The 57,671-nt window shown below is 49.8% G+C and carries 52 protein-coding genes (2 of these 52 cut by a window edge); 27 read left to right on the top strand and 25 right to left on the bottom strand.

Annotated features, from left to right (window positions below):
• Positions 1 to 316, top strand: the end of a protein-coding gene (locus tag O3682_RS04130; RefSeq protein ID WP_371508656.1) for a DEAD/DEAH box helicase. It extends 1,079 nt beyond the left edge of the window; only the last 316 of its 1,395 coding nucleotides appear in the window; its start codon lies off the left edge, out of view; it ends in the stop codon at positions 314 to 316.
• Between the two features lie 183 nt (positions 317 to 499).
• On the opposite strand, the gene acnB is transcribed toward O3682_RS04130, so the two are convergent.
• Together acnB and O3682_RS04120 are read right to left on the bottom strand one after the other, a co-directional pair.
• Entirely contained in the window at positions 500 to 3,085 is a 2,586-nt protein-coding gene (gene acnB, locus O3682_RS04125) for a bifunctional aconitate hydratase 2/2-methylisocitrate dehydratase (protein WP_254321607.1), read from the bottom strand.
• A gap of 200 nt (positions 3,086 to 3,285) precedes the next feature.
• Positions 3,286 to 4,323 carry a sensor histidine kinase gene (locus O3682_RS04120; RefSeq protein ID WP_371508599.1) on the bottom strand — a complete coding sequence of 346 codons (1,038 nt, stop codon included), beginning with the start codon at positions 4,321 to 4,323 and terminating at the stop codon, positions 3,286 to 3,288.
• Between the two features lie 93 nt (positions 4,324 to 4,416).
• Here O3682_RS04120 and argH point away from each other — a divergent pair, with 93 nt between their 5' ends.
• Together argH and O3682_RS04110 are read left to right on the top strand one after the other, a co-directional pair.
• On the top strand, positions 4,417 to 5,796 hold the full coding sequence (gene argH / locus O3682_RS04115) for an argininosuccinate lyase (protein ID WP_036491665.1): 1,380 nt from the start codon (positions 4,417 to 4,419) through the stop codon (positions 5,794 to 5,796).
• Between the two features lie 168 nt (positions 5,797 to 5,964).
• Entirely contained in the window at positions 5,965 to 6,483 is a 519-nt protein-coding gene (locus O3682_RS04110) for a hypothetical protein (protein WP_371508597.1), read from the top strand.
• Positions 6,484 to 6,539: 56 nt separating this feature from the next.
• Here the strand turns inward: O3682_RS04110 and fumC are convergent, their stop codons facing one another.
• Positions 6,540 to 7,928 (bottom strand): class II fumarate hydratase, encoded by a 1,389-nt coding sequence (fumC, locus tag O3682_RS04105; RefSeq protein ID WP_004519360.1) that lies wholly within the window; start codon positions 7,926 to 7,928, stop codon positions 6,540 to 6,542.
• A 309-nt stretch (positions 7,929 to 8,237) separates the two neighbouring features.
• Here fumC and O3682_RS04100 point away from each other — a divergent pair, with 309 nt between their 5' ends.
• Together O3682_RS04100 and O3682_RS04095 are read left to right on the top strand one after the other, a co-directional pair.
• Positions 8,238 to 10,157 (top strand): TonB-dependent receptor, encoded by a 1,920-nt coding sequence (locus O3682_RS04100; RefSeq protein WP_371508594.1) that lies wholly within the window; start codon positions 8,238 to 8,240, stop codon positions 10,155 to 10,157.
• A gap of 57 nt (positions 10,158 to 10,214) precedes the next feature.
• On the top strand, positions 10,215 to 11,192 hold the full coding sequence (locus O3682_RS04095) for an ABC transporter substrate-binding protein (RefSeq protein WP_371508593.1): 978 nt from the start codon (positions 10,215 to 10,217) through the stop codon (positions 11,190 to 11,192).
• Positions 11,193 to 11,332: 140 nt separating this feature from the next.
• Here the strand turns inward: O3682_RS04095 and O3682_RS04090 are convergent, their stop codons facing one another.
• Complete coding sequence (locus O3682_RS04090; RefSeq protein ID WP_371508591.1) at positions 11,333 to 11,623, bottom strand: DUF1330 domain-containing protein; 291 nt, start codon at positions 11,621 to 11,623, stop codon at positions 11,333 to 11,335.
• Between the two features lie 112 nt (positions 11,624 to 11,735).
• Entirely contained in the window at positions 11,736 to 12,167 is a 432-nt protein-coding gene (locus O3682_RS04085) for an organic hydroperoxide resistance protein (protein WP_371508588.1), read from the bottom strand.
• 85 nt (positions 12,168 to 12,252) lie between these two features.
• Between O3682_RS04085 and O3682_RS04080 the strand changes: the two genes are divergently transcribed.
• From O3682_RS04080 to O3682_RS04060, 5 genes are all read left to right on the top strand, one after another.
• Positions 12,253 to 13,167, top strand: coding sequence for an AraC family transcriptional regulator (locus tag O3682_RS04080; RefSeq protein ID WP_371508586.1), 915 nt, complete (start codon positions 12,253 to 12,255; stop codon positions 13,165 to 13,167).
• 133 nt (positions 13,168 to 13,300) lie between these two features.
• Positions 13,301 to 14,098, top strand: coding sequence for an ABC transporter permease (locus O3682_RS04075; protein WP_371508584.1), 798 nt, complete (start codon positions 13,301 to 13,303; stop codon positions 14,096 to 14,098).
• A complete protein-coding gene (locus O3682_RS04070; protein ID WP_199901163.1) occupies positions 14,098 to 14,790 on the top strand; it encodes an ATP-binding cassette domain-containing protein in 693 nt (230 codons plus the stop codon). The genes O3682_RS04075 and O3682_RS04070 overlap by 1 nt, the downstream gene beginning before the upstream one ends.
• A 308-nt stretch (positions 14,791 to 15,098) precedes the next feature.
• Complete coding sequence (locus tag O3682_RS04065; protein WP_003766668.1) at positions 15,099 to 15,713, top strand: CadD family cadmium resistance transporter; 615 nt, start codon at positions 15,099 to 15,101, stop codon at positions 15,711 to 15,713.
• Positions 15,714 to 16,009: 296 nt separating this feature from the next.
• Positions 16,010 to 17,107, top strand: a complete 1,098-nt coding sequence (locus tag O3682_RS04060; RefSeq protein ID WP_371508582.1) for an NnrS family protein — start codon at positions 16,010 to 16,012, stop codon at positions 17,105 to 17,107.
• A gap of 51 nt (positions 17,108 to 17,158) precedes the next feature.
• Here O3682_RS04060 and pgi read toward each other — a convergent pair whose 3' ends face one another.
• The 5 genes from pgi to zwf all read right to left on the bottom strand — a co-directional run bounded on the left by pgi (position 17,159) and on the right by zwf (position 23,037).
• Positions 17,159 to 18,802, bottom strand: a complete 1,644-nt coding sequence (pgi, locus tag O3682_RS04055) for a glucose-6-phosphate isomerase (protein WP_371508581.1) — start codon at positions 18,800 to 18,802, stop codon at positions 17,159 to 17,161.
• A gap of 143 nt (positions 18,803 to 18,945) precedes the next feature.
• Complete coding sequence (gene hexR / locus O3682_RS04050) at positions 18,946 to 19,794, bottom strand: DNA-binding transcriptional regulator HexR (RefSeq protein WP_004519348.1); 849 nt, start codon at positions 19,792 to 19,794, stop codon at positions 18,946 to 18,948.
• A gap of 77 nt (positions 19,795 to 19,871) precedes the next feature.
• Positions 19,872 to 20,852 (bottom strand): glucokinase, encoded by a 981-nt coding sequence (locus O3682_RS04045; protein WP_371508580.1) that lies wholly within the window; start codon positions 20,850 to 20,852, stop codon positions 19,872 to 19,874.
• Complete coding sequence (pgl, locus tag O3682_RS04040; RefSeq protein WP_371508578.1) at positions 20,833 to 21,528, bottom strand: 6-phosphogluconolactonase; 696 nt, start codon at positions 21,526 to 21,528, stop codon at positions 20,833 to 20,835. Before pgl ends, O3682_RS04045 begins: the two co-directional genes overlap by 20 nt.
• A gap of 63 nt (positions 21,529 to 21,591) precedes the next feature.
• Positions 21,592 to 23,037, bottom strand: a complete 1,446-nt coding sequence (gene zwf, locus O3682_RS04035; RefSeq protein ID WP_371508577.1) for a glucose-6-phosphate dehydrogenase — start codon at positions 23,035 to 23,037, stop codon at positions 21,592 to 21,594.
• A gap of 484 nt (positions 23,038 to 23,521) precedes the next feature.
• Between zwf and edd the strand changes: the two genes are divergently transcribed.
• Both edd and O3682_RS04025 read left to right on the top strand, forming a co-directional pair.
• Positions 23,522 to 25,357: a phosphogluconate dehydratase gene (edd, locus tag O3682_RS04030; protein WP_371508575.1), complete on the top strand. Its 1,836-nt coding sequence runs from the start codon at positions 23,522 to 23,524 to the stop codon at positions 25,355 to 25,357.
• 90 nt (positions 25,358 to 25,447) lie between these two features.
• Positions 25,448 to 26,086 (top strand): bifunctional 4-hydroxy-2-oxoglutarate aldolase/2-dehydro-3-deoxy-phosphogluconate aldolase, encoded by a 639-nt coding sequence (locus O3682_RS04025; RefSeq protein ID WP_371508573.1) that lies wholly within the window; start codon positions 25,448 to 25,450, stop codon positions 26,084 to 26,086.
• A 66-nt stretch (positions 26,087 to 26,152) separates the two neighbouring features.
• On the opposite strand, the gene O3682_RS04020 is transcribed toward O3682_RS04025, so the two are convergent.
• From O3682_RS04020 to O3682_RS03995, 6 genes are all read right to left on the bottom strand, one after another.
• Entirely contained in the window at positions 26,153 to 27,757 is a 1,605-nt protein-coding gene (locus O3682_RS04020) for an NAD(P)-binding protein (RefSeq protein WP_371508571.1), read from the bottom strand.
• Positions 27,758 to 28,014: 257 nt separating this feature from the next.
• Positions 28,015 to 28,542: a hypothetical protein gene (locus O3682_RS04015; protein WP_371508570.1), complete on the bottom strand. Its 528-nt coding sequence runs from the start codon at positions 28,540 to 28,542 to the stop codon at positions 28,015 to 28,017.
• A 78-nt stretch (positions 28,543 to 28,620) separates the two neighbouring features.
• Entirely contained in the window at positions 28,621 to 29,004 is a 384-nt protein-coding gene (gene speD / locus O3682_RS04010; protein WP_371508569.1) for an adenosylmethionine decarboxylase, read from the bottom strand.
• Entirely contained in the window at positions 29,001 to 29,147 is a 147-nt protein-coding gene (locus O3682_RS04005) for a hypothetical protein (protein ID WP_162837292.1), read from the bottom strand. Before O3682_RS04005 ends, speD begins: the two co-directional genes overlap by 4 nt.
• A 1-nt stretch (position 29,148) precedes the next feature.
• Positions 29,149 to 30,669 (bottom strand): DUF4178 domain-containing protein, encoded by a 1,521-nt coding sequence (locus tag O3682_RS04000; RefSeq protein ID WP_371508568.1) that lies wholly within the window; start codon positions 30,667 to 30,669, stop codon positions 29,149 to 29,151.
• Positions 30,670 to 30,872: 203 nt separating this feature from the next.
• Positions 30,873 to 31,886, bottom strand: coding sequence for an SPFH domain-containing protein (locus O3682_RS03995; protein ID WP_371508567.1), 1,014 nt, complete (start codon positions 31,884 to 31,886; stop codon positions 30,873 to 30,875).
• A gap of 406 nt (positions 31,887 to 32,292) precedes the next feature.
• Between O3682_RS03995 and O3682_RS03990 the strand changes: the two genes are divergently transcribed.
• Complete coding sequence (locus O3682_RS03990; RefSeq protein WP_371508566.1) at positions 32,293 to 33,135, top strand: outer membrane beta-barrel protein; 843 nt, start codon at positions 32,293 to 32,295, stop codon at positions 33,133 to 33,135.
• A 201-nt stretch (positions 33,136 to 33,336) separates the two neighbouring features.
• On the opposite strand, the gene O3682_RS03985 is transcribed toward O3682_RS03990, so the two are convergent.
• On the bottom strand, positions 33,337 to 33,735 hold the full coding sequence (locus tag O3682_RS03985; RefSeq protein WP_315038493.1) for a DUF350 domain-containing protein: 399 nt from the start codon (positions 33,733 to 33,735) through the stop codon (positions 33,337 to 33,339).
• Positions 33,736 to 33,941: 206 nt separating this feature from the next.
• Here O3682_RS03985 and O3682_RS03980 point away from each other — a divergent pair, with 206 nt between their 5' ends.
• Complete coding sequence (locus O3682_RS03980) at positions 33,942 to 34,694, top strand: CPBP family glutamic-type intramembrane protease (protein ID WP_371508565.1); 753 nt, start codon at positions 33,942 to 33,944, stop codon at positions 34,692 to 34,694.
• 73 nt (positions 34,695 to 34,767) lie between these two features.
• Here O3682_RS03980 and O3682_RS03975 read toward each other — a convergent pair whose 3' ends face one another.
• Positions 34,768 to 35,115, bottom strand: a complete 348-nt coding sequence (locus O3682_RS03975) for a cupin domain-containing protein (protein ID WP_003686176.1) — start codon at positions 35,113 to 35,115, stop codon at positions 34,768 to 34,770.
• A gap of 174 nt (positions 35,116 to 35,289) precedes the next feature.
• On the opposite strand from O3682_RS03975, the gene O3682_RS03970 reads away from it, so the two are divergent.
• Together O3682_RS03970 and O3682_RS03965 are read left to right on the top strand one after the other, a co-directional pair.
• Entirely contained in the window at positions 35,290 to 36,180 is an 891-nt protein-coding gene (locus O3682_RS03970; RefSeq protein WP_371508564.1) for a DMT family transporter, read from the top strand.
• A gap of 18 nt (positions 36,181 to 36,198) precedes the next feature.
• Complete coding sequence (locus tag O3682_RS03965) at positions 36,199 to 36,555, top strand: SpoIIAA family protein (protein ID WP_063067994.1); 357 nt, start codon at positions 36,199 to 36,201, stop codon at positions 36,553 to 36,555.
• Between the two features lie 155 nt (positions 36,556 to 36,710).
• Here O3682_RS03965 and argS read toward each other — a convergent pair whose 3' ends face one another.
• A complete protein-coding gene (gene argS, locus O3682_RS03960; protein ID WP_371508563.1) occupies positions 36,711 to 38,429 on the bottom strand; it encodes an arginine--tRNA ligase in 1,719 nt (572 codons plus the stop codon).
• A 153-nt stretch (positions 38,430 to 38,582) separates the two neighbouring features.
• On the opposite strand from argS, the gene O3682_RS03955 reads away from it, so the two are divergent.
• Both O3682_RS03955 and O3682_RS03950 read left to right on the top strand, forming a co-directional pair.
• The gene (locus O3682_RS03955) at positions 38,583 to 39,119 is read left to right on the top strand and encodes an isochorismatase family protein (protein WP_371508561.1); all 537 of its coding nucleotides are present in this window, start codon (positions 38,583 to 38,585) and stop codon (positions 39,117 to 39,119) included.
• 13 nt (positions 39,120 to 39,132) lie between these two features.
• A complete protein-coding gene (locus O3682_RS03950; protein ID WP_371508559.1) occupies positions 39,133 to 39,633 on the top strand; it encodes a GNAT family N-acetyltransferase in 501 nt (166 codons plus the stop codon).
• 56 nt (positions 39,634 to 39,689) lie between these two features.
• Here O3682_RS03950 and tehB read toward each other — a convergent pair whose 3' ends face one another.
• On the bottom strand, positions 39,690 to 40,559 hold the full coding sequence (tehB, locus tag O3682_RS03945) for an SAM-dependent methyltransferase TehB (RefSeq protein WP_371508557.1): 870 nt from the start codon (positions 40,557 to 40,559) through the stop codon (positions 39,690 to 39,692).
• Positions 40,560 to 40,571: 12 nt separating this feature from the next.
• Positions 40,572 to 40,961, bottom strand: a complete 390-nt coding sequence (locus O3682_RS03940) for a PH domain-containing protein (protein ID WP_371508555.1) — start codon at positions 40,959 to 40,961, stop codon at positions 40,572 to 40,574.
• Between the two features lie 120 nt (positions 40,962 to 41,081).
• Between O3682_RS03940 and rnhA the strand changes: the two genes are divergently transcribed.
• The 4 genes from rnhA (at position 41,082) to O3682_RS03920 (ending at position 43,506) form a co-directional block, all read left to right on the top strand.
• Positions 41,082 to 41,519, top strand: a complete 438-nt coding sequence (gene rnhA, locus O3682_RS03935) for a ribonuclease HI (RefSeq protein ID WP_371508554.1) — start codon at positions 41,082 to 41,084, stop codon at positions 41,517 to 41,519.
• Positions 41,520 to 41,529: 10 nt separating this feature from the next.
• Positions 41,530 to 41,844, top strand: a complete 315-nt coding sequence (locus tag O3682_RS03930; protein WP_070765124.1) for a hypothetical protein — start codon at positions 41,530 to 41,532, stop codon at positions 41,842 to 41,844.
• Entirely contained in the window at positions 41,841 to 42,239 is a 399-nt protein-coding gene (locus tag O3682_RS03925) for an HIT family protein (protein WP_003686086.1), read from the top strand. The genes O3682_RS03930 and O3682_RS03925 overlap by 4 nt, the downstream gene beginning before the upstream one ends.
• 73 nt (positions 42,240 to 42,312) lie before the next feature.
• Entirely contained in the window at positions 42,313 to 43,506 is a 1,194-nt protein-coding gene (locus tag O3682_RS03920; RefSeq protein ID WP_371508551.1) for an LD-carboxypeptidase, read from the top strand.
• A gap of 63 nt (positions 43,507 to 43,569) precedes the next feature.
• Here the strand turns inward: O3682_RS03920 and serC are convergent, their stop codons facing one another.
• A complete protein-coding gene (gene serC / locus O3682_RS03915; RefSeq protein WP_371508550.1) occupies positions 43,570 to 44,676 on the bottom strand; it encodes a phosphoserine transaminase in 1,107 nt (368 codons plus the stop codon).
• 343 nt (positions 44,677 to 45,019) lie between these two features.
• Between serC and rimP the strand changes: the two genes are divergently transcribed.
• The 5 genes from rimP to O3682_RS03890 all read left to right on the top strand — a co-directional run bounded on the left by rimP (position 45,020) and on the right by O3682_RS03890 (position 53,648).
• Entirely contained in the window at positions 45,020 to 45,451 is a 432-nt protein-coding gene (gene rimP, locus O3682_RS03910) for a ribosome maturation factor RimP (RefSeq protein ID WP_003685973.1), read from the top strand.
• A 27-nt stretch (positions 45,452 to 45,478) separates the two neighbouring features.
• Positions 45,479 to 46,984, top strand: a complete 1,506-nt coding sequence (gene nusA, locus O3682_RS03905) for a transcription termination factor NusA (RefSeq protein ID WP_003678742.1) — start codon at positions 45,479 to 45,481, stop codon at positions 46,982 to 46,984.
• Between the two features lie 11 nt (positions 46,985 to 46,995).
• Positions 46,996 to 49,890, top strand: a complete 2,895-nt coding sequence (gene infB, locus O3682_RS03900) for a translation initiation factor IF-2 (protein ID WP_371508548.1) — start codon at positions 46,996 to 46,998, stop codon at positions 49,888 to 49,890.
• A 351-nt stretch (positions 49,891 to 50,241) separates the two neighbouring features.
• Positions 50,242 to 52,980 (top strand): calcium-binding protein, encoded by a 2,739-nt coding sequence (locus O3682_RS03895; RefSeq protein WP_371508547.1) that lies wholly within the window; start codon positions 50,242 to 50,244, stop codon positions 52,978 to 52,980.
• A 110-nt stretch (positions 52,981 to 53,090) separates the two neighbouring features.
• Positions 53,091 to 53,648: a nitroreductase family protein gene (locus O3682_RS03890; protein WP_371508546.1), complete on the top strand. Its 558-nt coding sequence runs from the start codon at positions 53,091 to 53,093 to the stop codon at positions 53,646 to 53,648.
• A gap of 79 nt (positions 53,649 to 53,727) precedes the next feature.
• On the opposite strand, the gene O3682_RS03885 is transcribed toward O3682_RS03890, so the two are convergent.
• From O3682_RS03885 to secD, 3 genes are all read right to left on the bottom strand, one after another.
• Positions 53,728 to 54,609: a carbohydrate kinase family protein gene (locus tag O3682_RS03885; RefSeq protein WP_371508544.1), complete on the bottom strand. Its 882-nt coding sequence runs from the start codon at positions 54,607 to 54,609 to the stop codon at positions 53,728 to 53,730.
• Positions 54,610 to 54,933: 324 nt separating this feature from the next.
• Positions 54,934 to 55,869, bottom strand: coding sequence for a protein translocase subunit SecF (gene secF, locus O3682_RS03880; RefSeq protein WP_003686183.1), 936 nt, complete (start codon positions 55,867 to 55,869; stop codon positions 54,934 to 54,936).
• Positions 55,870 to 55,872: 3 nt separating this feature from the next.
• Positions 55,873 to 57,671, bottom strand: the 3' portion of a protein-coding gene (secD, locus tag O3682_RS03875; RefSeq protein ID WP_371508542.1) for a protein translocase subunit SecD. 55 nt of this gene lie beyond the right edge of the window; 1,799 of the gene's 1,854 nt are visible here — the last part of the coding sequence; the start codon falls outside the window, past its right edge — the gene reads right to left on this strand; it ends in the stop codon at positions 55,873 to 55,875.

The raw sequence follows: 57,671 nt of genomic DNA, 5'->3' as shown, positions 1-57,671 counted from the left end.
GTTTGAATCCATTAAAGAGCTGATCGGCAGCGATTTGAATGTGGAACGCATCGAAGGCTTTGAGCCGCATTGGTGGGGCAACGACAATCAAGATGAAGCCGAAGCGCAACCGGTTCAGCACAACGACAGCCGATCTCGCCGCGATGATAGAAACAAACGCAACGAATACGCGAATAAATCAGACAAAAACTCGAAAAAAGTAGAAGAGAAAAACGATCCGGGTATTGTCTGCGGTAAAATTGCCGGCAGAACACGCCGCAGCCGTCACGAGCGTCAGCCTTGCGCCCTGCTCCAACCTGGTTTTGGCGTAAAGTAAACAATGCTGATTAATCGGTTTTCTGATTATTTATCCTAAGCAAAGGCCGTCTGAAACTTATCTTTCAGACGGCCTTTTATTGAACTAAAAATAAAAAGGACGTGATGAACACGCCCTTTATTTTTCCGTTTCAGACGGCCTTTATTATTTAAGGTCGTCTGAAAATCGGTTTACCTTGCTATATTAAACATTCACTTTCTCGGCTACTTCGTTGTAGCTGTCGATTTCATTGAAGTTCATGTAGCGGTAGATTTGGTCGCCCTGCTCGTTGATGATGCCGATATTGGCTTGGTATTCTTCAACAGTCGGGATTTTACCCAGTTTGGAGCAGATTGCCGCCAACTCAGCCGAGCCGAGGTAAACAAAGGTGTTTTTACCCAAGCGGTTCGGGAAGTTGCGGGTGGAAGTGGACATGACGGTTGCGCCTTCGTGTACTTGGGCTTGGTTACCCATACACAATGAGCAACCCGGCATTTCCATACGCGCGCCTGCACGGCCGAGTACGCCGTAGTGACCTTCGTCAGACAGCTCTTTCGCATCCATTTTGGTCGGTGGTGCCATCCACAGACGTACCGGGATGTCGCTCTTGCCTTCCAAGAGTTTGGAGGCGGCACGGAAGTGACCGATATTGGTCATACAAGAACCGATGAACACTTCGTCAATTTTGGTGCCGGAGCGTTCAGACATGAAGCACACGTCGTCAGGGTCGTTCGGGCAAGCAATAATTGGCTCTTTAATGTCGTCCATGTTGATTTCAATCACGGCGGCGTATTCGGCATCTTTATCCGCTTCGAGCAATTCAGGATTTGCCAACCATGCTTCCATGGCTTTGATACGGCGTTCCAAAGTGCGTGAATCTTGATAGCCGTCGGCAATCATGTTTTTCATCAACACAATATTGGATTTCATGTACTCGATAATCGGCTCTTTGTTGAGCTTCACGGTACAGCCAGCAGCAGAGCGTTCGGCAGACGCGTCAGTCAATTCAAAGGCTTGTTCCACTTTCAAATCAGGCAGGCCTTCGATTTCGAGGATGCGGCCGGAGAAGATGTTTTTCTTACCGGCTTTGGCAACGGTCAGCAAACCTTGTTTAATCGCGTAAAGCGGAATGGCGTTCACCAAATCGCGCAGGGTTACGCCCGGTTGCAGTTTACCGCTGAAGCGTACCAATACAGACTCAGGCATATCGAGCGGCATTACGCCTGTGGCTGCTGCGAAAGCAACCAAGCCCGAACCTGCAGGGAAAGAAATACCGATAGGGAAACGGGTGTGGCTGTCGCCGCCGGTACCGACGGTATCGGGCAGCAGCAGACGGTTGAGCCATGAGTGAATCACGCCGTCGCCCGGACGCAGGGATACACCGCCACGGGTAGAGATGAAGGCAGGCAATTCTTTATGGGTTCTGACATCGACAGGTTTTGGATAAGCCGCGGTGTGACAGAAAGACTGCATCACCATATCTGCTGAGAAGCCCAAACAAGCCAAGTCTTTCAATTCATCGCGAGTCATCGGACCGGTAGTATCTTGCGAGCCGACAGTAGTCATGCGTGGTTCGCAGTAAGTACCTGGGCGCACGCCTTTGCCTTCCGGCAAACCGCAGGCACGGCCAACCATTTTTTGGGCCAAGGTGAAACCAGCTTTGCTTTCAGCAGGCGCTTGAGGCAGACGGAACTCAGTAGAAGCAGGCAGTTTCAGTGCTTCGCGCGCTTTGGCAGTCAGGCCGCGACCGATAATCAGGTTGATACGGCCGCCGGCTTGTACTTCGTCCAGCAATACTTGAGATTTCAGGCTGAACTCGGCAACAGTTTCGCCGTTTTTCACGATTTTGCCTTCATAAGGCAGGATATCGACGACATCGCCCATTTTCAGAGCAGATACATCGACTTCAATCGGCAATGCGCCGGAGTCTTCTTGAGTATTGAAGAAAATAGGCGCAATTTTGCCACCCAGGCATACGCCGCCGAAACGTTTGTTCGGTACGAACGGAATATCTTCACCTGTATGCCAAATGACGGAGTTGGTAGCAGATTTGCGCGAAGAACCGGTACCGACCACGTCGCCGACGTAAGCAACAGGATGGCCTTTGGCTTTGAGTTCTTCCAACAATTTAATCGGACCAACTTCACCCGGTTTGTCAGGATTGATACCGTCGCGCGGGTTTTTCAACATCGCCAGCGCGTGCAGAGGGATATCAGGACGGCTCCATGCATCAGGTGCAGGAGAGAGGTCGTCTGTATTGGTTTCGCCGTCGACTTTGAAGACGGTAACAGTGATTTTTTCTGGAACTTTGGCGCGAGAAGTGAACCATTCGGCATCTGCCCAAGATTGCAATACTTCTTGCGCGTATTTGTTGCCTTTTTCGGCTTTTTCTTGAACATCGTGGAAAGAGTCAAACATCAGCAGAGTATGTTTCAGACCATTTGCAGCGATAGGAGCAAGTTTGTCGTTGTCCAAGAGTTCGATGAGTGCATGGATGTTGTAACCGCCAAGCATGGTACCCAACAGCTCAGTAGCATACTCAGGGGAAATCAGCGGACTGGATGCGCTACCTTCGGCAACGGCTGCCAAAAATGAGGCTTTAACTTTGGCGGCATCGTCCACACCGGGTGGTACGCGGTGAGCCAACAGCTCAACCAAGAATTCACCTTCACCGGCAGGTGGATTTTTCAGCAGCTCAACCAAATCAGCAGTCTGCTGAGCAGTCAGAGGAAGGGGGGGAATACCAAGGGCGGCGCGCTCGGCGGCGGCTTTACGATAGGCTTCTAACATCTCTTTGTTCCTTTTTCTGTTTTTTCTTCTGGGCAATTGCAAATGATTTGCAATTAAAGATTGTAAACAATCCTTTTAAGCATCATAGACCAGTTTTCAAAAAATGGGAACAGTTATGTTACTGAATGTAATAAATTTAAACTATTTTATTTAATGCGTTAATAGTCTAACCTATCTAAAGCTGCCCTCTTCTATGCGTTTTAGCCAAACAGACGGGAAACTTCGGCTGATTTTTTACGGTACGGCAATATGATTTCAACGCGGAACAGGCCGTCTGATTGGATGTTTCTGATTTTCGCGTCGGTGTCATACATCAAAGTCAGGCGCTCTTTCAGATTGCGCAGAGCCATAGAATTGCCTTTATGCGGCTTGGTATTTTCGTTAGGTTCTGTTCCGCACGGATTTTCGATACTGATGAAAATAGATGATTTTTCCAATTTTGTTAATACCGTAATTATCCCTGGACGGTGGATAGATTCGACACCATGAAATACGGCATTTTCCAAAAGCGGTTGCAGCAGCAGATGCGGCGTTTCGGCATCATCAGGCGCATGGTGCTGCCACATGACCTGTACGCGCATATGTCCCATGCGGATTTGCTCGATGGCAATATATTCCTGCGCCCACTCGATTTCCTGTCCTAAGGTGCTGTTTTGACTACCGTCGCGCAGTTGTGCGCGGAACAAGTTGGCCAGATTCTCCAGCAAAGTTTCCGCATCATACGGACGCAGACGGATTAAGCTGATGGCGGCATTCAGGCTGTTAAACAAGAAATGCGGACGGATACGCGCTGTCAACGCGCTCAATCTGGCTTCGGAAATGGAAGGTGCAAGGCTGTTTCGGCGTGCCGCTTCGATGTACATGAAACTGAAACAAAAAAAGGTCAGCAAGAAGAAGTGTTGAATCAGCGGCCAAATCCCTGTCTTCAAAATCACTAGATCGACAAACAAGAAAATCAACAGGTTGGAGACGTAGGAAACCACAACGCTGTACTGCGAGCGAAGCAGGGACGGCGCAAATGCCTGTAAGAAATAGACTTTAAGTAAAATTAAAAGGATGACGGGGCAAGCCCATGAAAAATGTTGGAAAATCTGTTCCGGATAAGGCACGCCCGATACCGTCATCAACGGAAAGATAAACAAACTGATTAACAAAACAATGAGCAGGCGCACCAGAGTTGCGGAATTGCGCAAATCCGGCACTGCGAAATTCTGGTTTATTTGACGTATAATAGACATGATTTCAACCGTTTTCTTTCATAATGTATAGACGGGTCTGCTATATTGAAGACGTAGACCCTGTTTTTTTATTTATATTTTAAGGATGCTGATATGAGCAAGGACAAAACCTGGTCAGGCCGTTTTAACGAACCTGTTTCCGAGCTGGTCAAAAAATATACCGGCTCGATTGATTTTGACAAACGACTGGCAGAATGGGACATCCAAGGCTCGCTGGCACATGCGCAAATGCTGACACAGTCGGGCGTTTTGAGCGAAGACGACCTCTCCGCCATCCGTCAGGGCATGGCCGAGATTATAGCAGAAATCAAAGAAGGAACGATTTCCTGGTCGCTGGATTTGGAAGATGTCCACATGAACATCGAACGCCGCCTCACCGACAAAATCGGCGATGCCGGCAAACGCCTGCACACCGGCCGCAGCCGCAACGACCAAGTCGCTACCGACATCCGCCTGTGGCTGCGTGATCAAATTACCGTTATTCAAAGCCTGATTCAAAACCTTCAGACGGCCTTGGTCGATTTGGCAGAACAAAACGCCGAAACCGTCATGCCCGGCTTTACCCACCTGCAAGTTGCCCAGCCGGTCAGCTTCGGGCATCACATGCTCGCCTACGTTGAAATGCTCGGCCGCGATTTCGAGCGCATGGCCGACTGCCGCAAACGCGTCAACCGTATGCCGCTCGGTGCCGCAGCCCTTGCCGGTACCACCTACCCGATTCAACGCGAAATTACCGCCGAGCTGTTGGGCTTTGAGCAAATCTGCCAAAACTCGCTCGATGCCGTATCTGACCGCGATTTTGCCATTGAGTTCACGGCTGCCGCTTCTCTGATTATGGTTCATCTGAGCCGTCTTTCCGAAGAATTGATTTTGTGGATGAGCCCGCGTTTCGGCTTTATCGACATTGCCGACCGTTTCTGCACCGGCTCTTCCATCATGCCGCAAAAGAAAAACCCTGACGTACCCGAACTCGTGCGCGGCAAATCCGGTCGCGTGATTGGCCACCTGATCGGCCTGGTTACCCTGATGAAATCACAACCTTTGGCATACAACAAAGACAATCAGGAAGACAAAGAGCCTTTGTTTGACACTGCCGACACGCTTATCGACACCCTGCGCATTTACGCCGACATGATGCGCGGTGTAACCGTCAAACCCGACAATATGCGCGCTGCCGTAATGCAGGGTTTTGCAACGGCTACCGACTTGGCGGATTACTTGGTGAAAAAAGGCATGCCTTTCCGCGACAGCCACGAAGTCGTTGCCCAAGCCGTGCGTCATGCCGATGAAGCTGGCGTTGATTTGAGCGAATTGCCGCTTGAAGTCCTGCAAGGTTTCAGCGGTTTGATTGCCGACGATGTTTACAGCGTGCTGACACCCGAAGGCAGCTTAAACGCGCGCAACCACTTGGGCGGTACTGCGCCTGAACAAGTCCGTTTCCAAGTCAAACGCTGGCGTGAATTATTGGCTTAAACCCATCTAAACACATAAGTAAAAGGCCATCTGAAAATTTTCAGACGGCCTTTTGATTACCCGTGTTACACTCAACCTCACAATAAAAACAGATAAACCTAAACTTACCTTCAAACGAGAAAACACGCCTCCTGACTTTGCCGCCATCCTCATACTAAAGGAGCAAGGATGAAAAACATTGTCTTAAAATTGATCATGATCTGCCTATTCAGCGGATGCTATGCCGTATTCGTCGCCTGGGAAAATGGCGGATTCAGCCAGCTCCATGATTTTCAAGCAATAGAGAGCAACAGCATGAGCGCATACCTTCATCAAACCTCCCCCATAGCCATGCAGGCTGAAAAAAACGAGCTGTCGATTTTGCAAAACAACCAAAACAGCTTGGCCTCTTGCGTCGGCATTGAATCTTTATGCGAACAAGCCAAGCCAGGAATCTGGGTTGAACATGCCAAATTCTTACAACACAAAGACACGGGCAAATTATTGGTACTTTCGTTGGACTATTTGGAAAACAATGACACCGCAAAAACCCTACACAACCGCTATTCTGTATCGCTCCTACCCCAAGCAGACAGAACGGAGGCATGGCATTACGCCTGGCGTACATTTTTGAGCTCAATAATATTTCTAATGAGCATCAATCTGCTACCAATGATTTTTGCCCTATTCGAGGAAAAAACAGCCTGAGCATAAAAACATGCCGTCTGAAAACATTTTCAGACGGCATGTTTCATTATTAAAGCTTAACGCGGATGAACCATATCTGCAGGAACGACCAATTCGTCAAACTCTTCGCCTGTCAGCAAGCCCAATTCGATGGCAGTTTCGCGCAACGATTTGTCGTTTTTATAGGCGGTTTTGGCGACTTTGGCGGCATTTTCATAGCCGATTTTACGGTTTAATGCAGTAACCAGCATCAGGGAATGGTGCAGGAAATAGTCGATTTTTTCCGGCACGGGTTCAATGCCGACGGCGCAGTTTTCGTTGAAGCTGTTGCACGCGTCGCCCAACAGGCGAATGGATTGTAAGAGATTATAGGCGATAACGGGCATATAGACATTCAGCTCGAAATTGCCCGACGCGCCTGCCATGCCGATGGTGACGTCGTTGCCGAACACTTGGCAGCACACCATGGTCATCGCTTCGCATTGGGTCGGGTTAACCTTACCCGGCATGATGGACGAACCCGGCTCGTTTTCGGGAATTTTGATTTCGCCCAAACCGCAGCGTGGGCCGCTTGCCAGCCAGCGGATGTCGTTGGCGATTTTGTTCAGGCTTGCCGCCAGCGTTTTCAATGCGCCCGAAGCGGCAACGGCAGCATCGCGTCCGCCCAAGGCTTCAAATTTGTTCGGCGCGCTGACAAACGGCAGACCGGACAATTCGGCGAGTTTGGCGGCGGCTTTTTCGGCGTATTCGGGATGGCTGTTCAAACCCGTACCGACCGCCGTGCCGCCCAAAGCGAGTTCATATAAGTCTTTAAGCGCATCGTTCAGACGGCCTAAACCGTGATCAAGCTGGGAAACGTAGCCGGAAAACTCTTGTCCCAAAGTCAGCGGCGTCGCATCTTGCAAGTGGGTGCGGCCGATTTTGACGATAGGGGCGAATTCTTTGGCTTTTTTGTCCAATGTATCGCGCAAGGCTTTTACCGCCGGAATAAGGTGGCGGTTGATTTCAATCGCTGCGGCGACGTGGATGGCGGTCGGGAACGCGTCGTTGGTCGATTGTGCGTGGTTCACATGGTCGTTGGGATGGACGGGCTGATACGCCGCCAAACCCGTACCGGCGATTTCGTTGGCGCGGTTTGCCAGCACTTCGTTCATGTTCATATTGGACTGCGTGCCGGAGCCGGTCTGCCACACCACCAATGGGAACTGCCCGTCGAGCTTGCCGTTCAACACGTCGTCCGCCGCCTGCGTAATCAAATCCGCCTGCTCAGGCTTAATCCTGCCAAGGGAAACATTGGTGGCGGCTGCGGCTTTTTTCACCAGCGCCAAAGCATAAATCAGCGGCTGCGGTAGGGTTTCACCGCCGATTTTGAAATTGTTGCGGCTGCGCTGGGTCTGCGCGCCCCAATAGGCTTCGGATGGGACTTCGACATTACCCATGGTGTCGTGTTCGGTACGGGTACTCATGCGTTTCTCCTATATTCAAATAGAAATAATAATGATTCGTAAATTTATTATACCCAGCAAAAGGCCGTCTGAAAAGAGAGGGGTTTTCAGACGGCCTTTTGCTTTATTACCCTGAAATATTAATAGTAGACAAAACTCGATTTCGGAGCAAATACAACCTGCGCCGCCGCTCCCCTCTTCTAAAAATTCTCCTCCTTGCCGATTTGTATTTTGCGCTAGGTGTTTATCGACAATAAATACCTTATCGTTTCTTTACTTTATTTCTCTCCAAGAGCATAATAAATAAAAATGATTATCAGGATATAGATAATGAAACAAAACCATTTGATTTGCTTGTTAATGAGCAGTTTTGCCGCCGCAAACGGCTTTGCCGAAACCTTGGCAGACCCTGATGAAATCCAGCCTGTCAAAACCTTCTCCCCTCCCAAACCGATTGCACCGACCGCCGCACAAGGCTATTTCCCCGAAAACCAATTCGACCGCACCGACCGCAGCGATCACTACTTTGTTACCGAAAACATAGACCAAGCCTTCCGTCCGTTGAAAGCAAACAGCGGCTTTTACGGCAAAAGCTTTTACAACTCCGTTACCGCGCAAGCGCGTGGAGCAAAAGTGTACGGCGTGGCCAACCTCAATCACACCAAGGCCAACGGCTATAAAGACGGCGGCGGCAATCAGACCGATTGGAAATACAGCCGTTTCAATCAGGCTTTGGTACTCGGTTTCGTGCCGTCTGAAAATCAGGAATACCGCCTCACCTACCTACACGACGACATCAACAACGACCGCCAGCCGCAGTTCGTCAACGACGCATTGGACACCGAACGCCACATCGCCAAACTCAACGCGCGTTGGGGCAATGCCGATTTGAGCAATACGGTCAGCGCAGAAGCAGGCATTATCAAACTCAAACGCCACGCCGACAATTACTCCCTGCGTCAAAACAACACGCCGCAGCAAGTATTCGTAGAGCTTGACCGCAAAGTGTACGACTTCTCACTCAAACACGATGCGGATTTCGGCAAATTCCACAACACCTCCGCCGTCAGCTACCGCAACGACAGCCAAAACGGCGAACGCAACGCCCACACCGCCATGCGCGATTTCCTCAACGGCTACCGTTTCGCCGATGTACACCTCGACCGCTGGCGCATCGCCGATACCCTGTCTTACAAGTTCAACGACCAACACAAACTGGGCTTGGGCTTAAGCTACGAGCTCAACGAAGCGGACGTTCGAAAAAATACGGCGCAGCCCGCCCATCCGATGAACCGCAACCTTGCCTTCGCCTCATCACAACAAATCTGGAAAACCCATTACGGCTACGACTTCAACGGCAAAGTGCGCCGTCATGCCTTCTCAGGCGAACTCAAATACGATTTCACGCCGTCTGAAGCGCAAAAATACAGCGTTTCCCTTGCTCACTTAGAACGAATCGGCGACAACACCGAACGCTTCAACTCGCTTGCCGCCATCGTGCAAAACCGCATGAACGGCGCGTTGATGAACCAAAATCCCGCCGCCGCTATCGCGGGCAATCCCCTGCTAAAAACCGAAAAACACAACCGCATCAAGCTTACCGCCGACAGCCGCAACGACTACTACAACGGCTACATGAACTCGTTGGCAGGCACGGGCTGGAACGTGGGCGGCACGCTTGTGGCGGACAAAGTCAAAGACCTGATTATTTTTGACCGCGCACGCGGACAAAGCGGCACGGCTTCCAAAGGAGGCGGCATCATCACACGCAACGTGGACGCACGATTGTTTACCGCGCAGGCCTACGCGCGTTACAACTTCAATCCGCATTGGGCGGCAGGCATCAAAGCTACCTACAACTACGGACACAACGAAACCGACGGCAGACCGCTCTATCAAATCCGCCCGTTTGAAGCCGCCGTCCAAGCCGACTACAAAAACTACTTTGCCCACGGCAGCTACAACATCGGTGCGGCAACACGCTTTGTCGCCAAACAAACGCGCGGCGATTTTGACGCGGCAAGCGGTCTGGGCATAGACAAACGCGAAGCCGCCAAAGGCTTTACCGTTGCCGATGTGTACGCAGGCGTAAACATCAAAGACAAATACGGCTTACGCCTGGGCGTGAACAACGTGTTCAACAAAAAATATGCCGAACACATCAGTGGCGACCACGTCCTTGCCCTATCCCCCAGCGTAGTGTATGCACCGGGCAGGACATATTGGTTGAGTTTACATGCGGCGTTTTAAAATCAGGCCGTCTGAAAGAATGCCTACACTGGCTTATTAAGAATTAGGAGATAAAAAATGGATATGAAAAGACGTGATTTCTTAAAAATGACCGCCGCGCTGGCAGCAGCAGGGGTTTCGCCTTCATTGTTGGCAGCCGGTAAAGAACAATTTACCGTGTACGGCGCGCCGGCAATGCCCAGCGTTACCATTGCCGTAGCGGCGTTGCAGGGCAAGCTGGCGAAGCAGGCGGACGTGTCGCTGAAAATCTGGCGTTCGCCCGACCAACTGCGCGCGGGCGTAGCGAGCGGACAATTTAAAGTGATGATGAGTCCGAGCAATGTCGGCGTGAACCTGCGCAACCAAGGACAGAAAGTCGGCATGGTCAATATTTTGACCAACGGCATCACGCAGCTGATGTGCAAAGGCAGCGCGATTGCCTCGCCGCAAGATTTGGTCGGCAAAAAAATCCTCGTGCCGTTTAAAAACGACATGCCCGACATCGTGCTGCAAGCCTTGTTGAAAAAACTGAAAATCGATGCGCACAAAGTCGGCATCACTTACACCGCCACGCCGCCCGAAGCGGTCGGACTGTTTTTGAGTAAGGACTACCACGCCGCCATTCTGCCCGAACCGATGGCAACCGCCAGCCTACTGAAAGGCAAAACCATGGGCGTAAACGTCGTGCGCGGATTTGACTTGGTGAAAGCATGGGGGCAGGCGTTTGACACCAAACCGCTGATTCCGATGGCAGGCATCATCGCCAACGAAGAATATTTCTACGCACACAAGGCACAGTTCGACATCTTCCATCAGGATTTGAAAAACGCGCTCAACTGGATACTCGCCAACCGCCAAAGCGCGGCGAAAATCGGCAAAAACTACCTACCCGCCCCCGAACCCGCCCTAGTCATGGGCTTGGACGGCGCGCGGCTGACGGTAACCAAAGGCAGCGAAGTGAAGAACGAGATTTTGAAGTTTTATGAAATCCTGATGCAGTTCAACCCGAAACTTTTGGGCGGCAAGCTGCCGGATAACGGGTTCTTCTTGGCTTAAAATGGGAGAAAGGCCGTCTGAAAAAAAGGGGAATACCTGATTTATCATTTTTCAAATGACCTATAAGGCAATAATCAGATCGGCATACAAACAGCCGTCTGAAATCAATCTTTCAGACGGCCTTTTTCTAAGAAGTGATTTTAATTAATCCCTTCCACCAAAATTGCACGGCCAGTTGTTGCGCCCAAACGGATGGATTTAAATTGTTCATACTCTGGGCTGTTGTACCATGCTCGTGCGGATGCCATATCAGGGAAACGCAATACTACGGAGCCATCAAAATCTGCTCCTTCAAAGGCTTCATGCTCACCATTTGCCACTAAAATCTCGCCCCCAAAAGGCGCAAGTGTCGGTACACCAAGTTGTCGGTAGTGGTCATAGGCAGATTGGTCTTTCATTTCATCACGAATAAAGATAACGTAAGCAGTCATGATATTTTCCTTTTCAAAAATTATGGGTTGATATATTGGATATTATTATAGAAAGCCGCCTGAAATTTTAGACGGCCTTTATGTCGAAATTAATTATTATGATAATTTTTTATTACAAATCAAACAATTGAATAACATTCACATGTAAGCGTACATCGACATTGCCACGAGTAGCGTTAGAGTAAGGGCAAACTTCGTGAGCACGAGTGATCAATTTACGCGCCTCATCTTCATTCAAACCTGCTACGGTAATCGTGATATCCAAATCCAAACCGAATGCACCATCAGGTTTTTGACCGATGCCCACGCCGACAGTGGTGGAAGATGTTGTGGGTTTCAAGCCGAGTGTCGGTGCTACATGGTTCATTGCGCTATCAAAGCAGGCCGCATAGCCCATGGCAAAAAGCTGCTCGGGGTTAGTGCCATGTTTGCCGCTTTCATTTTGAAATGAAACCAAATCAAAGCCGATTGAACCATCGTCCACTTGGGTACGACCATCACGTCCACCGGTTGCTGTTGCTGATGTTTTGTAGAAAATTTTCATGATATTGTCCTCAATTCAATATTGGTTAAATGTTTTGGCGTACTGCCGTTGAAAGTGAGTTCATTATATTGAACAGCAATATGAAGTGTTATATGATTTATCCAAATTACTTGCCTATTCCTACAAAACCATGTTCTCAACTGAAACGATAGAACGCTTATTAAAAGTTATTCCACATAACGAAACCTATTCATCTCCAATTAAAGGCTTGGTAATGCGCCATGCCGATCAGCCGTTTTGCTATGAGGGTATTATTCAAGAACCGAGCATTTGCATCGTGTTAAGTGGGGAACGTGAAATACAACTAGGCGAACAATGTTACCGTTTTGACAATCAACACTTTATGTTCTGCCCTGTCAATGTGCCGATGCGCGGCGAAATTAAATATGCCGAGCCGAAAAAGCCGTTTTTAGTGATGTCGATGAAAATTGATATTGAAAGCGTTAGCAAGATTTTATTAGCAAATCCAAACCTTGCAGATGATATTCAACAGGGCGACGAAGGTTTTGCACAATGGCATTTGGATGAATCTCTCAAAAATGCTGTTGAACGCCTATTGCTCTTGCACGAAAATCCAAAATATATTGAGTTTCTTGCACCGCTTATCCAACAAGAAATTTATTATCGACTCCTTACAGGCGAGCAAGGTGGCAAATTTAAAGCTATGGTAAGCAATGGATCGCACACCAAAAAAATCGCCCAAGCCACCCATTATCTGCAACAACATTTTAGTGAAACCATCACCGTGGAAACCTTGGCAAATCTGAGCGGTATGTCATTATCTGGATTTCATAGTCATTTCAAGAAGATAACCAGCCTTTCACCGCTGCAATATCAAAAATCCTTACGTTTGATGGAAGCCAGACGACTGATCGCACAAGAAGGGCGAGGCATTACCGAAACTGCTTACCAAGTCGGCTACGAGTCGCCCAGTCAGTTCAGCCGTGAATACAAACGCTATTTCGGGCATGCGCCAAAAAGGGAAGCAGGGGTAAAATAGTCAGCAATGCAAGGAAGTTCAGCCCACCGTTTTTTAGATGATATTGAGCTGGGTTACGCTAGCAGTTAACCCAACCAATATTTTCAGATGGCCTATCATCTCCAAACCATCACTATGAACCAACACTCAAACCATGATTAAAACCGACAAAATACGCAAACCGCAGCCTGCGCTGTTTTACATCATCGACTACCTTTGGAGCGGCTTTGCCGGTTTGAGCGTGGCGATGGTGGTGGTGGCGTTGTGGGCGTGGGGCAGTGCCGTGTTTGGTGAGTTTATGCTGCCCGCGCCGGTCGAGGTGTTTCAAAAGTCGTTTGATTTATTGAAACATTTTCAGGAAAACGAAATCGGGATTTCGCTGTGGCGTTCTGTGGTGGGGATTTCGGTTGCTTTGATAGCAGGATTGGCGGCGGGGCTGGTGGCGGGCAGTTTTAAGACGGCGATGGCGTTGCTTAAGCCTGTGATTACGGTTTTGTTGGCAATGCCGCCGATTATTTGGGTGGTGATGGCGTTGTTTTGGTTCGGTTTCGGTAATCCAAGCGTGTTGTTTACCATCATTGTGTTGGTTGCGCCGCTGACGTTTGCGAGTGCGGCGGTCGGGATGGCGAGCGTGAACAAGCAGCATGAGGAATTGTTTGACGCTTATAAATTAGGCCGTCTGAAAAAAATCTGCTATCTGTATATCCCGCATCTGACGGGCTATGTGATTTCCAGTATTGGTGTTGCGGTGGCGATGGGGGTGAAGGTGGTGATCATGGCGGAACTCTTGGGCGCGAGCGAAGGCGTGGGCGCGCGGATTGCGGACGCGAGGGCGATGCTGGAGACTTCGACGGTGATGGCTTATGTGGTGCTGGTTATCGTGTTTGTATCGCTGTTTGAATACCTGATTACCAAGCCTTTGGAAATTTTGTTTATGCCGTGGAGGAGATGATGCTCTGTCTTGAAAACGTGCGTTTTGAAATTCTCCGCGACCCCATCGTGCGCGATTTCAGTTTGAACCTGCAACATGGCGAAGTAAAAGCTTTGTTCGGGCCGAGCGGCTGCGGCAAGACGACGGTTTTGCGGCTGATTGCAGGCTTGGAAACGCCAAAGTCGGGCACGATACGCAATACTTTCCGCAAAACGGGTTTTCTGTTTCAGGAAAACCGCCTGCCGGAAAACCTGACCGCGATGCAGAATATCGCGATTTTTATGGACAAACCCGATGAAGGCGAAATCATCGCGCTGGCGGCGAAAGTCGGGCTGACTGCGGGCGATTTGAACAAATATCCGACTGAATTATCCGGCGGCATGGCGAAACGGGTGGCGTTTTTGCGCCTGCTGCTGTGCGGTTGCGACCTTGCTTTGCTGGACGAGCCGTTTGTCGGTTTGGACCGCGATTTGCGCGATATTTTGGTCGCCATGTTGGTGGAAAAAATCGAGCGGCAGGGCATGGCGTGTATGCTGGTAACGCACGACCGCTTTGAAGCCGCACGCCTGAGCCATGAAATCATGCTGCTTTCCGCTAAGGGCATGAACGTGCAAAACGTGATTACCCTGCCCACGCCGTTGTCCAAACGCGATTCGGCTTTTGAAGAGGCGGTCGTGGCTAGGGAGTTTCAGGGGATTCATTATTATGAGTGATAGGAATTTAAATTTCTGACAAACCTTGCGGTTCGTTGCCCTCTCCCTAACCCTCTCCCACGGGGAAAGGGGATCAGGTTTCTCAAAATCAGAGAGCCGTAGAATTGGGAATCAGATGTCAGGTAAACCTGAAAATGTTCAGGCTCGACAGCCCAATTCCCTCTCCCCGTGGGAGAGGGCTAGGGAGAGGGTAAGCAAGCCGCAGGCTTGCCTCTTTAGCGAAAGATACGAATCTGTTATCCGAACGCGATTCGGTTTTTGAAAAAGCCGTGGTGCCAAGGGGCAGGGGATTCATTATGAGGTGCTTTATGTTTTCGACTGTGATTACTGCTGCTGTTTTATATATTGCTACAGCAGTAGATTTGTTGGTAATACTATTAATATTTTTTGCTAGAGCAAATACTAGAAAAGAATATCGAGATATTTATATCGGACAATATTTAGGTTCTGTAATTTTAATATTAGTTAGTTTATTTCTAGCTTTTGTTTTGAATTATGTTCCGGAAAAATGGGTGTTGGGTTTATTAGGTTTAATACCGATTTACTTAGGTATTAAAGTTGCTATTTACGACGATTGTGAGGGCGAAAAAAGAGCTAAAAAAGAATTGGATGAAAAAGGGTTGTCAAAATTAGTCGGTATTGTTGCTTTGGTTACAGTTGCTAGTTGTGGTGCAGATAATATTGGACTTTTTGTTCCTTACTTTGTGACTTTAGATCTTGTCGACTTATTAGTTACTCTTCTTGTATTTTTAATATTGATTTTTGTTTTAGTATATACAGCACAAAGATTGGCTAATATTTCAGGTGTTGGTGAAATTGTAGAGAAGTTTAGTCGTTGGATAATGGCTGTTATTTATATTGGTTTAGGATTATTTATTATTATTGAAAATAATACAATTCAAACAATAATATCAATAATATGAATGATACGGGCATTTGAGTATCTGACAAACCTTGCGGTTCGTTGCCCTCTCCCTAACCCTCTCCCACGGGGAGAGGGAATCAGGTTTCTGAAAATCAGCGGGCGCAGGATTGGGAATCAGATGGAAGGTAAACCTGATAATGATCGGACTCGACAGCCTAATCCCCTCTCCCCGTGGGAGAGGGAATTGGGAGAGGGCAAGCAAGCCGAAGGTTTGCTTCTTCAATACAAGATACAACCCTGTCCTCCCAATAAATCTATATCCGAAAGCATCTTCATGCAGAATCAAGCCAAACCATGAATAAATTTTTTACCCACCCCATGCGGCCATTTTTCGTCGGCGCGGCGGCACTTGCCATACTCGGCGCGGTGGTATTTTTCATCAGCCCCGGTGCCGTCATTTTGCACCGCCAAATCTTCTTAGAACTCATGCTGCCTGCGGCATACGGTGGTTTCCTGACTGCCGCCATGCTCGAATGGACGGGTTATAAAGGCCGTCTGAAACCTGTCGCTACTTTGATGGCGGCATTACTGCTCGCCGCATCCGCCATACTGCCCTTTTCGCCGCAAACTGCCTCGTTTTTCGTTGCCGCCTATTGGCTGGTATTGCTGCTGTTTTGCGCCTGGCTGATTTGGCTTGACCGCAACACGGACAACTTTGCCCTACTAATGCTGCTCGCCGCATTTACTGCTTTTCAGACGGCCTATGCCGTCAGCGGCGATTTGAACTTACTGCGCGCGCAAGTACATCTGAACATGGCGGCGGTCATGTTCGTATCCGTCCGCGTCAGCATTCTTTTGGGCGCGGAAGCCCTTAAAGAATGCCGTCTGAAAGACCCTGTTTTTATTCCAAATATCGTTTATAAAAACATCGCCATTACTTTCCTGCTGCTGCACGCCGCCGCCGAACTTTGGCTGCCAGCGCAAACCGCCGGTTTTACCGCGCTTGCCGTCGGCTTCATCTTGCTTGCCAAGCTGCGTGAGCTTCACCATCACGAACTCCTGCGCAAACACTACGTCTGCACTTATTACCTGCTCCAACTCTTTGCCGCTGCAGGCTATTTGTGGACAGGCACAGCGAAACTGCAAAACCTGCCCGCCTCCGCGCCCCTGCACCTGATTACCCTCGGCGGCATGATAGGCGGCGTGATGATGGTGTGGCTGACCGCCGGTCTGTGGCACAGCGGCTTTACCAAACTCGACTACCCGAAACTCTGCCGTATTGCCGTCCCCTTGCTCTTTATGGCCGCCGTCTCGCGTGCTTTCTTAATGAACGTGAACCCTATTTTCTTCATCACCGTTCCTGCGATTCTGACCATCGCCGTGTTCGTACTGTATCTTTTCACATTTGTACCGATATTTCGGGAAAATGCGTTTACGGATGATCCAGAATAAAACAAAAGGCCGTCTGAAAATTTCAGACGGCCTTGGATTTAAATAAATACTTTATTTGTTAGCATTCAAATAAAGATTAATCAGGCGTGTAGTGGAGCTGTCGTGTTTTTGCACTTCGGTCTCGCCGGTCAATTCGGCAAGAATGGTTTTAGCCAGTTGTTTGCCGAGTTCTACGCCCCATTGGTCAAAGCTGTTGATGCCCCAAATAATGCCTTGGACGAAGGTTTTGTGTTCGTACATGGCAATCAGGCTACCCATATTGCGCGGGTTGATTTTGTCCATGAGGATGAGGTTGGTCGGACGGTTGCCGGAGAAGGTTTTGTGCGGAACCAGCTCTTCGATACGCACTTCATCCATGCCTTGTGCTTGAAGCTCGGTGCGTACTTCGTCAGGCGTTTTGCCGCGCATAAAGGCTTCGGCTTGGGCAAAAACGTTGGCCAACAGGATTTCGTGGTGGCCGCGCAGGTTGCTGCGTTTTTCAAGGGAGGCAATCAGGTCAATCGGCGTGATGTGCGTACCTTGGTGCAGCAGTTGGAAGAAAGCGTGCTGGCCGTTGATACCGGTTTCGCCCCAAATAATCGGCGAAGTTTCGTAACCGACGGCTTTACCGTCAAGGGTCACTTGTTTGCCGTTGCTCTCCATATCGAGCTGCTGAATGAATTTAGGCAGGCGGTGGAGATGTTGGTCGTAAGGGGCGATGACGTGGCTGCCACCGCCGTAGTAGTTGATGTACCAGATGCCGATAAGGGCGAGGATGACGGGCATGTTGCGCTCCAGCGGCGTGTTGATGAAGTGTTGGTCCATCAAGTGCGCGCCGTTGAGCATTTCGATGAAGTTTTCTTCGCCGAGATACAGCATAATCGGCAGGCCGATGGCTGACCACAGGCTGTATCGTCCGCCGACCCAGTCCCAAAATTCAAACATATTGGCGGTATCGATACCGAATTCGGCAACGGCTTTTTGGTTGGTCGATACGGCAACGAAGTGTTTGGCCACGGCGCTTTCATCGCCTGCATGATCCAAGAACCATTTACGTGCGGTCAGGGCGTTGGTGAGAGTTTCTTGGGTGGTGAAGGTTTTGGAGGCGATGATGAAGAGGGTGGTCTCGGGGTGGACTTTGGACAATACGTCGCGCAGTTGGGAGCCGTCCACGTTGGAGACGAAGTGCATGTTCAAACGCGGATGACCGAAAGGCTTGAGCGCGGTACACATCATCAGAGGGCCGAGGTCGGAGCCGCCGATACCGATGTTGACGACGTCGGTAATCACTTGATTGGTATAGCCCAACCAGCTGCCGCTGCGGACTTCGTGTGCGAACTCGCCCATGCGTTGCAGGACATGGTTGACCTTAGGCATGACATCCTCGCCATCCACGACGATGGGGGCATTGGTGCGGTTGCGCAGGGCAACGTGGAGTACGGCACGGTTTTCTGTCGTATTGATTTTTTCGCCACGGAACATTTGCTGCATCCGCTCCGGCACGCCTGCTTCACGCGCCAACTCGAACAAAAGCGACATGGTTTCGTCGTTGATACGGTTTTTAGAATAATCCAAAGTCAGGCCGCCAACCTGCAGCCAGTAGCGCTCGGCACGTTCGGGATCTTGCTCGAACATTTCGCGCATGTGTTGTTCTTTGGTTTCGTCAAAATGTATCCATAATTTTGACCAAGCTGGTAAATCGTGAAGGTGTTTCATCGGATGCTCTCCTGGATAGTGGACAGTTTTGTTGAGAAAACGGCCGTGAGGTCGTCTGAAACGGGAACGGGGTGGTTTCCGTTTTTTGAGGTTTCAGACGGCCTTGATGTGGGTTGGGGCCGTCTGAAGATATCAGTGAAGAATCAATCTTTATCGTATTCGATGTGCTTATTATGTATGCTTTTTTTACTTTTTTGCAGTTGCGTGCTGGCAGTATCGCCCAAGCGTAAGGCCAAGCCGATGGCAAGAATGTCGATAACGGCCAGCTGCAGAAGACGGGACACCATAGGCGTATAAAGCTCGGCATTTTCCTGAGTAGCAATGCTCAATACACAGTCGGCCATTTGGGCCAACGGCGAATCATTGCGGGTCAGCGCGATAACGGCTGCACCGTTTTCTTTGGCGATACTGGCCGCGTCCAACAATTCGATAGATGAGCCGGTATTGGAAATCGCCACCAACACATCCTGCTCGGTCAATACGGAAGCCGCCATCAGCTGGGTATGTGTATCGACATAGGCAACGGTGGACATACCGAAGCGGAAGAATTTGTGTTGCGCATCTTGGGCAACGATGCCGGAGTTGCCGACACCATAAAACTCAACGCGTCGCGCGTGCATCAGAATGGCAATCGCGTTTTCCAGTTCGGATTCTTTCAGGAAACGGCGCTCGCCCAAGAGGGAGGCTGCGGCATTGCCCAATACTTTTTCGACCACGCTGCCCATGTTGTCATCGGCGTTTAATTCTTCATGAACGTAAGGCATGCCTTCGTGGCCGATGCTGGCAGACAAAGCGAGTTTGAACTCAGGCAAGCCTTTGTAACCCAAGCTGCGGCAGAAACGGATTACAGTCGGCTGACTGACGGACGCACGCTCGGCGATTTCCGCCACAGCGGCATGAACGAACCATTTCGGCTCGGCCAGCGCAGATTCGGCAACTTTGCGTTCTGCGCCGGAGAGATTGGACAATGATTCGCTGATTTTGCTTAACATATACTCTACCCTTTGATTCTTTGACGTTCAGGACAAGGTACATTTTCGTACCCTGCCCTGCACCGCCGTTTGTGTGTTTAAACGTTATTTAAATGATTGTCTAATGCGACCGCCGCGCCGACGATGCCCGGAAACTCGCTCAATACGACATACACGGGAATAGCGGCAAGATAAGCCTCAAAGCGGCCTTTGTTTTCAAAGCGGCTGCGGAATGGAGACGTTTTAAAGTAATCCAACACGCGCGGGATAATGCCGCCGCACAAATACACGCCGCCGCGCGCACCCAATGACAAAGCCAAATTGGAAGCAACCGTACCCAGCATGGCGCAGAAAATATCCAAAGTCTGACGGCAAATCGGCGATGTTCCGCTCAATGTCTTATCGGTGATTTCAGAAGGCTTCAGACGGCATTGTTTGATGTTGTCGCGTTTGGCCAATGCTTCGTAAATCAGGCTCAAACCTGCGCCGCTCAAGAAACGCTCGGCAGAAACATGGCCGTATTTGTTTTTAGCGTATTGCCAAATCAATACTTCCATATCGTCAAACGGCGGGAAGCTGGTATGGCCACCCTCGCCTGCCAACGCCACCCAGCCGGCAGCGCTGTGCACCAAACCGCTGACACCCAAACCGGTACCCGGACCGATAACGGCTTTAGGCGCAAATTCGATGGGTTTTTGACCGCCGATTTGTATCAAGTCTTTCTTATCGGTTTTTGTTACCGCCAAAGCCTGGGCGGTAAAGTCGTTCAACAGAATCAACGTTTCAAAACCCAAAGCCTGGCGAGTGGTTTCGATGGAGAATGCCCAGTGGTGGTTGGTCATCTGTACCCAGTCGCCCAAAATCGGATTGGCAATCGCAAAGGCGGCGTGCAAGACTTTCGGACTGCCTGCGCGTTCCAAATAAGTTTTAGTGGCATCGACAATGGTGTCGTAATCCTGGCAAGGTAAGACTTCAGCCTTTTCAATGATCTGTGGTGCAGTTTCAAGTGCAAAACGGGCATTCGTACCGCCGATATCGGCAACCAAACGAGGATAAGCTTCAGTGTGCATAGTAGACATGGCAGTTAATTCCTTGGTGATTGAGAATCAGACTGGTCGGATATTCGGTATCGGCCCTTGCAGCAGCTTTGTCGAATACCGCTTTTTTCTCTGCGCCTTGAATGGCCAAAAATACATTCGGCGTTTTGGCAATCGCACCCAAAGTCATGCTCACACGCTCATGCGGCGCGGTAACCGGCGTAGTATGAATCAATGTCGGGTCATCAGCTTCATTGATTGCGGCCTGTAATTGAGGCGCTTGAGGGAATAACGACGCTGTATGCCCGTCTCCTCCCATGCCCAACACCAGCACGTCAGGTTGCTTGTAATGTTTCAATGCATAAGCAACGACAACTTCAGGTTGTAATTCAGTTTCAGACTTTCCGTCTTCAACAACAGGAATCCATGTGGCAACGGCCGCGTTATTTTTGAGCAGATATTCACGTACCAAGCCTGTATTGCTGTCGGCATGCGTGGTCGGGACAATACGCTCGTCCACCAAAGTAATGCCGACATTTTGCCAATTTAAATCTTTTTGCGACAAAGCCTCGAAAAACGCAATCGGCGAACGACCGCCGGAAACAGCCAAAACCGCATGGCCTTTCTCATTCAGCGCGGATTGCAATGCGGCGGCAACAGCATCGGCGAGAGCTTGCGCGGCAGTTGCAGCGTTTTCTTGTTCGTGCCAAACAAACATGTTTCGTCCTTTCATGGTTTCAGACGGCCTTTTGTTGGAAAACAAGGCCGTCTGAAAGAAATATTATTGCTCTTCGTGCCACTTGTTGCCGTCACGGGCCAACAGCGCGCGCGCAGCTTCAGGACCCCAAGAATGGGCTTCGTAAGCATGTGGAGGCGTTGTATTGTTCGCCCAGTTTTCCAAAATCGGCATCACATATTCCCAAGCGGCTTCGAGTTCGTCACGACGGTTGAACAAAGCGAGTTTGCCGTTAATCACGTCCAGCAGCAGACGCTCATAAGCCTCAGCGCGGCGACCCTCTACGGCTGTGCCCAAGTCCACGCCAATCGGTGTCACTTCGACTTTGTTGCCTGCACCCGGGGTTTTTACTTGAGTGTAAAGGCGGACGGATTCGGTCGGTTGTAGTTCAATAACCAAACGATTCGGCGCAGGTTGGCTGTTGTCAAAAATATGGTTTTGCAGCGGACGGAAGTTCAACACGATTTCCGCCACTTTTCCTGCCATGCGTTTGCCGGTACGCAGGTAGAAAGGTACGCCTTTCCAACGCTCGTTTTCGATTTCGGCCTTGATGGCGACATAGGTTTCAGTGAAACTGTCTTTCGGTACATCGACTTCTTCCAGATAGCCGTTCATGCCGTTTGCTGCAACATATTGGCCGCGAATAACATTTTCGTTGACGGATTCGATGGTCAGCGGTTTCAGCGATTTGATGACTTTCACTTTCTCGTCGCGTACGGCATCGGCATCCAAGCTCGCCGGTGCTTCCATGGCAGTCATACAAAGCATTTGCATCAAGTGGTTTTGCACCATATCGCGCAACGCGCCGGTAATGTCGTAAAACTCGCCGCGTTCTTCCACGCCCAACTGCTCGGCGATGGTCAGCTGTACACTTTCAATATATTTGTTGTTCCACAAAGGCTCGAACATCACATTGGCAAAACGCAAGGCCAGCAGGTTTTGCAGGCTTTCTTTACCTAAATAATGGTCGATACGGTAGATTTGCTCTTCTTTGAAATAACGGGCCACATCTGTATTGATTTGTTGGGAAGAGGCCAAGTCCGTACCCAACGGTTTTTCCAAAACCACGCGCACGTTATCGGCATTCAAACCGATTTCGGCAAGGTTTTCACAGGCTTGCGCAAAAAATTTCGGTGCAGTTGAGAGGTAGATCACGACATTCTCAGTATTCTTGCGCGCTTTTACCAAGTCGCCCAAAGCAATGAAGTCGTCTTTCTTTGTCACATCGACTTTTAAATACTCGAGACGTTGGATGAACGATTCCCACGCTTCATCTGAGAAGTTTTGTTTGACATGGATTTTAGAATTCGTTTCTACTTTAGCCAAAAAGCCTGCGGTATCCAATTCGCTGCGGCTTACGCCCAAAATACGACCTTCGGGATGAAGCAAACCGGCTACATGCGCCTGATACAGGCAAGGCAAAAGTTTACGCATTGCCAAATCGCCGGTCGCGCCAAACAACACCAAATCAAAATTTGTCTGTGTACTCATCGTTTCATCTCTCGTTGAGGAAGCTTGCTTCAAAACTTTTGGACTGTCGTCATCTATAAAAATCGATTAAAATCAAAAGCCTTTAAGCAATAAGCAGTAAAAAACCAATCGCCTGCACCAAAATTTCAAACAAGCGGGCTAATGAGTAGTAATACTACACATGGCTACAGATTTTGTCCATTCTCATTTTTACAAATTGTTTGATTTAACATAAAAGTTTGATGACTTTTGCAGCCCATCGTTTTACGAATTGACCATACCTCGATTTAAATCAAATTTCTTCCACTTAGCAAATTATTTTGTAACAAAATTACAGATTTTGTACTATAATATGCGAACGCTTCGAAGAGAAAATCTTCAAATATTCAGACGGCCCATATTATTCATTCCCACAGCTCAAGGCCGTCTGAAAAAAACACCCAATACAAAAATCAGAAACGCGCAAACAAAATCCCTATCATATCGTTTAGCCAGGAGACCGCACATGAACCCCACTCCTATTCACCCGAAACTCGCCGAAATTACCGAGCGCATCATCGAGCGCAGCCGCCCGACGCGTGAAAAGTATCTGGCGAAAATCCGCAGCGCCAAACAGATGGGACGCTTAGAGCGCAACCAGCTCGGCTGCAGCAACTTGGCACACGGCTATGCCGCCATGCCTAAGAGCATCAAAATCGAAATGCTTCAAGAAACCGTCCCCAACTTAGGCATCATCACTGCCTACAACGACATGGTTTCCGCACACCAGCCGTTTAAAGACTTCCCTGACCAAATCAAAGACGAAGCACAGAAAAACGGCGCAACCGCCCAAGTCGCTGGCGGCACGCCCGCCATGTGCGACGGCATCACGCAAGGTTATGCCGGTATGGAATTGTCGCTGTTCTCCCGCGACGTGATTGCCATGAGTACCGCCATCGGTCTGTCGCATCAAATGTTTGACGGCGGCCTGTTTATGGGCGTATGCGACAAAATCGTTCCCGGCCTGATGATCGGCGCTTTGTCTTTCGGTCATATTCCGGGCATCTTCGTTCCGGCAGGCCCGATGTCCAGCGGTATCGGCAATAAAGAAAAAGCCCGTACCCGCCAGCTTTTCGCCGAAGGCAAAGTCGGCCGTGATGCCTTGCTTGAAAGCGAAATGGGCTCTTACCACAGCCCGGGTACTTGTACCTTCTACGGTACCGCCAACTCCAACCAAATGATGATGGAAATGATGGGCGTGCACCTGCCTGCCGCCGCCTTCGTCCACCCATACACCGACCTGCGCGAAGCCCTGACCCGCTACGCAGCCGGACATCTTGCACGCGGCATCAAAAACGGCACCATCAAACCATTGGGCGAAATGTTGACCGAGAAATCCTTCATTAACGCCCTGATCGGCCTGATGGCAACCGGCGGCTCGACCAACCACACCATGCACCTCGTTGCTATGGCGCGTGCCGCAGGTGTGATTTTGAACTGGGACGACTTCGACGAAATTTCCTCCATCATCCCATTGCTGATCCGTGTGTATCCAAACGGCAAAGCCGACGTGAACCACTTTACCGCAGCAGGCGGCCTGCCTTTCGTTATCCGCGAATTGCTGGACGCAGGCTTATTGCACGACGATGTCGATACCGTCGTCGGACACGGTATGCGCCACTACACCAAAGAGCCTTTCCTCATCGACGGCAAACTCGAATGGCGCGAAGCCCCTGAAACCAGCGGCAACGATGACATCCTGCGCAAAGCCGACAATCCGTTCTCCCCAGACGGTGGTCTGCGGCTGATGAAAGGCAACATCGGTCGCGGCGTGATTAAAGTGTCCGCCGTGCGCGAAGGTTGCCGCATCATTGAAGCGCCCGCCATCGTATTCAACGACCAACGCGAAGTGTTGGCTGCGTTTGAACGCGGCGAGTTGGAACGCGATTTTGTCTGCGTTGTCCGCTACCAAGGCCCACGTGCCAACGGTATGCCCGAATTACACAAACTGACCCCGCCTTTGGGCATCCTGCAAGACCGCGGTTTCAAAGTAGCACTGCTGACCGACGGCCGTATGTCCGGTGCGTCCGGCAAAGTTCCGGCCTCCATCCACATGACGCCCGAAGCCTTGATGGGCGGCAACATCGCCAAAATCCGTACCGGCGACCTGATCCGCTTCGACTCCGTTACCGGCGAACTCAACGTCCTGATTGACGAAGCCGAATGGAATGCCCGCGAAGTTGAACGCATCGACTTGAGCGCGAACCAACAAGGTTGCGGCCGCGAACTCTTCGCTAACTTCCGCAGCATGACCAGCAGCGCAGAAACCGGTGCCATGAGCTTCGGCGGCGAATTTGCCTAAACCCTTTTCAGACGGCCTTTTAAAACAAACAGGCCGTCTGAAACCATGTTAACGAACCTATTACGATACAGTCCCCAACGGAGACCTAAAATGTCCAAACTGACCCCACGCGAAATCCTGACCGCCGGCGCAGTTGTACCGGTAATGGCGATTGACGACTTGAGCACTGCCGTCGATTTGTCCCATGCCCTTGTCGAAGGCGGCATTCCCACCCTCGAAATCACCCTGCGCACCCCTGTCGGCCTCGATGCCATCCGCCTGATTGCCAAAGAAGTGCCCAACGCCATCGTCGGCGCAGGTACGGTAACCAATCCCGAACAGCTCAAAGCCGTCGAAGACGCAGGTGCGGTTTTCGCCATCAGCCCGGGTTTGCACGAATCCCTCGCCAAAGCCAGCCACAACAGCGACATTCCCCTGATTCCCGGCGTTGCCACTCCGGGCGAAGTCCAACTGGCTTTGGAACACGGCATCGACACACTCAAACTCTTCCCCGCCGAAGTCGTTGGCGGCAAAGCCATGCTCAAGGCACTCTACGGCCCTTATGCCGACGTACGCTTCTGCCCGACCGGCGGCATCAGCCTGGCAACTGCCCCCGAGTACTTGGCGCTGCCTAATGTCTTGTGCGTCGGCGGCTCATGGCTGACTCCAAAAGAAGCCATCAAAAACAAAGACTGGGATACCATCACCCGTCTGGCTCGCGAAGCTGCCGCTTTGAAACCCAAAGCCTAATCAGGTTATTAAGTTAAAAGAGAAAAGGCCGTCTGAATATGATTTCAGACGGCCTTTTTATATCAATTAAGCCAACACTTTCCGTGCCGCTTCCACCCCCCAATACAAAGCCTCTTCAAATACCGAATAGTTGCTTAAGTCACTGTGTGCAAACAACAATCCGCCATTTCGGTTTCTGATTTTTAATAAAGCCTCATCGCTTAAATAGCCGGGTTTCGGCACGCTCATACCATGCCCGCGAACGGTAATGTCAACATGGGAAACGTGCCGCCAAAAGCCTTCGCCGTAAGCGGCAAGCAGATCTTGGGCGGCAAGCTGGAGCAGCTCTTCATCGCTTGCTTCAAGCAGCTGGCGGCGGACGGCTTGTGGCGTATCGTGGTTAAGCGCAGCATAGGCGGTAAAAATCGTGCGTTCAGGACGGGCAACCCGGATAAACTGATTGGTCGCAACAACATAGCCCAGCCCTTGACTGCCGTAAACCACATTATCCCACGCAAGTTCGCTGTTGTTTTTTTCTTTCGGGAAACTGTGCAACTCAAAATTAGAAACCAGCCATGGCGCGTATTCTGGGATGTCCAGACCAAATTGTTCTGGATGTTCAATAATGCGTGCGGCAACCATCAGCGGCATGGCGGAGATAACGTGTTGCGCAGTGACGGCAACGGTTTCCCCTTTTGCATTATCACGCAGCCACACTTCAATCCGGCCGTCTGAAAGCGGTTTGATTTTGACGGCGGAAGCATTAATTGAAGCAGGCTTCTCCAAACGGATACGGTTTTCAGACGGCCATTGCCAGCCTTCCTGCAAACCGGCATGACGGCGCAGGTTTTCAGAAAGATGCTCCAAACCCTCGGGCCAAGTGAGGACGGTTTCTGCATTGTTGCGGGCGGCAAAATAATGCAATCCGGCAAAGGCAGACACTTGCCCTATGCCTTGCCCGTAATCGTCGCGGCAACAATAATCGAGATACCATAAAAGCTCGGGCGAGGTGTAGCCCTCTTGCTCAAGCCATTGTTTGAACGTCAGATTATCGAGTTTGCGCCATGTCTCATCTGCCGATGACAGCGCGATCGGAATGGCAAAAATTTTCTTACCGTCATCGCCGTAAGCCTGTTTCAGACGGCCTATCAAATCAAAAAACCGTTTGGAATCCGCATCTTCTTTCGGCAATAAATGTTCCACCCATTTATCCTGATACAAAAGGCGTGATTCGGGCGCATAGACTAAATCGGTTTCCCTAAAGCTACCGTCCGGCTGCAAAATACCGAAATCCGCCAACATCTCGCGCACATACACGCTTTCTTTCGACGGCAAAGCCAAATAATGCGCACCACTCGGCGCTTTCAGGCCGTCTGAAGACGTATAGGCAGCATTGTTACCATTGCGTTCAAACCCTTCTGCCAACAATACATCGCGGTGATTATGCTTCGCCAAATACCACAACGCCCCCAAACCAGCCGCACCGCCGCCAAGTATCAACGTATTGCATTCATAACGATAAGCCGGCGCTTGCAACAATTTTCGATCGCGCAACAAATGCCCCAACGGCAAACCTACACGGTTAATAGAAACCGGCGGTTTGCGGTTGAGGTATTTGTAAGTCTGCCAAGAGAAAGCAGAGGCGGCACCAAGCGCGGCGGTATAGCTGAGAAATTGACGGCGGGTTAGCATGTTTTATAAAAAGGTCGTCTGAAAAAATAAAAGTAAAACGGTACAACGAGGTTAAGCAGATCTTACGTTATTTATGCCCCGCCGAATAACCATGATAGAAGCTGCCGGAAGCAGCACAAGGTTTAAGGCCGTCTGAAAACGGATCGAATATGCTTTCAGACGGCCTGTCTTTTAATAAAGAATAAGTTAAATCTTTTTTCTTGATTGTTCTGCCATATGATGAACTTTGTTTTTTTCTTTAACTAAAGCCAAGTTTACTAATCGGCAAAAAATTGTACATCTCTCTCTTTTACCCATCCGGTCGGGCAAACGCCTTTTGCGACAATAAGCAACTGACCTTCATTATCAACATAAGTGGAAAGACGACATTTTTTGCCTTTGGGCGGTTTGATTTTCCATTCAGTCGGGAAATCGGTAGGTTTGGTGCAGTTGTCAGGCAGGCCCATATCATGACAACTGATTTGGTTTTCTTTGATTGCCAAAGGTACTTTTTTTACTTTTATCCAAGAGTATCCTTCTTCGGTATTTTTGCTGTCATTACCGATAACACAAAGGTATTGCATATGGTGCGATTGAGCGATTGAAGATGCTTTATCGTCCGGTTGAGCTTGCAGGGATGCGCCTTGGTTATTACTGACATAAACTTGATTACGGCAATACTCGGTACGATCATGTGTTAATTTTTTTGCTTCGGCACTTTCCACCACAAGCGAAAACAAACCTGCAAGCAAGTAAATAACCAATGGCAAACTTCTGTTTCTCTTCCAATCTTTTATTTTAAGCATTTTGTTTTAAAACCTTTCTATACAAAATTTGTTATCTAATTTGCTATCAGCCATTTTTTTCAGACGGCCTGACAGATTTTATTGTTCAACCGATGGTTGTATATCGTCCAGTATACCTTCGCCACGTTGCACAACCGTCCAAACAGCCCTTTCCGCCGCCAACTCCCTGCACAAGATTTCCTTCACTTTTTCCAATTTCATACCGCCGCAGATAAATGCGTCTATAGCGGCGAAGCGGTGTTCAGGCCAAGTGTGGATGCTGATATGGGACTCGGCGAGCAGTAAAACGCCGGTTACGCCGCCTGCCCCACCGAAGGTATGGAAATGTTCAGTCAATATGGTGGCTTCTGCAGCCTGTGCAGCAGCTACCAAAGCGGTTTTCAGACGGCCTTCATCTTTTAAAATGGCTTCATTGCAGCCATATAAGTCCAATAGGCCATGATTACCGGGCGCATGGGTCATTTATGGCCTCCGGAATAACCACTGCCGCCGTAATAGCCGCCGGAGTGCATACGCGAGCCGTCGGAGTCGGAAGAGCCGTAGCTGATGATCATGGAGATGACGATGATGATGGTGCTGAAAATGATGTAAGTGATTCTCGACATGTTAATCCTCGTCTTCGTCTTTTTTGCCCATGGTCCACAACAACCAGCATCCTATAAAGATGACGGTAAGCGCAGCAGAACTGTCGCCGGTCAGAAACGCAGGGAGATTGACGATAACCAAGATGGCAGTCATTATGATTCTTAATGATTTATCAATACCGTCTGCCGCCATGTTTGCAGTGTAATGCGGAACTTGGCTGGTCAGATTAAACGCGTCCGCAATTTCCCGATAAGCAATTGGTGTACTTCTACTCCATGCCATTTCGTGATTGTTCAATTCGGCACAAAGTTTGCGGTTTTGTCCGTCGCGGTAGTCGCTGTAATAGTTCAAATCGCCGCTTCGGATACGCCAGTAGAACGCACCGGCAGCGACTTCAACCCTGCCGCCGTAGTCGTAAAGTTTGCCGCAGCCTTGCGGTTGGCGGTTGCGGTCGAGGCGCGGCCATGTGTTTTGGGTTTGGGAAAGGTTCCAGCCGTCATCGGATTCGACCAGCCACAGAAACCCCTGCGTCGGGTTGTAAAGCAGATACTCCGACCATTGACCTTCGGGCGTGAGCGTGCGGTTGAGGCCGCTGAACAGGTTTTCAAATGTTTCCTGCGCGTCTGTTTCGGCGTATCTGACCGCGCCCATAACGTAAAATTCGCGGTTTTTCAGACGGCCTTGTCTGCCGACGGGCAGGGTAAACAGGCTTTGCTGCGCCGTGCGCATGGCGTTGGCGGTAATGAGTTCGGCTTTGTCTTTGCCGATTGCCAATTCGCTGCCGCAGCTTGGGCAGTTGAGATGGGCGGTGAGGCCGTTGACCCAGTGGACGGACGAGCCGCAGTTGGGACAGTTTTCTGAGGAAATACTGCCTTTCAGACGGCCTGCGCTTTCTCTAATTTCATCTTCGTGGCGCGTGTTTTCCAGCTTCAAACCATCCAGGTTTACCATCCGTCCGAAGAAGGCTTCAGGTGTTTCGCTGCTGTAATCAAGCGTGATGAAAAGGTTTTCGCAACGCCAGTCGGAAACCCGATTTTCTGTATCCTCTTTCAAAACAAACGGCAACTCACCCTGCGCGGCCGCATGTTTCAAGCTGATGTTGCGGACATCGGAGGCAATATAGCGTTTATCTTGAAAAATCAGCTCGCTAAACCCGGCTCGCGTGTCTTCAAATTTCGGCGGATTATCGATTTCGACCGGCATGGTCATCACATACAAATCGCCCGCCTCAGAAAGCCACCCGGCCCTGCCGTCGTCAAACAGCGCATACCATTCATTCCACGCACTATCGTCGTATTGCACCTGAAGCCGTCCGACCAAGGTAAAGCGTTGCGCGACAAATGTGCCGCTGGTTCCGATTTGCAGCGGACTAAAATCTTCCAGCAATGCGGAATCGCGGCCGGAGTCGACAACGCCGTTATCTTGCCGCACCAGCATGCTGTTGCAATAGCCGCACACCAGCGTCACGGCAGAAGCAGAATGCGCTTCAACAGGTGCGCCGCAGCTTGGACAGTCGGTTTTGAAGAAAGGAGTTTGAGACATGGATTTGCTTTTTCAGAATGGGTTGGAGTGTTTCAGACGGCCTTAATGTTTATATCAACTGGTTTTATCAATGATTTCAGATTAGAAACAAACCAAATCGCCGAACGAACTCACTCAAATGACTCGAAAGGCCGTCTGAAACCTTTTCACAGAAGCAGCTCAACGCTTCTTTGAATGATATTTTTCAGACGGCCTTCAATTGATTAACCAATCAACTGTTTCAACACTTCAGCCTTAGCCTTATCAAAATCTTCTTGCGAAATCAAACCGCCATCCAGCAAAGACTTGAGTTTCACCAATTTCGCCTGCGGATCTTCGGCAGCCGGCTGAGCATTTTGCTGAGCCTGTTGTGCATTCGGCTGCATCATGCCAGACATGGCACCCGCCATCGCCTGACCGATACCGGCACCCACGCCCAAACCTGCACCGATTCCGGCAAGTCCGCCTTCATTTTGTGCCGCAAGCGGGATAGATTCGGCGGTTTGATATTGGGTGTAGCGTCCCAAATCGCCGATAACGCCCATCGAAATTTTCTTATCCAACGCAGCCTGAATAGACGCGGGCAAGGTAATGCTTTCAACAGTGAAGTTTTCCAGCGCCAAACCCAGCTTGGCAAATTCCGCGCCAAGCAATTCACCGATTTTTTGCGACAGCAAAACTTGGTTCGCCGCCATATCCAAGAACGGGATACCGGAGCTGCCAAATGCGGCCGCCAACTGGGTGACTGCAATATTGCGCAGTTGGTTTTCCAACTCTACGCCGCTGTATTGCGCCACCACGCCGCTGACTTCTTTGAAGAATTTTGCCGGATCGCTGATGCGGTAAGAATACATACCGAACGAACGCAGTTGCACCGCGCCAAACTCGGCATCACGCACGGTAACAGGTTGGGACGTACCCCATTTTCGTGCGAGCTGTTGTTTGGTATTGAAAAAGTAAACATCCGATTTAAAAGGGGATTCAAAAAGCTTGTCCCAGTTTTTCAAGTTGGTCAGCACTGGCAGCGTTTGCGTATTGAGCGTGTAACGCCCCGGACCGAACACGTCGGCGGTTACGCCTTCATCGACAAACATCGCCATCTGCGCCTCACGCACAGTCAGGCTCGCACCGTTTTGGATCTCCTCATCGGCAATCGGAAAACGCCACATCAGCAGGCTGTCATCGGGATTCGGCCATTGAATGACGTCGATAAACTGTTTCTTGATAAAGTTGAACATCGCAGTTCCTTATTTGAAGAAGAAGGGATAACTTATGGGCAGTCAGGTCAATTTGCCTAATCGGTTATATCGCTTATTTTATACAAATAGAATGTCATACGATATGAACATTCAAAATGTCTTTATGCATGGGAATAGAGTGGGTTGCTCTATCTATTTTTCGTGTTAAACCCACTAGCCGACCCAGAAACATTAACATATTATTAAAATTCATGCAGACTCTGTTTTACACTATTTTTCTGCTTTTACCTGCGCTATATCATAAAAAAGACAAATACAGGTAGAAAATCATTAAACACCATACCAAGCGTTCACTACACCTGTTAATATTTATCAAATCCTAGAAATTCATCATGCTGTATTTTCAAATTATCACATTGGCTTTCATAAAGTAAAAGGAATTTATATGAAAAATTCTGCTCATTTCTGTTTTGCAGTGTTAGCACTCTCTGCTGCCGTAAGTACACAGGCTGCCCGCCCTGTTGAATTTACCGTTGGTAGCGAATATTACAACGAGACCTATCGCGAATACGAAAAAGATGGTAGTCGCTTAATGCAGCAAAAAGGCAACTTATGGTCTATTAATGCCGGCGTAAAATACCGTTTCAACGATCGCCATGCGGCAAAATTAGAAGGCCGTTATTCGCGCGGTAAAACAGATTACACGGGAAGCGTACAATATATAACTGAGGATTATATCGACGATTCAGCAAGTTATGGCTCAGCCACACTCAAAAATGCACTACGCCGCGCATACGATATCCGTGCCTTATACGAATATACACTCCCAATTAACGATCGCTTTAGCATTACTGCCGGAGCTGGCCTGGGACACCGCGTTCTGAGAGACTTAAGCAGCCGCATTGATCCTGATGATTATGACCGCAAAAACCGAACCACATATGCGCAAATCAATACCGGAGTAAATATCGCCCTTCCTGCAAACTTTGAGATATCTCCCCGCATTGCCTACAATCGTGCCGTGAAAGGCCGCCAATATTCTTACGAACCCGACCAGGTAGAAACCCGAATGAAACAAGGCGGCGGACAAGGTATTGAGGTTGAAGTGCCTATATCTAAAAAATTCGCGAACGGTTCCAAAATCAGCCTCACTCCATTCTATCGCGGCTGGAAAGTTAAAGAATCGAACCTTACCGTTACGGAAGAGTATGACTCATATGAATTGGGATCTATAGAACCTAAAAACCACACCCACGAAGCGGGCGTAAGATTGCAATACTCTTTCTAATTTGATGAACTTAAGTAGTTAAAATGTTTCAGACGGCCTTGTATATAACAGGCCGTCTGAATTTTTTGATGCTTTCAGAATTTCACTATAACGCCAATACCATCATACATAAGACCTTATCAGTCAAAAAAATCTACCGATAATTTTTCTAGGTAGGAGTCAGGATCAGCACATCTTTTGCTATCCAACCGACCATAAAAATCAAGTCAAGCAAGCCGCATTCAAAATGCCGATCGAGATGGACACTGCACCAAACAGCGCGCCGACGGCGACATTGTTGCCGATAAGTTCTGGGGTAGCGTCTTTAATCATCATTGTTGCAGCGAAATAGACAAAAATCTGAATCACTGCTGCGGCAAGTCCCCACAGGATAAAATCGATGAAGCTGACGCTGTGTGCAATGCTTGAGGCAAGCGTCAGACAGAAACCGACCAACGCGCCGCCAAACGATAAAGCGCAGGCAAGGTTGCCGTTTTTAATCAGGCGCAATTCTTCAACGGGTGTAATCCGCAGATATACGGCAGCAAAAACAACGGTCATGGCGATACCTGCCAACATGTATTGCAGGTAGAGCAGATATTGGGACAGAGAAATACTCACGATAAGATTCCTTGGTTTGCAATAAAGTGATTATGCCATATTTTTGAAGATAAACCCTTCGGAAAATATGGCATTTTTAGAAGCACTTCAGGCCGTCTGAAACGGTCTGTTTTTTAATTCATGTTTTATTGTGATAATTGTTGACGATTTTTGTATGTTTATGTAACTATTGCGCACCGCTATTTATTAGAGCAAAGAGGAGAATTATGAGCATACTCGCCGCCATCCGCCCTAAAGAGCCTTTGCGCAATCTGCGCTGGTTTGACATGCTGATTGTTACCGTTATCCTATTCGGTCAATTTGCCTACCGTTCTACCCAACTTTATATCGCCAGCCTGATGCCGCAAGTGGAAACGGCCGCTGTTGCCGAAGAGGCGCGCGATACTGCGGTAACCGGCGTGGCTTATTCGGAAAACATGAGCCTGCAGTTGACGCTGCTTGCTATTGCTCTGATTTACCTCGTTATCCGCCGTTTCGACTTCAAACAGTTGCCGATTCGCTTTAATTTAGGCGTATTGTTTTGGACCCCTGTGATTTTTATCCTGATGGGTCTGACCGCCGATGCGGTGACTTCGTTAAGCGGCGGCTACAATTACTTCACCACTGAAATTTTCCAATACATCAAACCATTATCCATCTTCGACAAATTCGCCGCCCTTGCGCCGATGGCCATCCTCTACGGCCTTTTAAACGGCTTTTACGAAGAATTCTGTTTCCTCGGCCTCTTGACCTGCGTGGAAGACAAATACAAATGGCAGGCATTGGCCTATTCGACCTTGGTGCGTGTCTCCTTCCATACTTACCAAGGTATGCTTTGGGCGACCGTTATCGGCGTTGTTTTCGGCTTGATGTACTACTTCTTCTACAAATATAAAGTCAAAAACCTGCTGCCGTTTTTCCTGATTCACGCCTTGGCAGATATCTTCGGCTCCGGCTTCATCTATTTGATTTGCGCTTAATGCCAACGGTTGACTGAATAAACAAGGCCGTCTGAAACATCTTTTTTCAGACGGCCTTTTATCCTCTATCGGTTTACTTAATCAAAGTAATTGCTACATCGGCATCTTCGGTTGCAACTGCCTCAATCACTGCATCGCCGCCAAAACGCAACACCGATCCTGCGCCGACCGTATGTTTTTCAGTTTGATTCAACGTTACGTCAAAACTTCCCTTTCCAACGGCAAAAATCAGCGTTTTAAAACCCGGATGATCGTGCGGCTTAATCTGCTCCCCTTTCTTCATGTCTTTCTTAACGACCATGTAATTTTCGCCGCTGAAAATCTTACCGTTTTCAGAAGAAACCTCTCCCAAAGGCGCGGCAGAAACGGCAACGGAAAACAAAGCGGACAGCAATACGGCAGAAATATTGGAAACTTTCATGACAAGCCTTTCTTAAAAACAGAACCCCCATTCTATAAAAAACCACTTCATTATTCAATAATAATTCTTATTTCTAATAAAAAGGCCGTCTGAAACCCAAGGATATTTTTCAGACGGCCTGATTGACCTGTATAATATTTCCTTATTAATAAAATCGCTTTACATACCCATCAAATGGAAACCGTCAGAAAAGATCCGCTCGGCTCGGCATGGATGGTTATTGCCGCGCTCGGCTTTACCGTCATGAACCTCTCCGTCAAAGCCGCCTCAACGCAATTCGGCTTTTCCAGCGGCGAGCTGGTCTTTTGGCGCATGCTGGTCTCCACCCTGTTCTTAGGCATCATGGCCAAAGCGCAAGGCAACACGTTTTCCACGCCGCATTGGAAAACCCATCTCAACCGCAGCGTCATCGGCACGCTTGCCATGATGTGCACGTTTTATTCCGTCATGCATCTGCCGCTGGCAACAGGCGTCACGCTCAACTACACGTCCTCCATCTGGCTTGCCATTTTTTCATTTTTCATTTTAAAAGAACGAATCACGCTTTATACCCAAGCCATTTTGGTTATGGGCTTTATCGGCGTTATCCTGCTGCTCAACCCATCTTTTCAAGGCGGACAGGAATTTGCCGCGCTGGTCAGTTTGGCAGGCGGCGCCATGTCAGGCTGGGCGTATTTGCAGGTGCGCGAACTCTCGCTTTTGGGCGAACCGGGCTGGCGCGTGGTGTTTTATTTGTCGCTTACCGGCCTGATTATGGGCGCAGTCTGGAGCACCATCACAGGCTGGCATCCGCTGACCGTGTCTTCCCTGCCCTATCTGGCCGGCATCGGCATCTCCGCCATGATTGCCCAACTGGCCATGACCCGCGCCTATAAGGTCGGCAAGAAATTTACCGTTGCCTCGCTTTCCTACCTAACCGTCGTTTTCTCCGCCCTATCCGGCGTACTACTTTTCGGCGATAAAATCACTTGGCAGGAAGCCGCCGGCATGGTTATCATTGTTGCAGGCGGCGTGTTCAGCAGTTTTACTCCGGCCTCAATCAAAAAATTTCTGATGAAGCAATAATTTAACAAGGAGAACACCATGATTTCCATCCGCGAACAATCTTACGGCTTAAATGTAGCGCTGTACAACGAGTTCACTTTGGACGATTTCCGCCAATTGGAAGAAGCCTTGTTGGCCGCAAAACAAAAAATCCATCTGCCCGACATCCTGCTGGATTTGTCCATGCTGAAAGACTTCACCATCGATATGGCGGTCGAGCAAATCAAATTCCTCAACCAACACGAAACCGACTTCGGCCGCGTTGCCGTCATTACCGACGACATCTGGATCAAACTCGGCGCGCGCCTTTCCAGCCTCTTGACCAACCAACATCCCAAATATTTCAGCGACGCTGCCGAAGCACAGGCTTGGTTGTTGGCAAGCAATTTGAAATAAAGACAAGGCCGTCTGAACGTATTATCTGAGCAAATTCAAAACCGCTTAGACTCAAACAACGGTATGACGACATCTGTCGAAGCATAAAAAAGGCCGTCTGAAACCTTGCAACCTGCAAAGTTTCAAACGGCCTTTCATCGTTTTTATTCAAAAACTTACATCACATCCAACACATCAATGCCCAACAATTCCAAGCCTTGTTTCAGTGTGTCGCCGGTCAGCTTCGCCAGTTGCAGACGGCTGTTGCGGGTTGCGCCTTCTGATTTCAGGATTGGGCAGGCTTCGTAGAAGCGGCTGAACAAGGTAGCGATTTGATAGAGGTAGGCGGCGAGGTAGTGCGGATACGCAGTATCTGTCACGCTTTGCAGTACGTCTTCAAATTTCAGCAGCTCGGCGGCCAGTTGCTTTTCCAAAGGTTCGGTCAAAACGGTTGGCGCGGTTGCGTCCCATTCGCCGGCTTTGCGGAACACGCTTTGTACGCGTGTGTAGGCGTATTGCAGGTAGGGGGCGGTATTGCCTTCAAACGAAAGCATAGCGTCCCAGTCGAACACATAATCGCTGGTGCGGTTTTTGCTCAAATCGGCGTATTTGACTGCGCCGATGCCGACGGTTTTGCCGATTTTACCTGCTTCGTCTGTGCCCAATTCAGGATTTTTCTCTTTTACCAAAGCAGTGGCGCGCTCGACTGCTTCGGTCAGCAGGTCAACCAGTTTTACGGTGTCGCCGCTGCGCGTTTTGAACGGTTTGCCGTCTTTGCCCATCATGGTGCCGAAGCCGATAAACTCGGCTTTTACATCTTCCGGTAGATAGCCTGCTTTGCGGGAAGTGGTGAAGAGTTGTTCGAAGTGCAGGGCTTGTCGGTGGTCGACGACGTACAGCAGACGGTCGGCATGAAGCGTGCCGACACGGTAGCGCAAACACGCCAAGTCGGTGGAAGCATAAAGGAAGCCGCCGCCTTGTTTTTGCACGATAAATGCGGCAGGTTCGCCCTCTTTGTTTTTAAACTCGTCCAAGAACACGACTTTCGCGCCGTCGTCTTCGACTGCCAAACCTTTTTCGACCAAATCATCGACCACGGGCTGCAAATCGTCGTTGTATTTAGATTCGCCCGCCACATCTTCGGGGCGCAACTTCAAGCCCAGCGTGTCGTAAACGGCTTGGGCGTGCGAGAGCGAAATATCAACAAACTGTTTCCACAATGCCAACACAGTTTCATCACCGCCTTGCAGCTTCACAACGTATTCGCGCGCGGTATCGGCAAAGGCTGGATCTTCGTCAAAGCGCACTTTGGCGGCGCGGTAAAATTGCTCCAAATCCGCCAGCTCAAACGCGGCATTGTCTTTTTGCTGCTCGACCAAATAAGCGACCAACATGCCAAACTGCGTACCCCAGTCGCCGACGTGGTTTTGGCGGATGACGGTGTTGCCCATAAATTCCAACACGCGTGAAATGCTGTCGCCGATGATGCTGGAACGCAGGTGGCCGACGTGCATTTCTTTGGCCAGATTAGGCGAAGAATAGTCAATAACGACGGTTTGCGGTTTGTCGGTTTTCGCTACGCCGAAACGCGCGTCGTTCAAGGCCGTCTGAATGTTTTGGGCGAGGAATTCAGGACGCAGGCGCAGGTTGATAAAGCCCGGGCCGGCTACTTCCGCGCTTTCAATCACGGTATTGTCCACCAATGCTTCGGCGACCTTTTGCGCCAACTCGCGCGGATTTTGTTTGGCTTTTTTCGCCGCACCCATCACGCCGTTGATTTGGAAATCGCCGAAGTCGGGATTTTTCGCCGCCTGCAATACGACGGGGCTGTCGGACAAACCGGCAGCGGCAAAGGCTGCTTGGGCTTCACGTTCGACGGTTTGGTATAAATTCATGTTGTCGGTCTCTATCAATTCAAATCAGGCGGTATTTTAAAAGAATTTCGGGCTTTAAAACAGGGCAAGCTGCAATACTTTTCTAGCGGCTTGTTATATGATTGCATTCTGATTCAACGATTTTGCTGTAAAGGCCGTCTGAAAGGAAAAGCCATGAACCCAAAAAATACGCTTTGTCTGATTGTCGATATTCAAGAACGCCTGTTGCCCGCCCTTTCCGGCGCGGACGAAATGTTGGAACGCTGCCGCCTGCTGATTCAAGGCTTGACAGCTTTGGACGTACCCTTTGCCGTAACCGAACAATATCCGAAAGGTTTGGGCAACACCGCATCCGCCGTATCGCTGCTGTTGCCCGAAGGCACGCCTGTTGTCGAAAAAACCCAATTTTCGGCGTTTTTGCCTGAAATTCAGGAAATCTTACGCAAAAACGACATTAAACACATTATTTTAGTGGGAGCGGAAACGCATATCTGTATGCTTCAGACGGCCTTGGATTTGAAGGCGCAAGGTTACGCCGTATCCCTGCCTTTTGAATGCACCGCCTCACGCACAACAGCCAACCGCGACAATGGTTTGGCGCAAATGAGCCGTCAGAGCATTATCATTTCCAATATCGAAAGTATTTTGTTCCAACTGCTCGGCGATGCCAAACATCCGGCCTTTAAGACTATCTCCAAACTGATTCAATAACAGGCCGTCTGAAATGCAATACACCATCCGCCCTGCCCTGCGCCAAGACTTGCCCGCCATCATCGATATTTACAACAGCACCGTGGCCACGCGCCAATCCACGGCCGATTTGTCGCCGACCACGGTTGCCGAACGCGAAATGTGGTTTACCGCGCACACGGACAAACGTCCGATCTACGCCCTTTACGATGCCGACGGCACCGTATTGGCATGGGGCAGTTTCAGCGATTACCATCCGCGCTACGCCTACCACATCAGCGCGGAAGTCAGCATTTATGTCCGCCACGATATGCGCGGCGCAGGCGTGGGCAAAATCCTGTTGCGGCATATGCTCGAACGCGCGCCTTCCTTAGGCATCCGCAACGTCATCGCGCTTGTGTTCGGCCACAACTATCCGAGCCTAAACCTGTTTCACCGTTTCGGTTTTGAAGAATGGGGGCGGCTGCCGCAAGTCTGCGATTTGGAAACCATGTTGGCAGATGTGGTGATTTTGGGTAAAAGGATTGTAGATTGATGACGACAAAGGCCGTCTGAAAACTGAATTCAGACGGCCTTTTTACGGCAAAACCTTTATTCCGGTTTCTTCGCCAGCATGGTGACGAATTTAAACTGAATCGGATTGCCGAATTCGTCTTTTGCGTGCATCGAGCCCAGCTCTTCCTTGTATTCCACCAACTCCCAATCCTTATAATATTCGCGCAACTCGCCCTCTCCGAACTTAAACGGGAACGGCATCGGGCAAGGGAAATCTTCCGTATCCATCGCAGACACGATCAGGTTGTAGCCGCCGGGGTTGGTGTGTTCCTTCATATTGGCAATCACGTCAGGAACGTAACGCGGCATCAGGAACATAAACACCACAGTCGCCACCATATAATCGAAGTTTTCCTGAATATTGGCGGCGTTGAGGTCGTATTCAAACGCGCGGACATTCAGTTCTTCGATACGCGCCAGCTCTTCCACGTTTTGAACCGCGTTCGGATTATTATCGACAGCGGTAACGTCAAAACCTTTCAAACCCAGATACAGCGCATTGCGACCCTGACCGCAGCCCATATCCAAAACCTTGCCGACAGGCACGATGCCTTCGGCGGCACGGACGGCCGAATGTGTCGCACTCATGCCGTATTTCTTATTGAAATAGTCCGCCGCCTCGCAATAAAACGACAGTTGGATTTCCGTGTCTTGCGTTTGCGGCGCGATAAAGTGCCATGCTTGCGGATGGATAATCCAATCATCGCTTTCAGGCGTCAGCTCGTGCGTGGCCGTAACATTGCCCGCCTCGTCCACTTCATTGAAGTTCAAACGGCCTTGGAGGACATTGAGGCAGCCCCAAGTACCGGCAGCGGTATTGTGTTTGGACAACAAAGCTTCGGGAATCTCGTCCGCCGTCCACACCGGCATCTGTTTGTAACAAAACAATTCTTGCTGTTCGCTCATCATATTTCCTTTCTATTTTGACGGTTTCAACACGGCTTCTGCCAAGGCTTTCTGAATGGCAATCACGCTCTTGTCGCTTTTAAACTGCAAGGTTTCAGTCGGCGCTTCGCCGGAAGAAACCCAAATCTTCAGCTCGGCATCCAAATCGAAATGGCCCGAGGTTTCCACCGAAAAGCGCGATACGGAACGATACGGAATCGAACGGTAAGACACTTTCTTGCCGGTCAAACCCTGCTTGTCCACCAACACCAGCCGATATTCGGTAAACACAATCAAATCGCGCACCAGGCTGAATGCCATTCTTACCTGTTCGCCATCAATCAGGATATTCGCCAAATCGCGTTCCACCGCATCGGCGTCTTTTTGCGAAGCATTGCCCAAAAGGCCGCTGAACAATCCCATATCTGCCTGCTTTCTATACGAGTGATAAAGTGCAGGGTATTTTACACGCGCAAACCGTATTTGCCGATATTTCAGACGGCCTTATGTTATGATACCGCCTTATTCGACAAAGACATGCCCATGGATAAACCCGTTTACCTCTACACAGACGGCGCATGCAAAGGCAACCCCGGCGCAGGCGGCTGGGGTGTATTTATGCGCTACGGCACACACGAAAAAGAACTGTTCGGCGGCGAAGCCGAAACCACCAACAACCGCATGGAGCTGACCGCCGTCATCGAAGGACTGAAATCCTTAAAGCGCCACTGCCAAGTCGTCATCTGCACCGACTCGCAATACGTCAAAAACGGCATGGAAAGCTGGATACACGGCTGGAAAAAAAACGGCTGGAAAACCGCCGCCAAAAAACCGGTCAAAAACGATGATTTATGGAAAGAACTGGACAATCTGGTTCAACAGCACGATGTCCGCTGGACGTGGGTCAAAGGCCACGCCGGACACCCTGAAAACGAAAAAGCCGACGAACTCGCTAATCAAGGGGCGGCAAAATTTGCATAACACTTCACCCATGACTGTACTCAAATATCTCAAACCATTCTTTTGGATTGCCATCATTGCATTGATTTGTGTGACGCCCATAGCGCTTATGTTCGCCTATTCGCCCTTTCATGATGTCAATGATTATTTTAACTTTGGATTGTGCGATCACATTGAGAGTGCCGAAGAATGTGACGACTTAATCACGCCTTCCTATTTATTTTGGTGGTTTATACCCAAACCGTGGCTTTTCGCATTCATCACGCTGACTGCTATTTACCTCATTCTAAAAATCCTGATTGAAATCATCCGATTCCTATTCAGACTGAGAAAGAAAAACCCATGACCTGCCCCATCTGCACTGCCGACAACGAAGACATTTTGCTGCAAACGCCCAATCTGCGCGTTATCGCCGTCCACAACGAAGCCGGCGCACCGGCATTCTGCCGCGTTATTTGGAATGACCATGTTTCCGAGATGACCGACCTTTCCCCTGCCGAACGCAACGAAATCATGGAAATGGTGTATCAGGTTGAAGCCGCAATGCGCCAAGTCTTCCGCCCGGCCAAAATCAATCTGGCCAGCCTCGGCAATGTTGTGCCCCACCTGCATTGGCACGTCATTGCCCGCTTTGAAAACGACGCCAACTTCCCCGCGCCGATTTGGGCCGCTCCCGTCCGCGAACACGGTATGGCCTTGCCCGAAAACTGGCCGCAACAAATCAAAAACTTAATCGCTTAAACTTTCAGACGGCCTGTAAGGTCCGACACGCCAAGTTCAGGCCGTCTGAACATATAACGAAAGGAAAACCTCAATGAACTCCACCACGCGCCGCCATTTCCTGCGTACCTGTTCTGCCGCGGTAGGCGCAGGGTTGTTGCAAGCCTGCGGCACAGGCACGACCACCACGCCGCAAACCAAAACCACTTCTACCACCGCGAAAGCCAAAACCGTGCAACCTAAGCAACCCCATCCACCACGTTCCGGCGACAACCTCCTGCGCGTTGTTGCGCCGTCAGGCTTCGCTGAAGACCCCAACCGCGTGACCACCGGCCTGACCCGCCTCTACAACGCAGGCTTTACCGTGACCAACCAACAGGCAGGCAGCCGCCGTTACCAACGCTTTGCCGGTAGCGATGCTCAACGCACCGCCGACTTCCAAGACGTTGCCAGCGGCCGTGTCGAAACGCCTAAAGTCTTGATGGGCCTGCGCGGCGGCTACGGCGCGGCACGCATCCTGCCGCAAATTGACTTTGCCTCACTCGGCGCCAGAATGCGCGAACGCGGCACATTATTCTTCGGTTTCAGCGACGTGTGCGCCGTCCAACTCGCCCTGTTGGCCAAAGGCAATATGATGAGCTTTGCAGGCCCGATGGTGTACAGCGAATTCGGCAAAGCTGACCCCAGCGTCTTTACCATGGATTCGTTCATCCGCGGCACGACCAACAATGTCAATATCGTTGATGTTCCGACTATCCAACGCGCCGATGTCAACGTCGAAGGCACATTGTGGGGCGGCAACCTCAGCGTTCTCGCCTCCCTCGCCGGTACGCCTTACATGCCCGATATTCAAGGCGGCATCCTCTTTATCGAAGATGTCAGCGAGCAACCCTACCGCATCGAGCGTATGCTCAATACGCTTTATCTGTCAGGTGTTTTGCAAAAACAACGCGCCATCATCTTCGGCGATTTTCGCATGGGCACCATCCGCGACGTGTACGACTCCAGCTACGACTTCTCCGCCGTCGTCAACCACATTTCGCGCACCGCCAAGATTCCTGTGTTGACCGGCTTCCCATTCGGCCACATCACCAACAAAACCACTTTCCCGTTGGGTGCTCATGCCAAAGTCCGCAGTACCGGCAACGGCGGTTATTCCGTAACCTTCAGCGGCTACCCTACGCTGAACCCGTCCGCGCTGACGCTCAACAACCTGCTGCCGCCTCCTGTTCCGACTTACGACAGCACTATCTACCGCGACAGCATCACTGAAGAAGTTACCGAATAAGGCTTGTTCAAATCAAAAGGCCGTCTGAAACCCAGTTTCAGACGGCCTTTTTATATCTTCATCTTAACCGTAACGCCGTTGAAAATCTTTCATAAAGTCGGCCAACGCGTTCACACCTTCAAGCGGCATCGCATTGTAAATGCTGGCACGCATACCGCCGACGGTTTTATAGCCTTTGAGCAGGCACAAGCCCTGCAACTCGGCTTCCAACACAAAGCGACGATCCAAGTCTTCGCTTGCGGTTTTGAAGACCACATTCATTTTGGAGCGTGCATCAGGATGGATATCGTTGATGTAAAAACCGCCGCTACCGTCTATCGTCTCATACAAGGTTTGCGCCTTCATTCGATTGACCGCTTCAATTTTTTTCACACCGCCCTGCGTTTGCAGCCAGCGGAACACCAAACCCGACATATAAATCGCATAGGTGGACGGCGTGTTGTACATACCGTCGCGGTTGATGTGAGAGCGGTAGTTGAACACATCGGGAATATCGTTCGGACAACGCTCCAGCAAATCCTCGCGGATAATGACCACGGTCGCACCGGCGGGGCCGATATTTTTTTGCGCGCCGGCATAAATCAAGCCGTAATCGGATACATTAAACTCACGCGACAAAATCTCGCTCGACATATCGCACACCAACGGTGGCAGGCCGTCTGAAAGTTTGGGGACGTTTTGATATTGCAAGCCGTTTACGGTTTCATTAATCGCAAAATGAACAAACGCAGAATTCGGGTTGACATCCCAATCCTCAACCGCAGGCAGGTTTTTATAGGCATATTGCTCGCCGCCATGCGCGGCCAAACGGATTTCGGCATTACTCAAACGGCTCATCTGTTCATAGGCAATACGGCTCCAGTTGCCCGTTACCACCGCGTCGGCAGTCGTAAAACCGTGAGCCAAATTCATGGCCACCATATTGAATTGCGTGGTCGCGCCGCCTTGTAAAAATAGAATTTTATAGTTGGAAGGAATATTCAAAAGCTGGCGCAAGTCTTGTTCGGCATGATGCAGAATGCTCAAAAACATATCCGAACGGTGGCTCATCGCCATCACGGGGAAACCCGTACCGTTGTAGTCGAGCATTTCCTGTTGCGCGGTACGCAATACCGCTTCCGGCAATACGGCAGGACCTGCGGAAAAATTGTAAATCGGGTGTGCGGACATGGCGGCCTTCTTTCTTATTCGGTGGGTATGAAGAAATTGTAGAACCGCCTTGCACATTGTGCAAGCACGAAAAATCAGGAAATACAAGGCCGTCTGAAAACAAAGCAATACCAATTCTTTGTTTTCCAAAATAATTTCAGAAACACCATATCAAAACTTGTCAACAATTTCCTTTTCAGACGGCCTCGACCCTACCCTTTACATTTAAGCAATCACTTCAAAAAATCCACGCCAAATCAACACTTTTCTTTTATCTTGAAAACAGTTATAATAGGCCAATTTTTCAAATCACACGAAAAATGGCCGCGCGGCCATTTTTTTGTTTATGTACTTCTGGAGAAGCATGGATATTCAAAGCATTCTTGATAAAACCCTGCCCGGCTTGGGTTACGAGCTGGTCGATTTCGAACTGACCGCACAAGGCGATTTGCGCGTTTTCATCGATAAAGAAGGCGGCATCACCGTCGAAGACTGCGCTACTGTCAGCAACCATCTGAGCCGCGTGTTTATGGTTGAAGACATCGACTACAAACGTTTGGAAATCTCCAGCCCTGGCCTTGACCGTCCGTTGAAAAAAGCCGCCGACTTCGTGCGTTTTGCCGGCCAGAACGCCAAAATCAAAACACGCCTGCCGATTGATGGTCAGAAAAACTTCATCGGCCGCATCGAATCTTGCGAAAACGACATCGTTACCGTCTCTTTCGATGGCAAAACTGCCCAAATCGAATTGAGCAACATCGACAAAGCTCGTTTGCGCCCCGAATTTAAATTTTAAAAACCGATTACTTGGAGATTCTAGAAAATGAGTCGCGAAATGTTACAGCTGGCCGAAGCGCTGGCAAGTGAAAAAAATGTTGAAACGGAAGTCGTATTCAAAGCCCTTGAATTCGCCCTCTCTACTGCTGCCAAGAAAAAAGCCGACCGCGAGCACATGGACGTGCGCGTCGAAATCGACCGCGATACCGGCGAATACCAAACCTTCCGCCGCTGGCTGATTGTTGCCGATGAAGACTACACCTACCCCGACGTAGAAAAAACCATCGAGGAAATCCAAGAAGAAATTCCCGGCACCACCATCCAAATCGGCGAATACTACGAAGAGCAGCTGCCAAACGAAGGCTTCGGCCGTCAAGCAGCGCAAACCGCCAAACAAATCATCCTGCAACGCATCCGCGATGCCGAGCGCGAGCAAAACCTGAACGAGTTCCTCGCTTCTAAAGAAGACATCGTTTCCGGTACGGTAAAACGCGTCGAGCGCCACGGCATCATCGTTGAAGTCGTCGCGGGCAAACTTGACGCACTGATTCCGCGCGAAGAAATGATTCCGCGCGAAAACTTCCGCAGTGGCGACCGCATCCGCGCCCTCTTCCTGCGTGTGGACGAAATCGGCAATACCGGCCGCAAACAAGTCATTTTGAGCCGTACCAGCGGCGACTTCTTGGCCAAACTCTACGCCAACGAAGTGCCTGAAATTGCAGACGGCCTATTGGAAATCCGCGAAGTAGCACGCGATCCAGGCCAACGCGCCAAAGTTGCCGTTAAAGCCAACGACCAACGCATCGACCCGCAAGGTACTTGTATCGGCGTGCGCGGTTCCCGTGTTAACGCTGTGAGCAACGAATTGTCCGGCGAACGCATCGACATCGTATTGTGGTCCCCTGAGCCTGCCCAATTCGTAATGAATGCACTGTCTCCTGCCGAAGTGAGCCGCATCGTAATTGACGAAGACAAACACGCCGTTGACGTGATTGTTGATGAAAACCAACTGGCGCTGGCCATCGGCCGCGGCGGTCAAAACGTCCGCCTGGCTTCCATCCTGACCGGCTGGCAGCTGAACATCATGACCGTTGAAGAAGCCGACGAGCGTAATGCCGCCGAAGATGCCGTTATCCGCAACCTCTTCACCACCCACTTGAACATCGACGACGAAACCGCCGATATCTTGGTGGAAGAAGGCTTTGCCACATTGGAAGAAGTTGCTTACGTTCCAGCGGCAGAATTGCTCTCGATTGACGGCTTTGACGAAGAAATCGTTGAAACCCTGCGCAATCGCGCACGCGATGCGATCCTGACCATTACCATCGCTGCAGAAGAAAAACTGGGGGAAGTGTCTGAAGACATGCGCAATTTGGACGGCGTAGATTCCGATATGTTGCGCAAACTGGCCGAAGCCGGCGTTACCCAACGCGACGATCTGGCCGAATTGTCTGTTGACGAATTGGTCGAAATTACCGGTGTTGACGAAGAAGAAGCCAAAAAAGTGATTTTGGCTGCACGCGAACACTGGTTTACTGAAGAAAACAACTAAGGGGGTACTGAATGAGTAATACAACCGTAGCGCAATTTGCCGCCGAACTAAACCGCCCCGTCGATGATTTGCTTAAACAATTGAAAGAAGCCGGGGTCAATAAAAACAGCGGTAATGACAGCATAACCACTGACGACAAACAACTGTTGACTGCTTACCTGCAAAAGAAAAACGGCAGCAACAGTGGCACCATCAGCATCCGCCGCAAAAAAACCGAAGTCAGCACCGTTGACGGCGTAAAAGTGGAAACACGCCGCCGCAGCCGTGCCGTTACCATTCCTTCTTCCGAAGAGTTGGCAGCGGAAGCCAAAGCCAAAGTAGCAGCGGAAAACCAAAAAGCCGAAGCAGAAAAAGCAGCCGCCCAAGCTGCCGAAGAAAAAGCCAAAGCTGAAGCAGAAGCTGCCGCAAAAGCCGAAGCCCGCGCCAAAGCAGAGGCCGAAGCAGCCAGACTGAAAGCTGCCAAAGCCGCACCAAAAGCGGAAGGCAAACCTGCCGAAGCTAAAAAAGAAGAAGCCAAACCGGTTGAAGCTGTAGAAGCCAAGACCGAAGTAAAAGTTGAAGCTAAAGCAGACAACAAGCCGTCTGAAAAATCCGTTGAAGCTGAAAAACCAGCCGAAGCCAAAAAACCTGCCAAAGCCAAACAAGACAAAGGCGGCAAAGGCAAAGAAGCGAAAAAGGCAGCCAAACCTGCCGCTCCTGCCGTACCGCAACCTGTCGTCAGCGTGGAAGAACAGGCTCAACGCGATGAAGAAGCCCGTCGTGCCGCTGCCCTGCGTGCGCATCAAGAAGCCTTGTTGAAAGAAAAACAAGAGCGTCAAGCGCGCCGTGAAGCCATGAAACAACAGGCCGATCAAGACTCAAAACCTGCTAAAGAAGCCAAATCAGGCGAACGCAACAAACCTGCCGAGAAAGCAAAAGCGGCATCCGGCGAAGGCAAATCCGAACACAACGCGCGCGGTAAAAAAGAAGACCGTCGTGACCGTGATGAAGACACTCAAGGCCGCAATACTAAAGGCAAAGGCGGCAAAGGTGGTCGCGACCGCAACAATGCACGCAATGGCGACGACGAGCGCGTACGCGGCGGCAAAAAAGGTAAAAAACTCAAACTTGAGCCAAACCAACACGCCTTCCAAGCGCCGACCGAACCTGTCGTACACGAAGTTTTGGTACCTGAAACCATTACCGTTGCCGACTTGGCACACAAAATGGCCGTTAAAGGCGTCGAAGTGGTTAAAGCCCTGATGAAAATGGGCATGATGGTAACCATCAACCAATCTATCGACCAAGACACTGCCCTGATTGTGGTCGAAGAACTCGGCCACATCGGTAAACCTGCCGCCGCCGACGATCCTGAAGCATTCTTGGATGAAGGCGTTGAAGCAGGAGAAGCCGAAGCATTGCCACGTCCTCCGGTTGTGACCGTAATGGGTCACGTTGACCACGGTAAAACTTCCCTGCTGGACTACATCCGCCGTGCCAAAGTGGTACAAGGCGAAGCGGGTGGCATTACCCAACACATCGGTGCATACCACGTTGAAACCCCTCGCGGCGTGATTACCTTCTTGGATACTCCGGGTCACGAAGCGTTTACTGCCATGCGTGCGCGCGGTGCGAAAGCAACCGATATCGTGATTCTTGTGGTTGCAGCCGACGACGGCGTGATGCCGCAAACCATCGAGGCGATTGCCCACGCCAAAGCCGCGGGCGTACCGATGGTGGTTGCCGTCAACAAAATCGATAAAGAAGCTGCCAACCCAGAGCGTATCCGCCAAGAGCTGACTGCGCACGAAGTCGTGCCTGACGAATGGGGCGGCGATGTACAGTTCATCGATGTTTCCGCTAAAAAAGGCCTGAACATCGATGCATTGCTCGAAGCCGTCTTGCTCGAAGCCGAAGTTTTGGAACTGACTGCTCCAGTCGATGCACCTGCCAAAGGTATCATCGTTGAGGCTCGCTTGGACAAAGGCCGCGGCGCGGTTGCCACCCTCTTGGTACAAAGCGGTACGCTGAAAAAAGGCGATATGCTGCTGGCCGGTACTGCATTCGGTAAAATCCGTGCGATGGTTGACGAAAACGGCAAAGCCATCAATGAAGCCGGCCCATCTATCCCTGTCGAAATCCTCGGCTTGTCCGACGTTCCGAACGCAGGCGAAGATGCAATGGTATTGGCCGACGAGAAAAAAGCGCGCGAAATCGCCCTCTTCCGTCAAGGCAAATACCGCGACGTGCGCTTGGCCAAACAACAGGCCGCGAAACTGGAAAACATGTTCAACAACATGGGCGAAAACCAAGCCCAATCCTTGTCCGTCATCATCAAAGCAGACGTACAAGGTTCTTACGAAGCTTTGGCGGGCAGCCTGAAAAAACTGTCCACCGACGAAGTGAAAGTGAACGTGTTGCACAGCGGTGTTGGCGGTATTACCGAATCTGATGTCAACTTGGCCATCGCTTCCGGCGCATTCATCATCGGCTTTAACGTCCGTGCAGATGCTTCCGCACGCAAACTGGCTGAGAATGAAAACGTGGAAATCCGTTACTATAACATCATTTACGATGCCATCGACGACGTGAAAGCCGCCATGAGCGGTATGCTCTCTCCGGAAGAGAAAGAGCAAGTAACCGGTACGGTCGAAATCCGTCAGGTTATTTCCGTTTCCAAAGTCGGCAATATTGCAGGCTGTATGGTTACCGACGGTGTGGTCAAACGCGATTCCCACGTCCGCCTCATCCGCAACAACGTGGTTATCCATACCGGTGAGCTGTCTTCTTTGAAACGCTACAAAGACGACGTCAAAGAAGTCCGCATGGGCTTCGAATGTGGTCTGATGCTCAAAGGCTACAACGAGATTATGGAAGGCGACCAACTCGAATGTTTCGACATCGTCGAAGTTGCCCGTACTCTGTAATCAGACAGGCCGTCTGAAAAATCAGAAGCAGGTTTTGCAATGCGAAACCTGCTTCTGATTTTTCAGACGGCCTTTTTACAACCATTCATAGTTTGAAACTATGAAAATTGATGTGTGGTATATAAGAAACAAAACAACCGCACAAGGCAAAGCCATTTGGCAAAAGAATAGACGGCAAACTAAGCCTGATAAGGCTCTCTACATATTGTCATATCTTAACGTTTCTGTTGTTTTTATCAAATTTCGGCACTAGTATATACAGCCTAAACACAATACAAATTAAGCAATACCGGCCATATGCCGGATACGTTTACTTCCTTGTTACTCTCATCAATATCTAAAGAAAATATCATGACAATCGAAAAAGCAATGCGCATCCGCAATGCGCAATTTGAATTACGACATTTAGAGCAATTGCAGCCGTCCCCCCTTGCACAAGCAACAACAGGCACATCGGGAGATGACGTTTATTATGTAACCCGCAGTGACGATAAAATCATTGAAAACCCAAATGGTGGCGATGATACGGTTTACAGCAACGTCAGCTATACCCTTCCAAACCACGTTGAAAACCTTGTTTTGACCGGTATAGCCAACATCTTCGGCGCAGGCAACAACAGCAACAACATCCTCATCGGCAATGAAGGCAGCAACCGCCTCAACAGCGGCCGCGGCGACGACATCGTTTACGGCGGTGGTGGCAACGATTTCATCAACGGCGGCGAAGGCAACGACCGTCTTTTCGGCGAAACAGGCAATGACACCCTCAACGGCGAAGCAGGCAACGATGTGCTTGAAGGTGGCGAAGGTGACGACACCTATCTTTTCTCTGCCAAAAGCGAGCAAGACACCATCATCGACAATCAAGGCCATAATAGCATCCGCTTTCATACCGACCTAAGCCTTAACGATTTGACCGTTGAAGCCCGAAACAACGAAACCGGCGGTCAAGACTGGCTGATCGCCGTGAAAAACAGCAACGCCGTTTTAACCATCAAAAACCAATACACTCAAAACGGTACAACACCGGCAGTCTCCCAATTCATCATCGGCACACAAAAACTGGATGTAAACAGCTTTGCCAAATATTTCGATATTTCCCTGACTGAACATACCGAAAACGGCAAGACCATAGATGGCAGCGACGGCAATGACCATCTTATCGGCACATCCGGCGATGATATTATCGACGGAAAAGCCGGTGCCGACATTATGGAAGGCGGAGACGGCAATGACACTTACTACGTTGATGATGTAAAAGATGTGGTGATTGAACAGGCTGGCGGTGGCGAAGATACCGTATTCAGCAGCATTTCCCACACCGCCGCTACCCACGTCGAAAATGTTACCTTGACCGGCTCGGCCAATATTTTTGCCGCCGGCAACAACAGCAATAACATTCTGACCGGTAACGAAGGTCGCAACCGCCTCAATAGCGGACGCGGTGATGATACCGTTTACGGCATGGGTGGCAACGACAACCTCAACGGCGGCGACGGCAACGATTATCTGGATGGCGGCGACGGCAACGATGTCATCAACGGTGATGCAGGCGACGACATTTTGGTGGGTGGCAACGGCAAAGACATTCTGAAAGGCGGCGCCGGAAACGATACCTATATCTACGGCGACAACGATACCATTATCGACAACCAAGGCATCAATACCCTCAAGTTTTCAGACGGCCTGAACAATGCCAAGTTCAACCTGAAGACCATTCATAACGACGATGACAGCCAAAGCTGGGAAATTACTTCGGAACAAGGTTCAGCCCTGATTCAAAACCAAATCGGCGCGGATGGCAGCATTTCCATCGACCGTTTCCAGTTCAACGACCAAACCTACACTGCCGCACAGTTCCAACAAACCTTCCAAGCACTGAAAGCCGAAGCCATTAAATTTGTCGGCACAAACGGCGACGACATCTTGCATGGCAATGCAGGTAACAATGAAATTGACGGCGGCAATGACGGCCAAGACACCCTCTATGGCCATGACGGCGATGACATTTTGCGCGAACACAGCGAAACCTATTACGGCAACGAACCTGCTTCCGACGATAAACTCTACGGCAGCAATGGTAACGACAAACTTTATGCCCATGTAGGTGCAGACTTACTCGACGGCGGTGCAGGCAATGATTATCTGGAAGGCGGCGAACACAACGACACCTATGTTTTCGGAAAAGGTTACGGTCACGACACCATTTTCGACTACAACTTCGGTTTCGACAGCGAGGCCGGCCTGCACACGCTCAACGCCAACGTCGTGAAATTTATCGGCGGCATTACCCTTGACGACCTTGAAATTACCGTTGAAAAAAGTTACGACAAAACCGGGATTGCCGACATGCCCGACAGCAACCAATTTGTATCACCTCCCCTGTTGGATGGCGATACTTGGCATATCCGCATTAAAGGCACGGACGATGTTTTAACCATCAAAAACCAAAGCGGTATTTATGGTGCGATTTCAGAATTCCAGTTTGACGGCAATACCTCATACAGCACGGGCGAGCTAATCAACCACTTCAAACTGTCTATCCCGCACATGATCGGTAACACAAACATCGTCCAATACACCAGCCAACCTGTTGAAGAACTCAACCGTGATGTGTACAACAACTTCAACCACACCATCCATGCCGACAGCGACAACAGCGATTTAGATTTGTCGCATTACACTTCTGTTGTCGAATACAGGGGCAATCGCAGCGATGAAACCATTACTTTGGGCCGAGGCATCAACATCGTTGATACAGCCGGCGGCAACGATACCATTACCGACCCGGGTGCCGAAAACACCGTTATCATGTTTGGCAGAAACAGCGGCAACGACACCTTCAATCCGTATGGTGGCAGTGATACCCAAGTCCTTTTCAAAGAAGGGCTGACGCTGAAAGATTTACAGTTGAAAACCGGCGATGATTGGGTCTTAACCATCAAAGATACAGGCGACACCCTGACCATCCATGACATTGCCAACAATAATGTCGACAGCTTTGTATTCGGAAACGGTAAGAGCTACACCGCCGACGAAATCAGCAAAGCACTGATGACTGAAAATACACAAAACAACGGTATCCTGTAAAACTCAAAGGCCGTCTGAAACCTTAATTCAGACGGCCTTAGTCCTTTGCTGATTTATTTATCGTTCTGCTATATAATTGTTCTCATTCGAATTCACAAGAAAGAATAAAAATGGATGCCTTAAATCTCCTCACCACGCGTCGCTCTTCCAAAAAACTGACTGCTCCGGCACCCAATGCCGAGCAACTGGAACAAATGCTGCAAGCGGCAACACAAGTACCTGATCACGGCAATATGCGCCCTTTCCGCTTTACCGTTATTCAAAGCGAAGCCGGTTTACAACGTTTCCGTGAGCTTTTGAGCAAGACCGTTACCGAACTCAACTTCGGCGATGACGCCATGAAAAAAGCCGAACGTGTCGGCAACATGGCGCCTATGATTATTGGCGTTACATTTGCGCCAAACCGTGAAGTGGCGAAACCCAAACCTGAATGGGAGCAAATGCTGACTGCAGGCTGCGCCGCCTATGCTTTACAACTGGCTGCTTCTACTCAAGGCTTCGACAATGTTTGGATTACGGGCATGTGGGTCAACAGCCCATTGTTGCGTGAAGCATTTGAGTGTGCCGACAAAGACAAAATCATCGGCCTGATGATGATTGGTTCGCCGACCGAAGAAGGAAGCGGCCCAAAAAATACCAACTTAGAATGTTTTACAACTTATTGGTAAAGCCTGAAAATACTAAGGCCGTCTGAAAAACCTGATCTAATGGTTTTCAGACGGCCTTTTTATGTCTCTTGTCAAAATATCAAGCAGGATTCATAAACGCTTCAACTTCTTCCAAAGAAATATCCGCCGTCGCGCCATGACGTGAAGCCACCAATGCACCCAGCGCACAAGCAAAAGCAATGGCTTCTTGAGGAGGCGCATTATTGAGCAGCTTGTAAGTCAAACCACCAAGAAAGCTGTCGCCGGAGCCAACAGTATCCACCACTTTGACGCGGAAACCGCAATGACGGTACAACTCGCCGTCCTTATACAAAACCGCGCCATGACTACCCAAAGTCACACACAAGATTTTGACACCTGTCAGCTTAACAAGGTAGCTGATATTTTGTTCGATACTGTGATAAGGAGAACCGTAAGCCGCAGCCAACTCATACAGCTCATCATCATTGAGTTTGACCATATCGGACTGTTTCATGGTCTCCAACAAGCGGTCAATATCGTAATGAGGCTTACGCAGATTAACGTCAAAAATTTTGAATTTGGCTTCTTTCAGCAAAACCGCCAAGCTTTTACGCGAAACTTCATCGCGGGTTGCCAAGCTGCCAAAAACGAAAGCATCTGATTCTGCCACACGTTTGATTGCCGCATCATCAACCGCAATCCTGTCCCACGCGCAAGGATAAACAATCTCATAAGACGCACTGCCAGACTTGTCCAAGTGTACTTTCACCAAACTGGTCGCACATTCGTGACAAACCTGCAAATAATCAGTATTGACGTTTTTACTTTGAATTTGACGTAGTAATTCTTCGCCATCGGCATCATCGCCGCGACGACTGATGATGGCAGCATCGATACCCAAAGACTGCAAACGGACAGCAACATTTAGGGGTGCACCACCCAATACCTTTCCGTTTGGAAAATCGTCCCACAGCACTTCGCCGAAACTGGTTACTTTCATTCTTGGCCTTCCTTTTTTGAGGTTGATTGGCAGGGTCTGCACACCCGACAGATTTTTGCAAATCATGTACTTGTAGTAAAACTCCAGCATCGGGGGCAAAAGTATTATGTTTTAAAATATTGGGACTGACAAGCAATTAAGGGGATATTAGACAATAAACTTGATTCATCACAAAATTATATTGTTCCTATTTTTTTCTTTTTCTTTCACATTTATCTCCTCCCATTTCATTAAAACAAAATATTCTGAAATTTAAATACAAAAGGCCGTCTGAAAACTGATTCAATCAATTTTCAGACGGCCTTTATCGCAGCATTGCAACGATTAAACTACAACTTCTTCTTTTTTCTTAACTTCTTTGGCAATGTTCTCGCGGCTCAAACCGAACATCAGCAAGAGCGGGCTGGCAACCAATACGGAAGAGTAAATACCGAATACGATACCGATGGTCAGCGCCATAGAGAAACCGTGCAAGGCTGCGCCACCGAACACCAGCATAGAAACAACCATTGCCTCGGTCGAACCGTGGGTAATGATGGTACGGCTCATGGTTGCAGTAATCGCATTGTCGATGACTTCCGGCACGGTATGGCCGCGCATATGCGGCTTACGGAAGTTTTCACGAATACGGTCAAACACAACCACAGATTCGTTCACGGAATAACCCAGAACTGCCAAAATACCTGCCAAGACAGTCAGAGAAAATTCCCATTGGAAGAAGGCGAAACAGCCGAGAATAATCACGATATCGTGCATATTCGCAATAATCGCGGACACTGCAAAACGCCACTCAAAACGCATGGACAAGTAAATAATAATACCTGCCACCACGAAGCCCAATGCCATCAAACCATTGGTAACCAATTCTTCACCAACCTGAGGGCCGATAAATTCGACTTGGCGCAAGGTAACATCAGGATTGTCTTTTTTCAGCAAATCCATCACTTGGTTGGACAGCTGGGCTGACGTTACGCCTTCTTTGTTCGGCAGGCGAATCATGATGTGCTTGTTCGTACCCAATGCCTGAACCTGTACATCACCCATTTTCAGCGTATCGAGGCGTTCGCGCGTTTTATTCACATCCACGCCCTGCTGATATTGGACTTCCATTACCGTACCGCCGGTAAATTCGACGGAGAAATTCAGGCCTTTGGTTACCAAAAAGAACACGGCGGCGATAAACGTAACCAACGAAATAAAGGTCGTCAGTTTGCCGTAGCTCATAAACGGAATATCGCGTTTGATTTTAAATAATTCCATGTTTTACTCCTTGCCTTCTGCCATTTCAGCTTTCGGCTTCCATACCGCACCAATGGAAATATTCCGCAATTTGCGACGGCGGCCGTACCACAAGTTGACCAAAGCACGGAACACGACCACAGACGAGTACATCGAGGTCAGAATACCGATACAGTGTACAACGGCAAAACCGCGTACAGGGCCGGAACCGAATACCAACAAAGCGATACCGGCAATCAGAGAGGTCAAGTTAGAGTCGACAATGGTTGCCCAAGCATGTTGAAAACCCAGATTGATTGCCTGCTGAGGTGGCATACCTCCGCGTAATTCTTCACGGATACGCTCATTAATCAATACGTTGGAGTCAATCGCCATACCCAGTGTCAATGCCAACGCAGCAATACCCGGCAAAGTCAGCGTTGCCTGCATGGCAGACAAAATGCCTACCAAGAACAAAATATTGGTACTCAAAGCGATGGTAGAGAAGAAACCCATCAGGCGGTAGTAAACCACCATAAATGCGGCAACGGCGGCAAAGCCCCACAAGGTGGAATTGAAACCTTTTTCAATGTTTTCTTTACCCAAAGACGGGCCGATGGTACGTTCTTCGACAATCTGCATAGGAGCAGCCAGCGAGCCGGCACGCAGCAACAATGAAGTATCGTTGGCTTCGGCAGTTGTCATGCTGCCGGAAATCTCCACACGGCCACCGGTAATCGCGGAGCGGATGACAGGCGCGGTTACGACTTCAGATTTACCTTGGTCGATCAACACCATAGCCATACGTTTACCCACATTGGCCGAAGTCAATTCTCCAAAAATGCTGCCACCTGCGCTGTCCAAGCTCAGACTCACGGCAGGCGCGCCCATTTGGTCAAAACTAGGTTGCGCGTCGTTGATGTTGTCGCCGGTCAGTTCAACTTGTTTGTTGACCAAGATAGTTTCCGGATGATCGCCACCGCTTGACAGTAACTCATAACCAGTCGGTACATTACCGTTTAAGGCTTCCTGCAATTTAATCGGATCGTCTTCCACCATGCGTACTTCCAAAGTCGCGGTACGGCCGATAATGTCTTTGGCTTTGGCAGTATCTTGCACGCCCGGCAGCTGTACAACAATACGGTCAAGGCCGGATTGTTGGATAACCGGTTCGGCTACGCCCAATTCGTTCACACGGTTGTGCAACGTATTGATGTTTTGTTTAACCGCATCAGAACGTACTTTATTGATTGCCTCTTCAGACAAAGTCAGCACGATATTGTTGCCGTCCGGCAGCAGCGTGGCTTCAGGGAACAATTTTTGCAACTGAGGCAAGGCTTTTTGTACATCGGCAGCATCTTGCAAAGGCACGGTCAGACCGTTTTCAGTCTGATGTACCGTGCCGGTACGGATTTTTTCGCGACGCAATTCGCGGCGGATATCGCCGGAATAACGTTCAAACGTTTTCTGCATCGCGGCTTTCATGTCCACCTGCATGGTGAAATGCACGCCGCCACGCAAGTCCAGACCTAGGAACATCGGATTGGCTTTGATTTTCGCCATCCACTCAGGACTGTCTGCCAACAGGTTGAGCGCGGTAATATAGCCCTCACCCAAAGTATTTTCGATGACGTCGCGCGCTTTCAATTGCGTTTCGGTATCTTTGAAACGCACTTTCAGCGAGTTGTCGACGATGAACATACCATCAGTCTGAATACCTGCCTGTTTCAGCGCGGCATCCACTTTAGACTGGGTTTGATCGTTGATCACGATGGCTTGTCGGTTGGTCGATACCTGTACGGCAGGCGTTTCACCGAAAAGGTTGGGCAGCGAGTAAACAGCCG

It is taken from the genome of Neisseria sp. 27098_8_112, assembly GCF_041433235.1.
Classification (GTDB): domain Bacteria; phylum Pseudomonadota; class Gammaproteobacteria; order Burkholderiales; family Neisseriaceae; genus Neisseria.
The sequence above is the reverse complement of the archived record's forward strand: the minus strand, read 5'-3'. Positions and strand labels throughout refer to the sequence as shown.

What these genes read in the sequence shown, in the direction of transcription:
- acnB (WP_254321607.1), bottom strand. Translation starts at nt 3,085, where the DNA reads ATGTTAGAAGCCTATCGTAAAGCCGCCGCCGAGCGCGCCGCCCTTGGT.
- O3682_RS04120 (WP_371508599.1), bottom strand. Translation starts at nt 4,323, where the DNA reads ATGTCTATTATACGTCAAATAAACCAGAATTTCGCAGTGCCGGATTTG.
- argH (WP_036491665.1), top strand. Translation starts at nt 4,417, where the DNA reads ATGAGCAAGGACAAAACCTGGTCAGGCCGTTTTAACGAACCTGTTTCC.
- O3682_RS04110 (WP_371508597.1), top strand. Translation starts at nt 5,965, where the DNA reads ATGAAAAACATTGTCTTAAAATTGATCATGATCTGCCTATTCAGCGGA.
- fumC (WP_004519360.1), bottom strand. Translation starts at nt 7,928, where the DNA reads ATGAGTACCCGTACCGAACACGACACCATGGGTAATGTCGAAGTCCCA.
- O3682_RS04100 (WP_371508594.1), top strand. Translation starts at nt 8,238, where the DNA reads ATGAAACAAAACCATTTGATTTGCTTGTTAATGAGCAGTTTTGCCGCC.
- O3682_RS04095 (WP_371508593.1), top strand. Translation starts at nt 10,215, where the DNA reads ATGGATATGAAAAGACGTGATTTCTTAAAAATGACCGCCGCGCTGGCA.
- O3682_RS04090 (WP_371508591.1), bottom strand. Translation starts at nt 11,623, where the DNA reads ATGACTGCTTACGTTATCTTTATTCGTGATGAAATGAAAGACCAATCT.
- O3682_RS04085 (WP_371508588.1), bottom strand. Translation starts at nt 12,167, where the DNA reads ATGAAAATTTTCTACAAAACATCAGCAACAGCAACCGGTGGACGTGAT.
- O3682_RS04075 (WP_371508584.1), top strand. Translation starts at nt 13,301, where the DNA reads ATGATTAAAACCGACAAAATACGCAAACCGCAGCCTGCGCTGTTTTAC.
- O3682_RS04070 (WP_199901163.1), top strand. Translation starts at nt 14,098, where the DNA reads ATGCTCTGTCTTGAAAACGTGCGTTTTGAAATTCTCCGCGACCCCATC.
- O3682_RS04065 (WP_003766668.1), top strand. Translation starts at nt 15,099, where the DNA reads ATGTTTTCGACTGTGATTACTGCTGCTGTTTTATATATTGCTACAGCA.
- O3682_RS04060 (WP_371508582.1), top strand. Translation starts at nt 16,010, where the DNA reads ATGAATAAATTTTTTACCCACCCCATGCGGCCATTTTTCGTCGGCGCG.
- pgi (WP_371508581.1), bottom strand. Translation starts at nt 18,802, where the DNA reads ATGAAACACCTTCACGATTTACCAGCTTGGTCAAAATTATGGATACAT.
- hexR (WP_004519348.1), bottom strand. Translation starts at nt 19,794, where the DNA reads ATGTTAAGCAAAATCAGCGAATCATTGTCCAATCTCTCCGGCGCAGAA.
- O3682_RS04045 (WP_371508580.1), bottom strand. Translation starts at nt 20,852, where the DNA reads ATGTCTACTATGCACACTGAAGCTTATCCTCGTTTGGTTGCCGATATC.
- pgl (WP_371508578.1), bottom strand. Translation starts at nt 21,528, where the DNA reads ATGTTTGTTTGGCACGAACAAGAAAACGCTGCAACTGCCGCGCAAGCT.
- zwf (WP_371508577.1), bottom strand. Translation starts at nt 23,037, where the DNA reads ATGAGTACACAGACAAATTTTGATTTGGTGTTGTTTGGCGCGACCGGC.
- edd (WP_371508575.1), top strand. Translation starts at nt 23,522, where the DNA reads ATGAACCCCACTCCTATTCACCCGAAACTCGCCGAAATTACCGAGCGC.
- O3682_RS04025 (WP_371508573.1), top strand. Translation starts at nt 25,448, where the DNA reads ATGTCCAAACTGACCCCACGCGAAATCCTGACCGCCGGCGCAGTTGTA.
- O3682_RS04020 (WP_371508571.1), bottom strand. Translation starts at nt 27,757, where the DNA reads ATGCTAACCCGCCGTCAATTTCTCAGCTATACCGCCGCGCTTGGTGCC.
- O3682_RS04015 (WP_371508570.1), bottom strand. Translation starts at nt 28,542, where the DNA reads ATGCTTAAAATAAAAGATTGGAAGAGAAACAGAAGTTTGCCATTGGTT.
- speD (WP_371508569.1), bottom strand. Translation starts at nt 29,004, where the DNA reads ATGACCCATGCGCCCGGTAATCATGGCCTATTGGACTTATATGGCTGC.
- O3682_RS04005 (WP_162837292.1), bottom strand. Translation starts at nt 29,147, where the DNA reads ATGTCGAGAATCACTTACATCATTTTCAGCACCATCATCATCGTCATC.
- O3682_RS04000 (WP_371508568.1), bottom strand. Translation starts at nt 30,669, where the DNA reads ATGTCTCAAACTCCTTTCTTCAAAACCGACTGTCCAAGCTGCGGCGCA.
- O3682_RS03995 (WP_371508567.1), bottom strand. Translation starts at nt 31,886, where the DNA reads ATGTTCAACTTTATCAAGAAACAGTTTATCGACGTCATTCAATGGCCG.
- O3682_RS03990 (WP_371508566.1), top strand. Translation starts at nt 32,293, where the DNA reads ATGAAAAATTCTGCTCATTTCTGTTTTGCAGTGTTAGCACTCTCTGCT.
- O3682_RS03980 (WP_371508565.1), top strand. Translation starts at nt 33,942, where the DNA reads ATGAGCATACTCGCCGCCATCCGCCCTAAAGAGCCTTTGCGCAATCTG.
- O3682_RS03975 (WP_003686176.1), bottom strand. Translation starts at nt 35,115, where the DNA reads ATGAAAGTTTCCAATATTTCTGCCGTATTGCTGTCCGCTTTGTTTTCC.
- O3682_RS03970 (WP_371508564.1), top strand. Translation starts at nt 35,290, where the DNA reads ATGGAAACCGTCAGAAAAGATCCGCTCGGCTCGGCATGGATGGTTATT.
- O3682_RS03965 (WP_063067994.1), top strand. Translation starts at nt 36,199, where the DNA reads ATGATTTCCATCCGCGAACAATCTTACGGCTTAAATGTAGCGCTGTAC.
- argS (WP_371508563.1), bottom strand. Translation starts at nt 38,429, where the DNA reads ATGAATTTATACCAAACCGTCGAACGTGAAGCCCAAGCAGCCTTTGCC.
- O3682_RS03955 (WP_371508561.1), top strand. Translation starts at nt 38,583, where the DNA reads ATGAACCCAAAAAATACGCTTTGTCTGATTGTCGATATTCAAGAACGC.
- O3682_RS03950 (WP_371508559.1), top strand. Translation starts at nt 39,133, where the DNA reads ATGCAATACACCATCCGCCCTGCCCTGCGCCAAGACTTGCCCGCCATC.
- tehB (WP_371508557.1), bottom strand. Translation starts at nt 40,559, where the DNA reads ATGAGCGAACAGCAAGAATTGTTTTGTTACAAACAGATGCCGGTGTGG.
- O3682_RS03940 (WP_371508555.1), bottom strand. Translation starts at nt 40,961, where the DNA reads ATGGGATTGTTCAGCGGCCTTTTGGGCAATGCTTCGCAAAAAGACGCC.
- rnhA (WP_371508554.1), top strand. Translation starts at nt 41,082, where the DNA reads ATGGATAAACCCGTTTACCTCTACACAGACGGCGCATGCAAAGGCAAC.
- O3682_RS03930 (WP_070765124.1), top strand. Translation starts at nt 41,530, where the DNA reads ATGACTGTACTCAAATATCTCAAACCATTCTTTTGGATTGCCATCATT.
- O3682_RS03925 (WP_003686086.1), top strand. Translation starts at nt 41,841, where the DNA reads ATGACCTGCCCCATCTGCACTGCCGACAACGAAGACATTTTGCTGCAA.
- O3682_RS03920 (WP_371508551.1), top strand. Translation starts at nt 42,313, where the DNA reads ATGAACTCCACCACGCGCCGCCATTTCCTGCGTACCTGTTCTGCCGCG.
- serC (WP_371508550.1), bottom strand. Translation starts at nt 44,676, where the DNA reads ATGTCCGCACACCCGATTTACAATTTTTCCGCAGGTCCTGCCGTATTG.
- rimP (WP_003685973.1), top strand. Translation starts at nt 45,020, where the DNA reads ATGGATATTCAAAGCATTCTTGATAAAACCCTGCCCGGCTTGGGTTAC.
- nusA (WP_003678742.1), top strand. Translation starts at nt 45,479, where the DNA reads ATGAGTCGCGAAATGTTACAGCTGGCCGAAGCGCTGGCAAGTGAAAAA.
- infB (WP_371508548.1), top strand. Translation starts at nt 46,996, where the DNA reads ATGAGTAATACAACCGTAGCGCAATTTGCCGCCGAACTAAACCGCCCC.
- O3682_RS03895 (WP_371508547.1), top strand. Translation starts at nt 50,242, where the DNA reads ATGACAATCGAAAAAGCAATGCGCATCCGCAATGCGCAATTTGAATTA.
- O3682_RS03890 (WP_371508546.1), top strand. Translation starts at nt 53,091, where the DNA reads ATGGATGCCTTAAATCTCCTCACCACGCGTCGCTCTTCCAAAAAACTG.
- O3682_RS03885 (WP_371508544.1), bottom strand. Translation starts at nt 54,609, where the DNA reads ATGAAAGTAACCAGTTTCGGCGAAGTGCTGTGGGACGATTTTCCAAAC.
- secF (WP_003686183.1), bottom strand. Translation starts at nt 55,869, where the DNA reads ATGGAATTATTTAAAATCAAACGCGATATTCCGTTTATGAGCTACGGC.